38 protein-coding genes, 1 tRNA gene and 1 pseudogene are annotated in these 57,671 nt (G+C 47.2%); 10 read left to right on the forward strand and 30 right to left on the reverse strand.

Annotation, left to right across the window (positions count from 1 at the left end; all coding sequences use genetic code 11):
* Window positions 1–154: 154 nt before the first annotated feature.
* Window positions 155–1,012: pseudogene (locus tag ACYVI9_RS14210) on the forward strand (ISAon1 family transposase); the annotation flags it as partial.
* 231 nt (window positions 1,013–1,243) lie between these two features.
* Here the strand turns inward: ACYVI9_RS14210 and ACYVI9_RS14215 are convergent.
* Together ACYVI9_RS14215 and ACYVI9_RS14220 are read right to left on the reverse strand one after the other, a co-directional pair.
* Window positions 1,244–1,318: transfer RNA gene (locus ACYVI9_RS14215), tRNA-Met, on the reverse strand.
* Between the two features lie 100 nt (window positions 1,319–1,418).
* Window positions 1,419–2,348: a 3-keto-disaccharide hydrolase gene (locus tag ACYVI9_RS14220; protein WP_460765526.1), complete on the reverse strand. Its 930-nt coding sequence runs from the start codon at window positions 2,346–2,348 to the stop codon at window positions 1,419–1,421.
* Window positions 2,349–2,552: 204 nt separating this feature from the next.
* On the opposite strand from ACYVI9_RS14220, the gene ACYVI9_RS14225 reads away from it, so the two are divergent.
* On the forward strand, window positions 2,553–3,038 hold the full coding sequence (locus ACYVI9_RS14225; protein ID WP_460765528.1) for a cytidine deaminase: 486 nt from the start codon (window positions 2,553–2,555) through the stop codon (window positions 3,036–3,038).
* 40 nt (window positions 3,039–3,078) lie between these two features.
* Here the strand turns inward: ACYVI9_RS14225 and folB are convergent, their stop codons facing one another.
* Entirely contained in the window at window positions 3,079–3,444 is a 366-nt protein-coding gene (folB, locus tag ACYVI9_RS14230) for a dihydroneopterin aldolase (protein ID WP_460765530.1), read from the reverse strand.
* Window positions 3,445–3,469: 25 nt separating this feature from the next.
* On the reverse strand, window positions 3,470–4,417 hold the full coding sequence (gene trxB / locus ACYVI9_RS14235; RefSeq protein ID WP_460765532.1) for a thioredoxin-disulfide reductase: 948 nt from the start codon (window positions 4,415–4,417) through the stop codon (window positions 3,470–3,472).
* Window positions 4,418–4,701: 284 nt separating this feature from the next.
* Between trxB and ACYVI9_RS14240 the strand changes: the two genes are divergently transcribed.
* On the forward strand, window positions 4,702–6,255 hold the full coding sequence (locus ACYVI9_RS14240; RefSeq protein ID WP_460765535.1) for a glycoside hydrolase 5 family protein: 1,554 nt from the start codon (window positions 4,702–4,704) through the stop codon (window positions 6,253–6,255).
* A 163-nt stretch (window positions 6,256–6,418) separates the two neighbouring features.
* Here the strand turns inward: ACYVI9_RS14240 and bla are convergent, their stop codons facing one another.
* Window positions 6,419–7,330, reverse strand: a complete 912-nt coding sequence (gene bla, locus ACYVI9_RS14245; RefSeq protein WP_460765537.1) for a subclass B3 metallo-beta-lactamase — start codon at window positions 7,328–7,330, stop codon at window positions 6,419–6,421.
* 385 nt (window positions 7,331–7,715) lie between these two features.
* Here bla and parS point away from each other — a divergent pair, with 385 nt between their 5' ends.
* Together parS and ACYVI9_RS14255 are read left to right on the forward strand one after the other, a co-directional pair.
* Window positions 7,716–8,255 (forward strand): type II RES/Xre toxin-antitoxin system antitoxin, encoded by a 540-nt coding sequence (gene parS, locus ACYVI9_RS14250; RefSeq protein ID WP_460765539.1) that lies wholly within the window; start codon window positions 7,716–7,718, stop codon window positions 8,253–8,255.
* A gap of 237 nt (window positions 8,256–8,492) precedes the next feature.
* On the forward strand, window positions 8,493–8,954 hold the full coding sequence (locus tag ACYVI9_RS14255; protein WP_460765541.1) for an RES family NAD+ phosphorylase: 462 nt from the start codon (window positions 8,493–8,495) through the stop codon (window positions 8,952–8,954).
* A 13-nt stretch (window positions 8,955–8,967) separates the two neighbouring features.
* Here the strand turns inward: ACYVI9_RS14255 and ACYVI9_RS14260 are convergent, their stop codons facing one another.
* Both ACYVI9_RS14260 and ACYVI9_RS14265 read right to left on the reverse strand, forming a co-directional pair.
* A complete protein-coding gene (locus ACYVI9_RS14260) occupies window positions 8,968–9,201 on the reverse strand; it encodes a TfoX/Sxy family protein (protein WP_460765543.1) in 234 nt (77 codons plus the stop codon).
* Window positions 9,202–9,247: 46 nt separating this feature from the next.
* Entirely contained in the window at window positions 9,248–11,356 is a 2,109-nt protein-coding gene (locus tag ACYVI9_RS14265) for a prolyl oligopeptidase family serine peptidase (protein WP_460765545.1), read from the reverse strand.
* A gap of 271 nt (window positions 11,357–11,627) precedes the next feature.
* Between ACYVI9_RS14265 and ACYVI9_RS14270 the strand changes: the two genes are divergently transcribed.
* Window positions 11,628–12,848, forward strand: coding sequence for a 6-phosphofructokinase (locus tag ACYVI9_RS14270; RefSeq protein ID WP_460765547.1), 1,221 nt, complete (start codon window positions 11,628–11,630; stop codon window positions 12,846–12,848).
* 114 nt (window positions 12,849–12,962) lie between these two features.
* Window positions 12,963–14,450 carry a pyruvate kinase gene (gene pyk, locus ACYVI9_RS14275; protein WP_460765549.1) on the forward strand — a complete coding sequence of 496 codons (1,488 nt, stop codon included), beginning with the start codon at window positions 12,963–12,965 and terminating at the stop codon, window positions 14,448–14,450.
* A gap of 89 nt (window positions 14,451–14,539) precedes the next feature.
* Here pyk and ACYVI9_RS14280 read toward each other — a convergent pair whose 3' ends face one another.
* The 3 genes from ACYVI9_RS14280 to ACYVI9_RS14290 form a co-directional block, all read right to left on the reverse strand.
* Window positions 14,540–15,376, reverse strand: coding sequence for a 3-keto-disaccharide hydrolase (locus ACYVI9_RS14280; protein WP_460765551.1), 837 nt, complete (start codon window positions 15,374–15,376; stop codon window positions 14,540–14,542).
* Window positions 15,377–15,488: 112 nt separating this feature from the next.
* On the reverse strand, window positions 15,489–15,896 hold the full coding sequence (locus tag ACYVI9_RS14285) for a c-type cytochrome (protein ID WP_460765553.1): 408 nt from the start codon (window positions 15,894–15,896) through the stop codon (window positions 15,489–15,491).
* A gap of 130 nt (window positions 15,897–16,026) precedes the next feature.
* Entirely contained in the window at window positions 16,027–17,082 is a 1,056-nt protein-coding gene (locus ACYVI9_RS14290; RefSeq protein ID WP_460765555.1) for a sugar phosphate isomerase/epimerase family protein, read from the reverse strand.
* 154 nt (window positions 17,083–17,236) lie between these two features.
* Here ACYVI9_RS14290 and ACYVI9_RS14295 point away from each other — a divergent pair, with 154 nt between their 5' ends.
* Entirely contained in the window at window positions 17,237–18,175 is a 939-nt protein-coding gene (locus ACYVI9_RS14295; protein ID WP_460765557.1) for a hypothetical protein, read from the forward strand.
* Window positions 18,176–18,623: 448 nt separating this feature from the next.
* Window positions 18,624–20,087 carry a hypothetical protein gene (locus tag ACYVI9_RS14300; protein ID WP_460765559.1) on the forward strand — a complete coding sequence of 488 codons (1,464 nt, stop codon included), beginning with the start codon at window positions 18,624–18,626 and terminating at the stop codon, window positions 20,085–20,087.
* A gap of 68 nt (window positions 20,088–20,155) precedes the next feature.
* Here the strand turns inward: ACYVI9_RS14300 and ACYVI9_RS14305 are convergent, their stop codons facing one another.
* The gene (locus ACYVI9_RS14305) at window positions 20,156–21,031 is read right to left on the reverse strand and encodes a beta-1,6-N-acetylglucosaminyltransferase (RefSeq protein WP_460765562.1); all 876 of its coding nucleotides are present in this window, start codon (window positions 21,029–21,031) and stop codon (window positions 20,156–20,158) included.
* A gap of 429 nt (window positions 21,032–21,460) precedes the next feature.
* Here ACYVI9_RS14305 and ACYVI9_RS14310 point away from each other — a divergent pair, with 429 nt between their 5' ends.
* Window positions 21,461–22,786 (forward strand): flippase, encoded by a 1,326-nt coding sequence (locus tag ACYVI9_RS14310; protein WP_460765565.1) that lies wholly within the window; start codon window positions 21,461–21,463, stop codon window positions 22,784–22,786.
* A 14-nt stretch (window positions 22,787–22,800) separates the two neighbouring features.
* On the opposite strand, the gene ACYVI9_RS14315 is transcribed toward ACYVI9_RS14310, so the two are convergent.
* The 19 genes from ACYVI9_RS14315 to ACYVI9_RS14405 all read right to left on the reverse strand — a co-directional run bounded on the left by ACYVI9_RS14315 (window position 22,801) and on the right by ACYVI9_RS14405 (window position 57,627).
* The gene (locus ACYVI9_RS14315; protein ID WP_460765569.1) at window positions 22,801–24,468 is read right to left on the reverse strand and encodes a GMC oxidoreductase; all 1,668 of its coding nucleotides are present in this window, start codon (window positions 24,466–24,468) and stop codon (window positions 22,801–22,803) included.
* 6 nt (window positions 24,469–24,474) lie between these two features.
* Window positions 24,475–25,050 (reverse strand): gluconate 2-dehydrogenase subunit 3 family protein, encoded by a 576-nt coding sequence (locus ACYVI9_RS14320; RefSeq protein ID WP_460765571.1) that lies wholly within the window; start codon window positions 25,048–25,050, stop codon window positions 24,475–24,477.
* Window positions 25,051–25,154: 104 nt separating this feature from the next.
* Window positions 25,155–26,357 (reverse strand): glycosyltransferase, encoded by a 1,203-nt coding sequence (locus ACYVI9_RS14325; RefSeq protein ID WP_460765573.1) that lies wholly within the window; start codon window positions 26,355–26,357, stop codon window positions 25,155–25,157.
* 80 nt (window positions 26,358–26,437) lie between these two features.
* Entirely contained in the window at window positions 26,438–27,565 is a 1,128-nt protein-coding gene (locus ACYVI9_RS14330; protein ID WP_460765575.1) for a glycosyltransferase family 4 protein, read from the reverse strand.
* Between the two features lie 2 nt (window positions 27,566–27,567).
* Window positions 27,568–28,725 (reverse strand): glycosyltransferase, encoded by a 1,158-nt coding sequence (locus ACYVI9_RS14335; RefSeq protein WP_460765577.1) that lies wholly within the window; start codon window positions 28,723–28,725, stop codon window positions 27,568–27,570.
* Window positions 28,725–29,348: an acyltransferase gene (locus ACYVI9_RS14340; protein WP_460765580.1), complete on the reverse strand. Its 624-nt coding sequence runs from the start codon at window positions 29,346–29,348 to the stop codon at window positions 28,725–28,727. Before ACYVI9_RS14340 ends, ACYVI9_RS14335 begins: the two co-directional genes overlap by 1 nt.
* Window positions 29,349–29,440: 92 nt before the next feature.
* On the reverse strand, window positions 29,441–30,889 hold the full coding sequence (locus tag ACYVI9_RS14345) for an O-antigen ligase family protein (RefSeq protein ID WP_460765583.1): 1,449 nt from the start codon (window positions 30,887–30,889) through the stop codon (window positions 29,441–29,443).
* A 6-nt stretch (window positions 30,890–30,895) separates the two neighbouring features.
* Window positions 30,896–33,115 (reverse strand): Wzz/FepE/Etk N-terminal domain-containing protein, encoded by a 2,220-nt coding sequence (locus ACYVI9_RS14350; protein WP_460765586.1) that lies wholly within the window; start codon window positions 33,113–33,115, stop codon window positions 30,896–30,898.
* A gap of 9 nt (window positions 33,116–33,124) precedes the next feature.
* Window positions 33,125–33,826: a TolC family protein gene (locus ACYVI9_RS14355; RefSeq protein WP_460765589.1), complete on the reverse strand. Its 702-nt coding sequence runs from the start codon at window positions 33,824–33,826 to the stop codon at window positions 33,125–33,127.
* Window positions 33,827–33,836: 10 nt separating this feature from the next.
* A complete protein-coding gene (locus ACYVI9_RS14360) occupies window positions 33,837–34,904 on the reverse strand; it encodes a sugar transferase (protein ID WP_460765591.1) in 1,068 nt (355 codons plus the stop codon).
* Between the two features lie 4 nt (window positions 34,905–34,908).
* Entirely contained in the window at window positions 34,909–35,304 is a 396-nt protein-coding gene (locus ACYVI9_RS14365) for a response regulator (protein WP_460765594.1), read from the reverse strand.
* 237 nt (window positions 35,305–35,541) lie between these two features.
* The gene (locus ACYVI9_RS14370; RefSeq protein WP_460765596.1) at window positions 35,542–47,721 is read right to left on the reverse strand and encodes an amino acid adenylation domain-containing protein; all 12,180 of its coding nucleotides are present in this window, start codon (window positions 47,719–47,721) and stop codon (window positions 35,542–35,544) included.
* 493 nt (window positions 47,722–48,214) lie between these two features.
* Entirely contained in the window at window positions 48,215–48,601 is a 387-nt protein-coding gene (locus tag ACYVI9_RS14375) for a hypothetical protein (RefSeq protein ID WP_460765599.1), read from the reverse strand.
* 763 nt (window positions 48,602–49,364) lie between these two features.
* Window positions 49,365–51,020 (reverse strand): alpha-glucan family phosphorylase, encoded by a 1,656-nt coding sequence (gene glgP / locus ACYVI9_RS14380; protein WP_460765602.1) that lies wholly within the window; start codon window positions 51,018–51,020, stop codon window positions 49,365–49,367.
* 241 nt (window positions 51,021–51,261) lie between these two features.
* Window positions 51,262–53,631: a TonB-dependent receptor domain-containing protein gene (locus ACYVI9_RS14385; protein WP_460765604.1), complete on the reverse strand. Its 2,370-nt coding sequence runs from the start codon at window positions 53,629–53,631 to the stop codon at window positions 51,262–51,264.
* 261 nt (window positions 53,632–53,892) lie between these two features.
* Window positions 53,893–55,044, reverse strand: a complete 1,152-nt coding sequence (locus ACYVI9_RS14390; protein WP_460765607.1) for a Gfo/Idh/MocA family protein — start codon at window positions 55,042–55,044, stop codon at window positions 53,893–53,895.
* 100 nt (window positions 55,045–55,144) lie between these two features.
* Complete coding sequence (locus ACYVI9_RS14395) at window positions 55,145–55,606, reverse strand: AAA family ATPase (protein WP_460765787.1); 462 nt, start codon at window positions 55,604–55,606, stop codon at window positions 55,145–55,147.
* A gap of 519 nt (window positions 55,607–56,125) precedes the next feature.
* The gene (locus ACYVI9_RS14400; protein WP_460765610.1) at window positions 56,126–56,503 is read right to left on the reverse strand and encodes a hypothetical protein; all 378 of its coding nucleotides are present in this window, start codon (window positions 56,501–56,503) and stop codon (window positions 56,126–56,128) included.
* 425 nt (window positions 56,504–56,928) lie between these two features.
* Window positions 56,929–57,627, reverse strand: coding sequence for a porin family protein (locus ACYVI9_RS14405; RefSeq protein WP_460765612.1), 699 nt, complete (start codon window positions 57,625–57,627; stop codon window positions 56,929–56,931).
* Between the last annotated feature and the right edge of the window lie 44 nt (window positions 57,628–57,671).

Below are 57,671 nucleotides of genomic sequence, written 5' to 3' on the forward strand. Positions count from 1 at the left end.
GATTTTGCTGCTTTTTTAAAAGAAGTCCGCGGATACTAAAGCCTTGGATTGCAGTACCATAGCCGAGATGTATGGTATATCACCTAAAAAGTTCCAACGGCAATACAAAAAGAAGATAAGTGACTTTTAGAGTTAGGCGTGCAGGTCTCATGCAGACCGCTGGTTGCTATTCCCGAAGAATATGTCAGAAGAACTGTCCATCGACGAAGTGGCATTATCAGGAGGAGAGCTTTACACGGTTGTTACTTCTATGCAGGCTAAGGGCAGGAAGGGATGCCTGGTGGCCATCATCTTTGGAACAGATTCTGATACCGTCATTGCTCATTTATCCAAGCTAGACAAGCCTTTGAGGGATAAGGTAAAGGAAATTACGCTGGATATGTCAGGGTCAATGAAACTTATCGCTCTGAGGTGCTTCCCTAAAGCTACCCAGGTTATAGATCGCTTTCATGTACAGCAGTTGGCCAGCGAAGCTTTACAGGAAATAAGGATTAAATATCGTTGGGAGGCCATAGATAAGGAACACGAACTGATCGCAAAAGCGAAGGCACAGGATAAGCCCTACGTCCCCGAAACACATATCAATGGTGATACAACCAAACAGCTACTGGCCAGAAGCAGGCACCTGCTGTATAAGAATCCCGACAGATGGACCCAAAATCAGCAAGCGCGGGCGGAAATCCTCTTTCACCTATATCCTGACATCAGAAAAGCTTATGAACTTACTGACAGCCTGCGCAGTATATACAATCGAAGAATTAACAAACCGGTAGCAATGACCAAGCTCGCGCGCTGGTTTAACCAGGTAGAAGCATCCGGATTCAAAACCTTCAACACCTTACTGAAAACCATCAAACATCATTACAATAATATCCTCAATTACTTCAATCAGCGTAGTACAAACGCTTCAGCAGAATCATTTAATGCTAAGATAAAAGCCTTTAGAAATCAGTTCAGAGGCGTCAGGGATACGAGGTTCTTCCTGTTCAGATTTTCAAATATTTTTGGCTAAATCCCCAGGTTTTGTACTTGATCCGGTCTAACCCCTTCAGTTTCGCTCCATTCGGATCCGCCTCCCCAACTTTTGAGATTGATCCCTCAAAGGCCTGTCTAACCTAGATAAATGAGCGATGAAGGATCGATAGATCCGCGGATTGCGAATGATCCCATTAAGTCATCCTGCCTTCCTTTTACGAAAAAATCCGTTGTACATTTTGATATACAACGGATTCTGTCTATTTTTTGGTTGCGAAGCCAGGGATCGAACCTGGGACCTTCGGGTTATGAGCCCGACGAGCTACCGCTGCTCTACCTCGCGATGCAAATATAGTACTTTTCTGCTCACCAGCCAAACTATTTTTAATTCCGGACCGCCATAAACGTCCCCATCGGGTAGAAATAGCCAGACTTGAGTGTCTTTACTTGGCAGGTGTGATGATGATATTTTTAAATTCGATAGGACCATGATCACCCTGGAGATATAGCGGGCCGGGGTTGCCTTCATGGCTGTCCAGAGCGCCACCGGTAATACCCGGGATCTCCTGGTTGCTGATGACTGTCTTGCCATTGGCGACAATAGTCACCATCCTGCCTATCAGGGTAATATCATAGGTTTGCCATTCGCCAGGACCTTTGGAATGCACTTCACTGGGTGTGAGAAAACCATATATACCACTGAAATTTACATTGCTGGGATGTTCACTTTTATCATTATCCAGAATCTGGGTCTCATAGCGACCTCTTAAGTATACGCCACTGTTGCTACCTTTCTGATAGCGAAACTCGATATGCAGTTTAAAATCTTTAAAAGTTCGTTCTGATACCAGATTAACACCGGACTGAGGGCTGGTCAGTATACCGTCTTTCACGACCCACTGGCTATTTGCGCCCATGGCTTTCCAACCCGAAAGGTCCTTACCATTAAACAGTTTAATGGGACTACCCCAAACTGGTGCTTTCTCTCTTTTCAGCAAAGGCGCTTTTACGCCGGTAAAACTGCATTTTTCTCCATCCGGATATGTGATCGTACCAGAAATCCCATCGTTGTTCAACTGTCCATCCAGTTGGAGATTGGCGGGTTCAGTTTCCCATTGTGGTGGAATGGCAAAGGAAAATTTGCCATTATCAAACTTCACTTCTGCCACAGGGCGCGCGCTACCGGTTTCTGATACAAAATACCCTACCAGGGTTTTGTATCCTGATAACTTCACTTCCAGCCAGGAGGGCTTCTCCTCCCCTTTGCGGGTTACGGTTATATCCCAGCGTCCGATCAGATCGGCGGGAGCGGCGGCGGAAACAATATTTGTCAATAGAACGACCACAGCGGCAATGAAAATTTTTCTTAGCATGAATATAAAATTTTTACATTTGAAGACAAGGATCAATCTCCGATTAATTTCCGGCCATGCAAAAAGGTTATTGCAGCGTCGGGCAACAATCAGGGTTCAGCCAACAAAAAAACAATAAAAACAGTAATAAGAGAAATATAATTTGGGGATCACCCCGGACTGCCTTTTTGGTTGGCAGCTCCTTCACCGTTTAATCATTATCATATGGAGACCGCCAGCATTCAATTTTCCTATCAGGTTGCAGAAGACCTGAATGAGCTTGGGGACTCAGACCGGGAACTCGTCCAGGCAGCCCGGACGCTTACCCTGAACGCTTATGCTCCCTACTCTGGTTTTCAGGTAGCGGCTGTCGCCCGATTGGCGGATGGCACTGTGGTGCAAGGAACCAACCATGAAAACGCCTCCTTTCCGGTCGGCGTTTGTGCGGAAAGGATTTTACTCGGAGCGATCACAACGGGCTATCCTGATGCCCGGATAGATACCGTAGCTGTCAGCTACCGTGCTGCAGCGGGTAAAAGCGATCGTCCGATTTCCCCCTGTGGCATGTGCCGGCAGGCATTACGGGAATATGAAGAAAGATTTGGCCAGCCGATCCGGCTGTTATTATCGGGACAAGAGGGGCGCATCTACCTGATTCCTCAGGCGGGAGAACTACTACCACTGGCTTTCGGTTCCGGGGATTTAAAGTAAGCAGTCTTGTAGGCAGCGGTTCAGACGGCAAGCGTCTGTTTTAGTTTTGTTCATAATCAAATTCCAGCTCCACTCCTGTCTGGCCCTGATAATTCACCATGGGCATACTGAGCTTGTACAGGACCAGTTTTTGTCTGGCAATCTGGGGAAACTGATTTTTAATCTTCTGAGCGAGCTGGGACAGGAAAGTTTCCAAAAGTTCGCGGGGATGGAGCATTTCTGATTTGGCCAGTTCATACACGGCCGCATAGTTGATGGTATCCTGCAAATCCTCGATCAGCTCCTTATCTGTACGGAAGCTGATGGAGATATTGAGTTCAAAATCATTGCCCAGCCTTTTTTCCTGCTCATAGACACCATGGTAGGCAAAAAAGCGGAGTTTTTGCAGATGCAGTGTTACCAGCATATCAGAAAAATCTATCTGTAATTAATTAAACGCCTAATTCTCCCAGATAACGCTCCGCATCCAGGGCAGCCATGCAGCCACTTCCGGCAGCGGTAACCGCCTGTCTGTAAGTTTTATCCTGAACATCGCCTGCAGCGAATACACCGGCTACATTGGTTTTGGAAGTACCCGGTATTGTCTGTATATAGCCCGTTTCATCCATGTCGAGAAAGTCCTTGAAAATATCGGAATTGGGCTGGTGACCAATCGCCACAAAAAACGCACTTACCGGGATATCACTACTTTCACCCGTCTGGTTATTTTTCACCCGCACGCCTTCGACTTTCTGTTCTCCCAACACTTCCTCGGTTTCGGTATTGAAATGCACTTCAATATTCTCAGTCTTCAGTACCCGGTCCTGCATCACTTTACTGGCTCTCATGGCATCTTTACGCACCAGCATATGCACTTTGGTGCAAAGTTTAGAAAGGTATAATGCCTCTTCGGCAGCAGTGTCCCCTGCGCCTACAATGGCCACATCTTTGCCCTTGAAAAAGAATCCGTCACATACAGCACAGGCACTCACGCCAAATCCGTTCAGCCTTTCCTCACTCGACAGGCCCAGCCATTTAGCCGAAGCGCCGGTAGAAATAATTACCGCATCTGCCTCAATAAGTTTCTCCTCGTCAATCCAGACTTTATGCGGATGGCTGGAAAAATCTACTTTGGTGGCAATCCCATAACGGATGTCCGCTCCCATTCTTTTGGCCTGTTTTTCGAAATCGATCATCATTTCCGGACCCTGTATACCATCGGCATAGCCGGGATAGTTTTCAACTTCAGTCGTAATGGTCAGCTGCCCTCCGGGCTGGATACCCTGATAGAGTACCGGATTCAGATTGGCCCTGGCGGCGTAGATGGCCGCAGTATAGCCGGCCGGACCGGAACCGATTATTAAACAATGTATCCTTTCAATTGCTGTTTGTTCTGCCATAAATATATTTTACTTCCGATAAATACAAATATAGTAGGAAAAGGTTTATCCGAAAGCTTGTAGCCACTGATTCCGAATTGGATAGCTTCAAAAAGCCTTCGGGGTCCCCGCCGATGGCAATTCCTAGCAGACCCCGGAAAATGGAGTGCCGTTCGGGAATTATGGATCGGGTTGAGACTCCCATCCTTCATTTGAGCCGGTGTCAGGTTCACACAAATAAGGGAATCGCTAAACCGATTTTTTACCCTAACTTGCTGTTTTACTTTTTTCATAAATTATTGGTAATGACCTCACCACTTCAAACCATTCCAGCTGCTATTGTGCTTAGTCTGGGCATCCTGCTGGCCTGCAATAAAGGAAAATCAGCATCCGGCCAAAACCCGGTCACTGACACCACCGATACGACAAAGCCTCCTGTCGATAACAATGACGGCGACCCGCCTCCCGGAGGCGTTTCAGGTACGCCCTTTTTATACGGTTCTAATATGGGTTATTATCCAGGCTGGACCGATGAACAGTTGGCTGAAATCCTCCTCGGTTCACAGAATGCGGAAGGCGCCGGCGTCAACAGCCTCAGACCGGCACTCTATGATGATTTTGTCGCTGTCTGGGGCTATGATTTCCGGGTTAAAACTTTTCAACTCTACAGCCAGTTAGGGGCTAAAGACAATGTCATCTTCCTGAACCAGCCCAGAGAGGCGTATCGGGATAAGACTATCTATTGTGATGGTCATCAATCCATGACATTTGCCAACCTCTATGAACCCATCTGGAAAGACGACGGCCAGATCAATGAGGAGAATTACTATGCGAGGTATGTGTATGAGCTGGTAAAACGCTATGATCCTTATGTAAAATATTGGGAAGTCTGGAATGAGCCGGATTTTGCCACAAACTGGGACGCCACACAGACCTGGAAAAGCAGGGATCCGGATCCCTGTGACCTGACGGGATTCTATGCCCCGGTGCAAAAATATGTCCGGATGCTCCGGATCACTTCTGAAGTGGTCAGAAAACTGGCGCCGGATGACCTGGTATGTCTGGGGGGTATCGGCTATGACGGTTTCTTACATGCCATACTCCGTAATACGGATAATCCTTCCGGTGGAACCGTTACCGATGCCTATCCGCAAAAAGGCGGTGCCTGGTTTGACTGTGTCAGTTTTCATGTTTATCCGATGTACTATTTAGGCAATAGCAAGAATTCTGACCGGGCGGCCCAGGCAATAACCGACCACCGCAATGATATGGAAGCGGCGCTGGCAGCCTATCAACTCGGCGGAACAAAGAAATACCTGATTACCGAATTCAATATTCCCCGGCGGGTGGTGAGCGGTTATATCGGCTCCGATGAAGCCCAGCGTAATTTCATGATCAAAGCGGCCCTAGCTGCGCAAAAATCCGGAATCGACGGCATTTATGTCTTTGCGCCCGCAGAAGCCAGTACACCAGGTGTAGCCACCAACCCCTTTGACCTGATGGGCCTGTATGAAGCTTTACCGGCGACGCCTTATCAGGCCAAGATTACACCCTCGGGTATTGCCTGGCGCACCATTAGTCGGTTATTGAGTGACCGGCTCTATGATCCCGCCCGTACGCAAGCCATGAAACTGCCTTTCAATGTGGACGGGGGGGCTTTTTATTCCGCAACTACAAAGGACCATATCTATGTTCTCTGGGCGAAAGCATCTGGCAATAACGAAACCGCTACTGCCAGCTACAGCTTCCCTGCTTCTTTTAATATCAGCAGCGCCACACAGTATAGCTGGGATCAGCAAAGCAGCCAAGTGAGCGGCACCCTTACTTTAAGTGCGGCGCCGGTATTTGTTCAACCTTAGAAGAGCTTGGGGCAATAACCTCCTATGGATCCTTAAGTCAAAGAAATGTATTTAAGGATACCAGGATAGTCCATGGATATCCCGTAACTAGGTCCTTTGAAATGTTAATTGCTGAGCCCACCCTCCCAGCTGGAGGTAAATCCGCCGGAGGTCGAAATTGGATTCACTGATTTTCCTGTTGGAGCTTTTTTTGAAAATTCTCTTCGCAGCGGTCCAGTTGCTTGTCATAGCCGGCACGACCCATGAACACCTTCGGATTATAGGCATCTCCGGGCATGTGTTTTTGGTGCAACCCAAACTGACTGGCATGGGCCGCTACCCAGATATCAAATCTCAGACCCCGCATTGCCTTGAGTGTGTATTCATAATCCTCCCGAATCTTAGGATATTTGGTAATACTGGAGAACTTTTCATCCACGATTATGGTCGGAATATTGGCTAGTAATACGTTATAACTACGGTGCTGATCATTTACATTGGCGATAAAGCTGCTGGAACCCTGGGTATGGCCTGGATGAGCAAGGACCTTAATGGAAAGTTCACCGAGTCGGATGGTCTCTCCATTGGATAACAGGCGGTCCGGTGCGGCAGGTTTAAAGCTGACGCCCAAATAGCCGGTGCCGTAGTCGGCCAGGCCACCAGTGCGCATCGCAGCTGCATCACCTTCAGACACATACAAGGCTGCACCGGTCGCTTTTTTGAAATCCGCCACAGCGCCCACATGATCATAATGCGCCTGGTTCGTGAGTAACACCTCTATGTCCTCCGGTTTAAAGCCTAATTCGCGAATATGACGGCTGATCATCTCAAAAGAAGCAGCCGTACCGGTATTTACCAGAATATGTCCGGAAGATCCAGTCAGCAGATAGGCAGCCAGGTCATAACTCCCCACATAGTACATATTGCCAACGATCCGGAAAGGACTATAATCCCTGACCCAGTTGCTGTCGTTGATCGGCTCATTAACCGACTGTGCGGTTGCCGGAAAAAAAGAGCCGCAGCAAATAAGCAACACTATCCAGACACGCAAAATAGCAGTACTGGAGCAAGAAGTAACGGAATTAAAAGTTTTCATGGCGCTAATTTCAACTATTTCTCTGAATTAAAAATAAAAAAGCTGTGGATCCAGAGATTAGATTAGAAGCACTTCTTAGCCCATTGAATGAATAGGTCTTAACTTCATATTCTCCAAGATTCACTAAGAAACCACATATGACCAGTTTATCGGCGGAGTGAACTGTATAGGTAGCGCAAATATGAGATCACCTCCTTCAATTTAGCCGTTTTAAATAAATCTTAAAGCTGGACACTGACTTTTTTCTCAACACACAGGTTAAGGATGTAAGCATTGATTATCAACCACATACTACTTCGTATCTACTTCAATCCTGAAACGCCGCTCGAAAGAATGTAAATATTTTACATTATCCTGTAAATTAATTAACTTTATAAAAAAAATCATGGATAAAGACACGATAAAAGTTAACAAAAATATTAGAGCGAAAAAAGGGAGGAAAGCAACTAGTAAAACTGATACAAAGTCAGTTCGGGGAAAAGTTACTAAAGGCAGAACGGACAGGCACAATGAAAAATCTCTTTTGAGTAAGAATTCCGAACCAGAATTTAAAGCGGGCAATGCCGGTGCGATTAATGTAATCAAAAAAGGCATTACCCAAGGCCAATTACTCAACCTGAAGGAAAAGATAGGTTTAGACTATGAAAAATTATCTTATATCGTGGGCGTAACGCGGCAAACGCTTACGAAGAAGGACAAAAACGCCACCTACAAAGTTCCTGCAAGTGAAAAGATATACAGAATCGCAGAGTTATATTCTTATGGTTATTACGTTTTTGAAAATAAAGAAGGGTTTAATGAATGGATGCGTACAGAGAACGCAGCATTAGGTAATAAAAAACCAATCGATTTTCTGGATACTATGTACGGTTTCCAGGAAGTAAAAGATTTAATAGGCAGAATCGATTGGGGTATTTTTTCGTGAACTACCTATTGGCTAAAGACCAATGGGCTTCGTGCTTCACAGCGACTTGCTAACTGCTCCGAAGAGTTAGAAGTCTTACTTATCGCCCCACACGAGTACGCGCAAGTCCTTTACGAGGTTTTAACATCTTATACTGATGTTGCAAATTTACTATATTATACGAAAAACAATATTGTGCCTTAGATCCCAAAAGATAAAGACTTTAGGGTTTTACAGCACATTATATAAACCAGACCTATGAATGTTTTTAGAATAACACAGAATAGGCATCTAAGCGAAGATCTACGTGGCATTGGAGCCAGTTTGTATCCGGGACGATGGAACAAAAAAGATATTCCATGCATATATACGGCTGAATCTCGTGCACTTGCATTAGTAGAACATATGGCAAATGTCACAAAAGCCACCTATATAGGATCCTCATTTACGCTACGGAATATTTTTGTTCCGGATGAACTGATCGTAAAAATTTCAACTGAAATGATTCCTGCAAATTGGCGAGATAAGCCGCCACCTATGGCAACAAGAGTCTTTGGAACAGAGCTTTTGCAGAGCAAGAAGGGCTTAGCCTATATACTGCCTTCAGTTGTTATCCCTCAGGAGTTTAATATAATCATTGACCCCACTCATCATGCTATAGAAAATGTACTAATTATCAATGATGAGCCTTTAGCATTTGATTTAAGACTCAAACAATAGAATTAACTATTTTCTATACCGAGGTCAAAGTCTGTTTTGGACTGATAGCCCAAAGACTTGACATAGCCATAACCGTGCGGGCCGGATCAAACCGGCACATCAGCTTGTCTTCACTTACGTTGATGCACATTTTTCCGTTAACCAGAAAGGCCAGACCACCGAACAGGCGCTTTTCCTCAATCTGGAATTCCTTAAAACCGGAAAGTGCCGTTCTTACTTTGTCTGCCCATTGTATGCTGCAAGCCATAGATCAGTTTTAAGGAATGCACACAGCTAGAATTCTTTTGGGTTACTCAGGGTCGATATTGCATCCCCAGATTATACATGATGAAAGACCAGATATCAGCCGCCTCGTCAATAACTTTATCGGTGGGTTTGCCAGCACCATGACCCGCATTGGTTTCTATGCGAATCAAAACCGGGTTTTTACCTTTATGATACGCCTGTAAGCGGGCTGCGAACTTGAATGAATGTGCCGGCACCACCCGGTCATCATGATCGCCGGTAGTCACCAGAGTAGCCGGATAAGCTACCCCCTTTCTTAAATTATGGTAGGGCGAGTATTTATACAGATAGGGGAAGTATTTGGCGGAATCCGCACTTCCATACTCTACGACCCATCCCCAGCCTACGGTAAACTTATGGAACCGCAGCATGTCCAGCACTCCTACCTGGGGTATGGCAACTTTAAACAGCTCGGGACGCTGTGTCATGGCTGCGCCTACCAGCAGCCCCCCATTGCTGCCGCCGCGGATGGCCAGCCGGTTGGTTTGTGTATACTTTTCACGAATCAGGTATTCAGCAGCACTGATAAAATCATCGAATACATTCTGCTTATTCAACAACATACCTGCCTTGTGCCAGGCTTCGCCGTATTCGTTGCCGCCCCGCAGGTTCACGACCGCATATATACCGCCCTGTTCAACAAAAAAAGCATTGCTCACACTGAATCCCGGCGTCATGGGAATATTGAAACCACCATAGCCATAGAGCAGCACCGGGTTATTTCCATCTTTTTTCAATCCTTTTTTAAAAGTGAGAAACATGGGCACCCGGGTGCCATCCTTGCTGGTAAAAAAAACCTGTTCGGTGACCAGATATGCCGTGGATATTTTCAATTCGGATTCCCGATACTGACTGGATTTTCCTGTGGCGATATCGTAATGATAAATGACCGGTGCGGTCGCAAAAGAAGAATAACTATAATAAAATGAGTGCTGGTCCTTTTCAGAGCCGAAGCCTCCGGCAGAACCGATACCCGGCAACTGGATCTCCCGGATCAAATTGCCAGAATAATCGTGCTGGTAAATCCGGGAAGCGGCATCTTTCAGATAACTGGCAAACAGATTCCCGCCACCGGTGCCGACCCCCAGCAGGGTTTCTTCCTTCTCAGGTATAACGGTCTGCCAGTTTTCCCTTTCGGGACGGCTGGGATCGATCTGAACCACCCGGTAATTGGGGGCCTGAAAATTGGTCTTGACCAGCAATTGCCCCCCGGTATTATCAATCACATCCGATTCGGTATCGAAACCGGCTACCAGGACTTTAAAATCGCCCACCGCTGCCTGCTGAAGATCTTTGACCCGGATCTCTACCCCACTGGTACCCTCTGCAATCGTCAGAATCAGAAAACGCTCATCTTCTGTCAAACCGGCACCAAAATACCGGAGCGGATGCGCCTTGTCTTCGAAAATCAGCTGATCCGCAGATTGCGGATCACCAATACGGTGATAATAGACTTTCTGATATTCATTCTTGCCGCTCAGTACTTCGGTCGACTTCGGAGCGTCATAGGCACTGTAATAAAAGCCCTCCTCTCCCTTCCAGGCTACACCGCCCCATTTGGTCCATTCAATCTTATCGGAAAGTAGCTTCTTATGCTCGACATCCATTACAAAAATTTCTTTCCAGTCACTACCGGCGCGGGCGACTGAGTAGGCGCAAAGCTTACCGGATTTACTGAATGCCATGCCGGATAGCGCAGCCAGTCCCTCCGTATTGAACTGATTCGGATCCAGAAAGACTTCGGCTTTCCCTGTAAGATCTTTGGTGCGGTACAGTACCGACTGATTTTGCAAACCATCATTTTTATAATAATAATACCAGTCCCCTTTTTTAAATGGGGTTCCGTAACGGGGATAGTTCCAGATTTCCCGCAACCGCTCTCCGACCTGGTCCCTGAAAGGAATCTGGTCCAGATAATCCTGAGTGACAGCATTCTGCTGCTTTACCCAGGCTTCGGTCTCCGGGCTGTTGTCGTCTTCCAGCCAGCGGTAAGGGTCCGGTACCCTGGTTCCAAAATAATCATCGGTAACCTCTCCTTTGGAAGTCACCGGATACTGTAATTGTGCCTGTATTTGAGAAATCATAAACATGGAAATAAACGATAGTAGTAATTTCATATCAGCAATTTTAGTAGTCCACGGTATTCTGAAATAGAGCTGCAAATTAGGGGCTTTTGGCAAATAATAGATCATAACCCCAATTGAATTTCACAAGCGATACCCATGCATCGTATTAATTATTGCAGTCTCCCTCCTGAATTCCCAATGCACCGGATGCGCCCATCGCTGTCCCGAACGGTTGTTCGTATGGAAAAATGCTTAAAAAGTGTGCATAGAACACGATATAATTTTATTATATTCGCAACTTCTTTTTTTCTAAAAACCATTTATGCAACAAAGTATTTTAATTCTTGCAGCCGGCGGTCCGGCACCAGGTATCAACACGGTAATCAGCTCTGTTTCCAAAATATTTTTAAGAAGCGGCTTTAGGGTAATCGGTCTTCACGACGGGTATAAAAACCTTTTTACCGGCAATGCTTCTACTGTCGATATCGATTTTGAACTGGCAGACAACGCCCTCACCCGTGGCGGGTCTTTCCTGCGCATGAGCCGCTACAAACCCAAGAATGAGGAATTTAAAACTGACTTCTTCGTCGATAATAATGTAAAACTACTGGTAACCATTGGTGGCGACGATACCGCTTCTACCGCCAATCGTATTTCCACCTTCCTGACGGATAATAAATTTCCGGTGCAGAATATCCATGTACCGAAAACAATTGATAATGACCTGCCGCTCCCGGACAATGCACCTACCTTCGGGTATCAGAGTGCTACAGAAGAAGGCGTGCGTATTACCAAAACAGTATACGAAGATGCCAGAACTTCTGCCAACTGGTTTGTTCTCTCAGCGATGGGTCGCGAAGCCGGTCACCTGGCTTTCAGCATTGGCGCCTCCTGCCAACTGCCCATGATCGTGATTCCTGAGATGTTCAATAAAGCAAAACTGGATCTGGGTGCCATTACAAAACTTATCGTTTCAGCGATCCTGAAAAGAAAAATACTGGGCATCAACTATGGTGCTGCCGTTGTGAGTGAAGGCGTTTTTCACTTCATGAGTGATGAAGACATTAAAAATTCGGGGGTACAATTTACTTACGATGCCCACGGACACCCTGAATTGGGTAATGTCAGCAAGGCACATATATATAATGTACTCCTGCAGGACAAACTCAAAGAACTGGGACTCGATGTAAAATGCCGTCCCGTGGAACTGGGTTATGAACTGCGCTGTCTACCTCCAGCAGCCTTTGACCTGCAGTATTGCACGTTACTGGGCACCGGCGTCAAAACATTATTTGACAAAGGGCTGACCGGTTGTGTGGTTACGGTTAACAATGCCGGAGAAATCGCACCATTATTCCTGAAAGACGTTACCGGGGAAAATGGGAAAGTAAAAACCCGACTGGTTAATATAGACGATCCCAAAACCAGACTGGTATTCGACAGCGTCATGCAGTACCTTACGGCAGATGATGTGGAAGCTGCCCGAAAATTTGTTCCTCATCCGGAAGAATTTGTGTTCTCCACAATTTTAGGCTGGAACTAGAACATTCAGTATATTTATAAGAGCTGCACTGGTTGCAGCTCTTATTGATTTACTATATTTACTAAATAAGTGCGTTGCTTTCCATGTAACGTGTATAATTTCAGAAATCTTATTATGGCAAAGAAAATTGCTTCAAAGAAAACGACGAATTCATCTCTTAAGGACGACGAAAATTTCTGTCGGACGAAAATAGTGGCGACGGTAGGACCCGCCTGTAATACTTATGATAAGTTGGAAGAACTTATCGCCGCAGGCGTCAATGTATTCCGGTTGAACTTTTCTCACGGTACGCATGAAGAAAAAAAACAGGTCATTGAATACATCCGGGATATCAACAAAAAGAACAGAACCCATACGGCGATTCTGGGCGACCTCCAGGGTCCGAAACTAAGAGTGGGTGAGATCGAAGGTGGCGGAATGATGGTCAAAGCCGGCGACAAGTTCCTATTCACCAGCCATAAAATCATAGGTAATAAGGACAAACTTTATATCCATTACCCCAATTTCCACAAAGACGTGAAACTGGGAAATAAAATCATGATCGATGACGGCAAACTGGAAGTGATCGTGAAGAAAATCCTGCCCAATAATGATGTACAGGTAGAAGTATTGCTGGGCGGCTATATCTCCTCTAAAAAAGGCGTGAACCTGCCGGATACCAAGATTTCCCTGCCAGCACTCACCCCTAAGGATCTGGCGGACCTGAATTTCATCATCGAACAGGAACTGGGTTGGGTAGCCTTAAGCTTTGTACGCCAGGTGGACGATATTAAAAAGCTCAGAAAAATACTGGACAAACATAAAAGCAAAACCAAGATCATCGCCAAGATAGAGATGCCGGAAGCCATCCCCAATATCCGGGACATAATCAATGCTTCGGATGGTATAATGGTCGCCCGCGGTGATCTGGGTGTTGAACTGCCGGTAGAGAAAGTACCATTGATCCAGAAAAATATTATCAAGAAATGTATTCACAGGGCCAAACCGGTCATTGTAGCTACACAGATGATGGAAAGCATGATCGACCGCACCAAACCCAACCGCAGTGAAATCACTGATGTGGCCAATGCGGTACTAGAAGGTACGGATGCCGTTATGCTGAGTGCGGAAACGGCTACCGGACAGCATCCTACCCTGGTAGTACAGACGATGCGTAAAATCATACTGGAGATTGAACGCACCGAATACAATTACGACCTGGAGGAAGTGCTGCAACCACAACCCCATTCCCCCACCCTGACCAGTGACGCGATTTGTTACAATGCCTGTAACCTGGCGCGGGATGTAGCGGCCAATGCACTGATTGGAATGACACAGAGCGGTTATACGGGTTTTATGCTCAGCAGCTATCGGCCCAAAGTACCCCTTTATATTTTCACCAAGCATGCCAGTCTGATCAATCAATTGAGCCTGGCCTGGGGTATCCGTGCATTTCTGTACGATGATGATCAGCGGCAACTGGACACCATCTTCTCCGACCAGATCAATATCCTGAAAAAAGGTGGTTATCTGAAAAAAAGCAATATCGTGGTAAGTACCGGTTCAACACCTGTACACCTGAAGATTCCTACCAATACCATTAAGATTACAACTATCGAATAATTGGAACACCCTACTGGGTGCAAATGAAAAGTCCGTAGCTTTTGGTAATACCATGAACTACGGACTTTTTCTATAGACGTCTGGATCGTTTACAAATTCCGGATCTTTATATTTCTGAACCAGACATTATTGCCATGGTCCTGCAGTCCTATCCGGCCCTTTTTATAAGTCCCGAAATCCGCTGCATTCTTAAACTTACTGCCCGCAATCAGCGTACGCCAGTTTTCATTCCATAGCTGGGTATCCAGGATATGTACGTCATTCAGGTAAACATCCAGCTTACCGTTGACACACCGGATCAAATAATGGTTCCATTCCAGTGGCGCATTTTCCGCATGGCTTGCTGCCGGAATCAGGTCGTACAGATCGCCTGCCTGGTGTTTGAATATTTTTCCATCAGGATGGCCTTCGTTGTCCACAATCTGTATTTCAGGTGCTGTATTCCACATCCATTCATACCGGTCTCTGTCTTCATGGCTATAAAAGCAGATGCCGCTATTCCCGTTCTTGTCAATCTTCCAGTCGATCTGCAATTCAAAATTTCCATATTCCTTATCGGTAACGATATCACCGCCCGATTTGGAGCTACCATCTTTTGTATTATCCAGATATAAAGTCCCGTTATCTGTTTTCCAGGCAGTACCGATGGTCTTGGAACCGTAACCATGCCAGCCATCACTGGTTTTACCATCAAATAATAACTGCCAGCCGGCTGCCTTCTCCTTTGCTGAAAGTACGTTCTGAGCTACAGGTGCGGGCGTAGGAGGCGCTTCAGGTTGTTGCTCCGGTTCGGGCGTTGGTGCGGCAGGTTCAGGGGTCGGAGCAGGCTGTGTCGCAGGCGCTGGTTCCGGACTGCGGTACACACGGGGGGCACAACTATAAATTCCAGCTGCAACCACTACTGCCACCAGGTATTGTTTTTTCATATACTAAGATTTTAAAGATTGAATCGCTTTACAGCCTGCATGCAGGCCGGCCATACCAAGCCTTCAGGGAATAGAAAAATCCTTTTTGCAGGCCGTTCGGGGAAAAACTCCCCTATTTTTTATTTAATAAAAGAATATAGGCGACCATATCCTTCGCGTCATCCAGTGATACATTGGGATGCGGCGTCATCGGCACTTCGCCCCAGACACCGGAACCGCCATCTATTACTTTCTGGGCCAGTTTCGTGATCGTCGCTTCATCGGCGCCGGCATATTTTGCCGCTACTTCACGGTAGCCCGGTCCTGTCAGTTTTTCGTCGATTTTGTGACAGGTGGGACACTGGTATTTGCCGGTGAGTTCCAGTCCTTTCTGATAGACCGGATTTGAAGACAAATCATCGGCCGGCGCTGCTGTTGTTGCATCAGATCCGGGATCAGTGGACGCGGGCTTTTCCGAGTCTCCGCCGCCGCAGGCCACAATAGAAGAAAGGATAGCTAATGAGAGTATTATTTTTTTCATCTGCAATATTTTATTAAATTTTATGTTCCCATCCAAAGCAAAACAATAATTCCGATGGTCCCGAATGAATAAAGGGTTTCCAAAAGCATGTGTGCTGCCCCCTGAATTCACCGGCTAAAGTAATCAGTAATTATGAAAGACCCAATACTTTTTTATTGAGATCCGAATCCGGTACTGTAGCGGCAAAATCGTCAAAAGCCTTCTCGGTAACCCGAATAATATGGCTTTCAATTAATGCAGCTCCCTGACGGGCGCCATCTTCCTGATTTTTCAATACATCTTCCCATTCCATCACTGCCCAGCCCTTGTAATCATATTCGGCGAGCTTTGAAAATACAGTTTTGAAGTCTACCTGACCATCACCAGGTGTCCGGTAGCGCCCGGCCCTTTTCAGCCAGCTCTGGTAACCACCAAAAGTGCCCTGCTTGCCCGTTGGATTGAACTCGGCGTCCTTGACATGGAAAGCCCGGATCCGCTCATGGTAAAAGTCGATATACTGGATATAATCCAGGCATTGTAACACAAAATGTGAAGGATCGTAGAGCAGACAGGCCCGAGGATGCTGTTTGACTTTCTCGAGGAACATTTCGTAAGTGACACCGTCAAACAGGTCTTCACCCGGGTGGATTTCATAGCAGACATCCACACCGCATTCATCAAAATAATCCAGGATGGGCGTCCACCTGCGCGCCAGTTCGGTAAAGCCCTCATCCACCAGTCCTGCCGGTCGCTGGGGCCAGGGATGGAAAGTATGCCATAACAGGGAGCCGCTAAAAGTGGCATGGGCGTTCAGCCCCAGGTTCTGAGACGCCTTGGCCGCATATTTCAGCTGCTGTATCGCCCATTCGGTTCTTCCCTTGGGATTGCCCCGCAATTCCTGTGGTGCAAAGGCATCAAAAAGCAGGTCATAGGCGGGGTTCACCGCCACCAACTGTCCCTGCAAATGGGTTGATAGTTCAGATACTTCCATGCCGTACTCGTTGATGATTCCCTTGATTTCATCGGCATAATCCTTACTTTCTGCCGCCAGTTTTAAATTAAAAATAGCATCATCACTGGTGGGTATCTGAACGGCCTTGAAACCGAGCGACTGCGCCCAGAAACAGATCGATTCAAGCGTATTGAAGGGTGGCTCAGTGCCCAGAAACTGAGCCAGAAAAATACCGGGGCCTTTTAGTGTAGTCATATATTCTTAAGGATATTATTAAAAGCAATAAATCTATAGAATATATCCGAAATAAACCAATACGGGCAAAAGTTTTAAAATCTTTAAATTGCAAAGGACTGCATCAAATATTAGCGGGTCAATTGTTTAATTGAATAAATATCAACATAGTTTATTGAATAAAATTGCCAGCGCCATCGCCCGGATAAAATATCCCGGCGTGCCGCCTGAGTACTTTTATTTTTACAGAGATACGATTGTCTGTAAGATGATTCAATCCAGATATAATTTTCGGGATTATCTAATAAAACGCCCCTATAAGATACTGGATTACGAGGGTGAATTCGCCAACGAACTGCAGTTTGCCCTCCCCCATGCCTACTGGCATCATCAAAATGGCAGTTTACTTCGTACCCGGTCGCTGGCCGGTACCCGGCAATTTTATTATTTCTCCGAAGATCATCAGGAATCCTTCGCGAACCGATCCAATGCAGGCAATTACAATTTTGAATTGCCCCGGATACTTTACAGCCAGGACTATCGAATTAATAAATGGCTGCCGCCGCCGTTAAAGCAGCAATACAAGAACGCAGTTTACCACTATAACAAACCTTTGTTAGTTATCGCCAACCGATATAATATGGAATGGGACGGTCCGCCGGTCAGTTTCCTGAGTATTGAACTGCTTGATATACTGATCCGTCAATTAAAACCGCATTACCAGATTATTTATAACCGGCCGGGGGCTTCGGATATCGTCAATGACAACAGCGAAATCTATGATCTGGGAGAGTTTGACTGGCTGAGATCTACCCATCCCGAAGTTTTGTTAATGGGCGATTTGTTTAAAGAAAATAAAATTTCCGCGAATAACTTTAATCATTTTCAAATGACCATCTATGCCAATTGCAATTTTTTCATTTCCACCCATGGTGGAACAGCGACCCTGGCGAGTTATTTTAAAGGTACCAATCTGATACTCTCCAAAAAAGGACCGGAACATTATTTTGGTTGTTTTACCCATTTATATCCGCAACTCTCAGGCGCCCGCATTCATCATGCGAGCGGAGAAAAGCAGCTGCTGGAGCTGGTATCCGCGAATTTTCTAAAATAAAATTTTTCTATTTTTTACGGGCCTTTTTAATGAAAAAATCGACTTTACGGCCTTTCGAATCAACAGAAACTAAAAATCCTACAATTATAAGTGCAACAACAATATAGGCAGGATCGGGTGCTCCAAATAATCCAAAACAAGGCATAGTTATTGTATTTTCGACCATTATTACATTAAAAATAGTTATTGTAAGAAAGCGTTGCAAGCTCTCAACAACTATTCGTAAGGTTAAATTGTCAAATTTCCGATTTGATTTTTTTGAATTAAAAAACATTAAACTTCAGTAATGCGTCTAAAGTCCATCTTAGGCAGGAGGGAATTCTATGTTCCAACATTGGCCTTCATATTCTCCTGTACCATTTTTTCGTTCGGCTGTCAGAAAACGTCTGCAGCTTATGATGACAACGGAGTGTCCGTTGTTGACCCTGGTAAAAATCAGGGTGATTCTGTGATCTTAACAGATTCCACAACCATCAAAGATTCCACTAAATACAAAGACTCCATCCGGATTGCAGATTCCATAAGGATCGCTGATTCGATCCGTGTAGCGGATTCTATCCGTGTAGCAGATTCACTAAGTCATCTGGAGCCCACGGACACGACCGGTACAGGAACAGGTACCGGCACAGGTAACGACAACGACGATGATGACGACAACAGTGGCGGTTCGGGCAGTGCCAATAATGGTGGCGGGTCAGGCAATGGTACCGGGACCGGAACAGGTACCGGGTCAGGCAGTACGACCGGCAACTCCAGGGTGATTAATGTGGGAGAAGGTTATGGAAATCTCACGATTGACGGCAACAATCTGGTTATTAATGGCAGCAGAAGCAGTTTCAAGAACGGAGACCTGGTTAAAATCAAAGGCGGCTCTTACAGTGCGATCACCATCAGAAATATTAAAGTTCCGGCAGGGCAGCGCGTAACCATCGTCAATAACGGACTGATTTCGCTTTCCAACGGTGCGCTGCTCAATCTGATAGACCTGGATAATGTCACCGTTTCCGGCGCAGGAACATCAGCCAGCGACAGAGGTTTTGTATTTGCCAATAGTAATTATCGGGCGATTATGCTGAAAGGGCTGGTGACAAATTTCACCCTGCAGAACGTCCTGTTCAAAAACGTAAGGGATTATGTGATCAGTTATACGGATCTGAACAACCTGACTTACACCGGCGGCCAGGGTTCTTATGTCTCCAACCTCGCTTTCCTGAACATCGATGCCGATAATGTCGGACCATTGATCTTCCTGGGTGGTGACGTCACTTCCAACGGATATAAGGGCATGATTAAAAAACTGGAAATTGCCCATCTAACCTGTGTCAATTCCCCCACCCCGGGCTCGGTAGTTTCTGTAGGTAATGTAGAAGACTTCCTGTTCCATGATAACTATATCAACAATATCAACCAGAACAATAACAACCACAACGGTGTATTCTTTGCCAGGGGTAACGGTAAGTTCTATAATAATAAAATCACCAACCACGAAGGTAATGCCCTGCGGTTGTGGTTATACAGTGTAGGTAGTACCAAAACGGTAGAGATCTACAATAATATTGTTTACAACAGCCGTAAATACAGCGGTTTCGAACTTCAGGTAACCCCTTATATCAAAGCCAGCTCTGTTTTCAAACCAGCCAATGCCAAAGTATATAACAATACCGTAGGTAAAATGAATACCGAAAAAATGAGTTTCCCAGGTCGACTATTGGATTTTTACAATACCTATGGCACGCTGGAGCTATATAATAATCTGGTATTTAACAACAATGACAATATCATTCTGAACAATATGTCCAGTTCAAAGATCATCAGAAATGAGAATAATATTTACAAGGCGAACGAATCTGATGCCGTGCAAAGCACCAGCAGTTTCCGGACCAAAATCAGCGGTGTAGGCGCCACCTTGTAATCGCAGGATCAGGTTCTGAAAGTCATCTGATTATTTTTTGAAACCAGTCTCTAAAAGGACTGGTTTCTTCATTCCGGAACGGATTGTAACAGACGGCTTTCAATCATGTCGAGTACATTCGCATCTGTATCCAGGTCGAATTTTCGCGCAAAAAAATGTGGACTGTCACGCAGATGATCAAAATCACTGGTTCCAAGAATGGCTGGATGCGCCTGCTGTTCCTGCCAGTCAATATAGCGAAGGTTATTATTTACGGCGGTCTCCCGAAAAGGCGAATTCAATACCAGTGTGGGAAAAATAATTTCATCAATACCCCAGGTCATACGAATGAAATCCCGGACTTTCTTATCATGCAGGATGGTCTCTGCCATATGATAGGCGCAGGCCGACTGCAGGGTCCACCAGGTCGCACAGTTACCGCCCACCAGTTCCCATTCACTAGGCGCCGAGCGCTTGGGTAGCACGGTATTGGCAATACCTTGAAAGAAATATTTAAACCGGACATCCAGTTCGTTAAAATGGTATTTCTGAAAGCGGCTGGCACCGGTATGCCACCACTTGTCGGCCTCCGCTCCTGTCATATAGGATATAAACTGCTGCTGCTGATTCGCACTTAAAAATTCGATGAATGCGTCCATGGATTTTATAGGAAAATCCTGGGCACTGATCAGGTTGATAAAATCATATGTTTCACCTGAAGCCCTGATTTCCCTTAACGCATAGGCCACGGCGTTCACGATACTGGGACCGCCCCAATGCAGGGTGGTACGCATTTTTACAAATTGCACACCGCTGATGGATTTGGCCGCTTCACGGAAAGGCTGACAGTCGAATTTCCGGTCGACATGGACATAGGTTTTGGCATTGGGATGTGCCAGATTTTTTAAAAGCCTGCCCAGCAATAAGGGATGCTTATGGGCAAGGACTAAATGACAAATTTTCACGGACTAAAATTAGCCGAAGAATCCAAATAGGAGAAATATACTTATCAAAATCACCCCTTTAAAGGGTTCAATTAGCAAATATTTTACAAATTACGCCTTTCCCGAGCCTCTTTCTGCCCATCGCCGGTCCGGACACCTTATTTTTGGCCAATAAATAGGTGCACAAACCGGCCTGCGGGCGTTCCCGCCTCCCCGGACAGGCCTCCGTTCCTGCACCTGTTTGCTCCCGGACAGCCGTTGCTGCAACTGGAAGCCCAGCAGGCGCAACTACGGTCACATTACAATATATTTGCAATTTCAGCGGATGGAGGAACCCTTGTTATATACAATGCAGCCGAACAGCCTGAAGTCTTTTACCGGACCAGCGGGCTTGTTATCTCTCCGGAACCTGCTGCAGGGATCCTATAGCATACCAATTAACCAAAATCAATGGCTCAAAAGAATTACTGGCTGAAAAATGCCATCATTACTAGTTTTCAGCATGGCAGTAATTTAGTACTTGGCTTCCTGAACTTTTATATGCTGGTCCGGCTGCTGACACCGAATGACTATGGCACCTGGATCATTTTTATCAGCATTATTACCATTGTTGAACTATCCAAAAACGGGTTGACCCAGGAAGCTTCCATCAAATACCTCTCCGGTGCCGGACAGACAGACAAAAGAAAAATAGTTTCCGCAACATTCGTCATTAATTTCTCCCTATCGCTGCTACTGACCATTTTATTGCTTTTACTGGCGCCACTGGCCGGTAGTATCTGGGATTCTGAGGTATTGCCCCTGATGCTGCAATTGTATACCATCACCTTTGTCATTTCAGGCATACAATCGCAGATGAACTGTATCGAGCAGGCTCACTTTCAGTTCAAAGGCAGTTCACTGGCACCTGCCGTAAAACAGTTGCTGCCATTTGGATACATCGCCTATCACTATTTTTTCAAGTTGCCGGCAGATCTGACCCTGTTGACGATCATGCAGATCCTGGGTGTCTTTGCGGCCACGTTGGTTTCCTGGGGCTTTACCTATAAATATATAAGGTTTACGAAAATCATAGATTTCAGCTGGATCCGAAAAATCATCAATTTCGGAAAATACAGCTTCGCCGTATGGGTCAGTACCATGTTAGCGGGTTCCATCGACCAGATGATGCTGGGATCCATGTTGTCCAAGGCAGCCAGTGGTATCTTTAATGTCACCATGCGCATCACCAACCTGACCGATATCCCCATCAATGCCATGTCCACCATTGTGTTTCCGCAGAGCTCCAAACGCCATGAAGCTGAAGGTGATGCTTCGGTAAAATACCTTTATGAGCGCTCGGTAGGTGTGATTCTTGCGGTGCTGGTTCCCTGCTCCCTGGGATTGTTCATATTTGCGGATCTGGTGATGCTGCTTATTGCCGGTGAAACCTATAGCGATGCAGTACCTTTATTGCGGATCATTCTTATCAACAGTCTGATAGCGCCCTATGTGCGTCAATGCGGTATCGTTCTGGCGGCCTCAGGTAGGGCAAAAACCAATTTTTATCTTGTGGCGTTCTCCGTACTGCTGATCGTTATTTCCAACCTGATATTTATCCGGTTTTGGGGTATTATGGGTGCTGCTTATGCCAGTGTTTTTGTGAATGTTGTGGCATTTATCATCACCCGATTTTTATTAAAACGGCTTTTCAATATTAATTACTGGCATCCCTGGATCTATGCCGTCCATTTTTATCCCGAGTTTTTTAAAAAACTAATGCGCAAAAAGGTTTAATCAGGCGGCAGGGTTTAGAGTGTTCCTTTTTTCAAAGCATTCACCGCAAAGTCACAGGCCCTTGCGGTCAGCGCCATATAGGTCAGTGAAGGATTCTGACAGGCCGAAGAGCTCATACAGCTGCCATCAGTGACAAAAAGGTTCTTTACGCCATGCACCTGGTTATTTCCGTTGAGCACGGAAGTCCGGGGGTCCCTGCCCATTCTGGCAGTGCCCATTTCATGGACTGTGCTGCCCGGCGGACGCCGGTAATTGAAACCCGAAACATCCGAGAAACCCGCCTTCTCGAGCATTTCCGTACAGCTTGCCTGGATGTCTTCCATCATACGATCCTCATTCTCTTTGTATTCAAAGTTGATCTCCACAATGGGCATCCCCCATTTGTTGGTATCGTTGCTGAGGCTGATTTTGTTATCGTGATAAGGCAGGCATTCGCCCCAACCGGCCATCCAGACAGACCAGGGACCGGGACGGGTTAAGCTATCCTTGAATCCCGGCCCGAAATCGCGGAGCTTTTCCTCTGCATTATCCATCCATTCTTTTCTTTCCCCATCACCCTGTATATCGTACCCCCTGATAAAATCCAGACCGCTGTCCGGACCTATATTCCTGAATCGGGGAATCAGAAAACCGCAGGGTCGGCGGCCTTTATAATACTGATCCTGCAGGCCTTCATAAACGGCGCTGGCTCCGGCGGTGGAATGATGATCCATCAGGTTATGGCCCAGTTCCCCGCTGTCATTACCCAGACCATTGGGGTACCGCCGGGAAGTGGAATGCAGCAGGATGGCAGTGGAAGCGATCGTGGAAGCATTCAGAAATACAATCTTCGAAAAGAATTCGAACGACTCCATGGTCTCCGTATCAATACCCCTTACCCCTTTCGCCTTTTGAGTAGCTTCATCATAAATAATTTCAAGTACCGTGGAGTAAGGCCGGATCGTCAGGTTTCCGGTGGCCATTGCCGCCGGTAAAGTGGAACTGTTGGAACTGAAGTAAGCGCCGAAAGGACATCCCCGGGTACAAAGATTACGGTTCAGGCATTTACTGCGGTTGCCGATGGATTCAGTTAGGTTGGCCACCCGGGCAATCGTCAGCAGGCGATCCTTATAGTTCTCGCGTATCGATTCCTTTAAATGCTGTTCCACGCAATTCAGCTGCATGGGCGGCTGAAAAATACCATCGGGCATATGGGGAAGGTTCTCCCTGCTGCCGCTGACGCCGATAAACTGTTCCACATAGTCATACCAGGGGGCAATATCCCGATAACGGATCGGCCAGTCAACAGCGATTCCATCCCTGAGATTGGCTTCGAAATCCAGATCACTCCAGCGATAGCACTGCCGGCCCCAGACCAGCGATTTTCCACCGACCTGGTTGCCCTGTACCCACCAGAAAGGCTTTTGCTGTACATAAGGATAATCCGTATCACGGATAAAGAAATCCCGGGAACCTTCGTCATAAAAATTACACTGAATCGGATTTTCATCCCGGTCCTGCTGGGTCTGCTGCATCCGGTTGGGAAATTCCCAGGGCTTTTTTAGCGCATGGGGGTAATCCTGACCATGCTTGACGTCCCGGCCCCGTTCCAGCAGGAGGGTTTTCAGTCCTTTGGCACATAATTCCTTGGCGGCCCAACCGCCGCTGATACCCGACCCTATAACGATGGCATCGTACTGCATAATAGTTTACTTTGTGGCCCAGCATTTCTGTCCGGGTTCCAGGGGAATACAAGACAAATAATTTATCGGAATATGAACAAAAGCCATCCCCTTGGTAGCACCTGGTTCGGAAGTACAATACCCGATCACGGTGAGTCGTTTCAGGGTTTCGTAAAAAGTGGCGCCACGGATTTTCCGGTCGGCCTTGGAGAGCAGGGAGTCACCGGCATGAAAATCATCCTGAATCTCCGATAATAACAAAGTCTGTTGCGCCAGACTGCATTCATTAAAGGTCTTACTATACTTTCGCTTCGTCTGACGGTTCAACGATTTTAAGCCGTCAATAAAATTATTGGCATCGCGTCGACGCAGGTCCCGGGCAACGGTTTGTATGATATAGTCTTCCACCCGGGCATCTTTAGCACCCGGTGTATCGGTGCGCGGAATTATGAGCTCTGCCAGATCGGCAATAACGGCTTTCTGTACGTTCAGATAATCGCTGTCCGGCCTTCGGTTCTGTCGGATCAACTCATAACCCGAAACGCCCCCCACTACCAGGGTACCGGTAGCGATGATGGCTTTTATGGCTTTTCTTCGATTCATGTCTGGTCCCTTAAAGGCGGTTCATATCCCATTAGATGGATCAATATTCAAGACGAGCGCTATTTCACTTTTCCGGTACCGGCCGGCGGGCCTGCCCTCCCTTTCTATTGCTGCTTTGCTGCAGCCACAATATCAAAACACTGCGACATTTTTTCGATACTGTTTTCCCAGCTATGCGAAAGTGCGAATTCAATTCTTTCCTGCTGCAGTTGGGGCGTATCGGTATCCAACAGTTCCTGTATCCCGTCAATATATTCCTGTTCATTTGTTGCCAGAAATACATGGTCCCTGAAATCGATCATGGGTTCCGTTTTTGTTGCGATGGTCGCTTTACCCAGGGCCAGGTATTCATCTATTTTTCGGGGATAGTTGCCTACCGTAATGGGATTGACGTACTGCGGGTTCATACAAACATCAAAACCTTTGATATAGGTGGCGAGCAATTCGGGTGGTCTCGACCCCAGAAAAAATACATTGTCCATGCCATGCAGCGGGCTTTGTTGAAACTTTTCGTCCTCGGGCCCGATAAATACAAAATTCCATTGCGGTTGCCTTTTGGCCAGTGCTTCCAGCAGCGGCAGGTCCAGACGGGTGGTCCAGAGTGCACCGACATAGCCGATCACAGGTTTCGGGATAGATTCCATATCAGGAGCCAGTTCCAGCCCCTCATTATTGAAATAGGTAAAATCGCAGCCCTGTCCGACACAGAATGAATTGGGATTGTTGCGCGCACAGTAGGTCCTCAGGTATTCAGAGTTAGACAGGCATAAATCACTTTTTGCCATCAACTCCGGCTCCAGCTGGGCGCCATGCCGCTTCCAGTAGCTGACACCAACTATATTATCCCTTGAATAATAAACCGACAACCAGGGTTGCAGAAAATCTTTCAGGTAAAAGGCCTTGAAAACCTCATTGTCATTGAAGAGCAGATAATCCTTAAAACCCAGTTCCGCCACTGCTTTGAGAATTGCATTGGCAAATTTCCGGTTATTTATTTTATTTAATATTTTAAACAGGCCGGTAGAAGGAACCCAGTTGATGGATTCTACCAGACAGTCCGGGTACAGATTGTACAGATTCTCGCCAATCGGAACCAGCCCCGGTTCCCGACCCTTGATGACATTGATGCGTCGCTGTATTTTCGGATCCTGCTGATGCCGCAAACTGGAGATCCGGTCCAGGGGAGAATTCACATAGAGTACCCGGTTGTATTTACTGAATTCCAGGGCGATATCCTTGCAGTTACTGCCTATTTCAGTGTCCCAGGGTTGCTGACCCACAATAATGATATCTCTGTTTTTTAACATGATCCTATTAAAATCTCAATTTATAAAATCCCGAAATCCCCTTGTCAATCGAATAACCTGCATACCCGCCCGAGTCAATCTCACATTATCTTATATAATTCCAATAATTGAGTCGCTGCTGCTTTCCAGCTAAATTCCGCGGCCCGCTGCAGTCCTGCTTCACTAAGTTGCTGTGCCCGCACAGGATCTTTTAACAGATCTGACATTTTCTCAGCGATATCCTGCACCTTATATGGATCAGTATATACAGCGGCGTTTCCGCCGACTTCCGGCATGGAAGAGGTATTGGAAGTAACAACGGGTGTACCGCAACCCATCGCTTCCAGAATCGGTAGCCCAAAACTCTCCCGCAGAGAAGGATAAAGAAATAAACTGGCGGCATTATACATCAGCGGCATTTCCGCAGCAGTAATAAAACCCGGAAACAGGAAATGCTTCATTAGGGCACTTTGACCGGTTTCCTGCAGTCGGGCGGCCAACAGCGATTTATCATAGTCCAGAATAACGAGCGGAATGGGATCGGTGGTTGCCGTCAGGTATTCCAGGTAGGCGCTGATAACATTCTGCGTATTCTTTTTGGGTGCCGTATTGCCGAGAAAAAGCACGAAAGCATCCGGCAGTTGGTATTTACTGCGGAAGGCAGTTAAATCCTGCTCGGCATAACTATTATTAAACCGCGGATTGACGGCATTGTATACCACCTTAACTTTCTCTTCGGGAACTTTCAGTTGTTCAATGATGGTATCTTTTTCAAAATTTGACACCGTAACTACAATCTTACTGCGGCGGACCAGTTTAGGAACGATCCAGCGGCGGTACAGGTTACCGAAGTTCTGATAGGTACTACCCTTAAAGTTTAGGGATTCCAGATAGATGATATCGTGCAGGGTCAGCATTAATGGCGCGACCTGGCGAAGGCTGGACGTATTGCAGGTGGAATGCAGAAAATCGATACCGGCCTTTCGGGCGTACCTGGGCAGTACAAACTGCTCCCACTGAATATAATTGCTGCCGGCCAGCGCCTGTATCTGGAAATTATCAGTCGCCTGCAGACAGTCCCGATCGGCATCTTCCCTCGCAAAGAGCACATACTCGTTTTGCCGGTCCAGTTCCTGAATTTGTTTGAGCAACTCCAGCGCTACAATTTCCATCCCGTGTTTACGGGGCCGAAACAGTCTTTGTACTTCAATTCCGATTCTTTTTGCCATAGTCATTTTTTATAAGCCTGTACGTCATGTTTGGTGGCAACAGAGATTTTATTGGCTACCCGGGATTTCAACAGGGCCTTCACCTGAAAAAAAACAAAGCGTGGTATATGGAGCAGGGACTTATAAATGGTCCCGTCCGCCCCGCCACTTCGCAAGGCCATAACAAATAATGCTGCGAATATCATAAAAGCGCCCAACCAGACCCAAAGGGCCACCGGAAGAAATACCAAATCCAGTAGCAGCACGACCGCAATGGCCATGCCCAGCATAAACATCGGGGGCCGCAACAACATCATAGAAAAACCAAACTGGTTCCAGTTCAGGTGTGTCAGCGATCTTACAAAAAGCTTCAGGGCATAGATCCAGTATTTAAACCAGGTATTGATCCATCGTGCTCTTTGCTTTACCAGCTGATCGGACTGGCTGGTCTTGCCATCCATCACTACGGCACGGTCAGTAAAGGCGATCCTATAATTATTTCTCACCAGCATATACTGCAGGTATTTATCGAAACCGGCGCCGGACAGATCCGCCTCCTTCAGTAAGGATACGTATAATTCGGTGGTGAAAGCCATTCCTGATCCGGCAAGTGAAGCCGAGGAACCCGCCTCAAACAACAGTTTACGATCGATATAACGGTAAAACATATCACCGGCTTCATCAAGACGGGCATACAGTGTATTGGTATTCCTGGCGGCCCTTACCCCCTGCACCGCCTGGTAACCCTGGTCAAAACAGGCAGCGATGGCGGGTAGATACCCCGGGTCCATCAGGTTATCAGAATCCAGGATTGTCAGCAATTCATGCGGGCGCCGGAAGCGGTCAATGGCATAAAAATGGGATTTAATATTACTGCCCAGCCGCTCCGGTGGTCGCAGTAACACCACTTTCTCTGATTCAAATTGCAGATTGGAAATATCACAATCATCCGCGACGATATAAATCAGATAATGCTGATAGTTGGATTTGAGAATTGACTGTACCAGATCATCCAGGAGATCGGTCTGCTGATAGGCCGTTACAATAATACCTATATCATATTCGGCACGCTGACCCCTGACGCCAGGGCGCTTGCGCATTCGGGCTATCAGCCATAGTACCAGCGGAAACCAGAGCGGCAGCGCCAGACAAATTTGTAATATAATCCAGATTTCCTTCATTATGATGGCAGGACCCTTTCCCAGGTATTTGTTTCTTTATTAAAAATCTTTAGTACGCGGGCCGGATTCCCGGCGGCAACCGCGTAGGCCGGCACCGACCTGGTCACGACGGAACCGGCGCCGATGATGGCATGTTTACCTATCTGTACACCGGCAGTGATCACCGCATTGGCCCCGATCCAAACATTATCCCCGATGACGATCTCTTTGCAGCTCACCGGCTGTTTGCTGGGCGGCAAACTAATATCCTCATAACCATGATTCAGCCCCGAGACGACAATATGTTGTGCCAGCATCACATGATCACCGATGGATACCGGACCGATCAGTACGGAACCGATTCCGATAATCGTTTCCCTGCCAATATACAAATCTCCCACGCCATTATTAACCGTTGCAAAATCTTCAATGATTGAACCGGCCCCCAGGTGGAACTTATTATAAGGAAAAATATCCAGTCGTACGCTGCCCCTGATCCTGGCCCCCTTCCCTTTTTTATGGATAAATGGATTCAGTAAATAGCGCATCCAGGGCCTGGGGCGGGGATCGCCCTTGGCATTCATCATCCAGACTGCCGTTCGTTTAATTAACGGGCTGGCCTTTACACGCTCCTTGAAGCTCATGGCTTAATTATGTTTTAATCCGGCTCTGATACCAATAATAAAAAATATAACACCGGGAATCATAAATATTAATAATGGCATAGTCTTGCTTTTTAGCTGGTTTGAGGTTCCTTTTCCGGACCTTCTATCCTAAAGGCATTTAAGATTATTGCAAAAGATAACCAAATAATTACAGATGACGGAATATCGTTCATTACTTCATTGCCGTAACTACAGATAAACAGTCCCACAATCCCCGATCCCAGGGCAATCAGCTTGGTTTTCAGGACCGGGTCCTTTACCCGCCAAACAATACCGAAACATCGTCCCAAGAGGTACATCAGGATACAAAACCAGATGGTAAAGCCCACAATCCCGTACATCACCCAGAGCTTTACCCAATAACTGTCAGGCTCGATCGTAGACAGGAACTTATCAGAATTATACAAATGCCCGAAAGTGCCAATAACACCCAATCCGCCGCCGAAGGGCAGTGAAGCCATATACTCCCGCAGAATTTTCTGACTCTCGAAGCGGACATTCAGTGACGGATCATTCGGATCCAGGGCTGACCGCAGGCGGACAATATTATAATTACTGCTACCAATATGGGTATACTTCAAGACTCCTACAAACAGGGCCAGTACAATCGCACCCCAGAGGATTACTTTATACCTCCGGGCAAAAAACAGCGCAGAACCGGCTGCGCCCAATAAGGCAAAAAATGCGCCCCGGGTACCGGATATCAGCATCCCGTAAAAGAACAGGCCGCCGAGGATAAACAGGATCGTTTTCTTCCACCGGGTCTTTAATCCCAGGGCCAATATGAAACAGAGCACAGCCACCTGCGCCTGGGAAGGTCCGAACTGACCTGCATGACTATAAAAAGAGAAAACCCGAAGCTGTCCGAATACGATATGTGTAATACTGCCGCCGGCGTCCAGAAAATGCTGCTCACCGGCTGAGAGGCCGATAAACTGCTGCTTCATCCCGTTTAAAACGCCCAGAAAAGAATAAATGATAATCAGGCACAGCACCAGGTTTAACCGCCTGCGGTCGGTGATCAGTACCAGGCCAAGAGGTGCCAGTAGCAGGGGCAACAAAGCGGTAGACCGGATTTCTTGCAACCAGCCCATCGGACTGGCGCCATAAGGATTGACCAGCTCCAATACGCTGATAATAAACCAGACCAGACAGAGCAGGCTCAGTTTGTTTTTTAATACGGAGAAATCATACCGCTTCGCATTATACCATACACTGAGCCAGGTCAGCAGCAATAAGGCTTCCGTCCCCAGTCCGAACTGTATATCCTCGCTGACTTCCCGCGATAGTACAAAAAGAAAAAAGCAGTAGGTAATAACGGTTAATAAACCGATAAAGGGTTCCTTAAACAATAAGACGATAAAAGTAACGCCGGCAACAATAAGAACCGGTACCATTAACAAGGCCAGTGTCTGACTCCATACCGCTGCCATGCTAAGCAACAAACTCAGCACCAGCGTCAAAAGCAGGATCCATTTATGGGCTTTCGACAATTTTGGCGTATGAAACGAATAGGCCATCTAGATTCAGTTCTTTTCAACAGCAGACTGTATATCACCTGTCTTCACTTTATTCAGTACCCAACCCGAGAAACCGGGCTGTGCGGATAGAAAATCCACCATATCCTTATACTCCTCACTAAATTCAGTTCCTGCTTCGAAAACAGACAGGCAGCTGTCGCAGAACATCATCCATTCTTTTACATTATGAATGTCGGTACCGCTATCGATGTCAATGATAATAATATCAAAAGTATCTTTCAGTACTTCAAAACCTGCCACCAGCGAGTTCATATCACGTAGTTCCAGCAGTGAATTATTCTTGGTGGTATTACGGTTCAATATGGTAATCCGGTCTTCGATCTGGATATGCTTTTTCACCAGGAAGGACTCAAATTTTTGTAAAGGTGGCCGGTCACTGGCTTTATTATTGGTGACCAGGTCCAGGATATTACCATCTTTCTCACATATCAGCAACACGTTTTTGCCCATCATGGCAAAGGCATAACTCAGACTGCCGGCCAGAAAGGTTTTACCTGCGCCATCCACCAGACTGGTAATGCCCAGTACATTATGCTGTTCCGATAACTGCTTATTAATCTCAAATCGCAGGGAACGCAGCAAATCCTTATAAATGGTAAACTCTGCCGAATTTCCATTGTCCTTCCAGATATTGCGCAGGTCTTTATCCTCTGATTCGATCAGGTTCAGGCATCCGAGCACTTTCTGGCGGGTAAGTACGGCCAGCCTATGTACACTGTAGACCCGCTTGTTCAGGGCAAAAAGCAAAAACAAAATCGTCACACAAACAATAAAAGTGGACATTCCCGAAAGTCCCACATAGACAATATTCTTCGATTTTTCGGCCGGACCGGGTAAACCGGGCTCGGCAAGAGCCAGTCGTGAGCCTGTCTTGGCAGCCAGTTGCGCCTGGGTATACTGATTTCGAATGGCTTCATATTCTGTGGAAGCCGACTGTGCATCCCGGGCAATATTCTGGGCGGCACCTTCTGCGGGGAGCGCTACGCCACCACCGATGGATCCCGCCGGCAATTCTGCCAGTTGCTTTTCCACCGTATTCAGCGCGCTTTCAGCAGCCGCCAGGTCCCCTTCGAGTTTGAGTCGCTGGTTTAGCAGGTCCTGACGCACGGTTGCAGGATTCAGGTTGGCGGTTCCGGTCGCGCTGTTGATCAGCCGGTCCTTAATCCGTTGTAAGGAATCTACCGTTTTCTTATCCTGTGGATTGAAATTATTATTAATATATTTCTGATTGGCAATCTTCAACTGGGATTCGATGGCAATAATACTGGCATTCTGCTTCGATTGTTCCTGTTTCAGATACCCGCCTTCGCCTCTGAGCTTGGCGTCGATATCGGCCAGGGTTCCTTTGATGGAACTGATCTGCCGGATGTACTGCTGCCGTTGCCCCTGTGCTTCAGCATAGCGGGAATAGTTCTGTTCTGCCCGGCGTTGTGCATTGGCCGCACTGGCGGTCTGGGAAGCGGCGCCTATGGCCGCGCTTTGTGCGGCTGCTTCTTTCTGCTGCAGTTCAGATTCACTGCGCTTCATGATGCTGTCGAGCAAAGCCAGTGACTCGGCCTGACCCGCCACCGACAGATGGGTATAATAAGCAATAAAATCAGTGGCAAAAGTATTGACCACAAAGGCGGACAAATAAGGATTATTCGAAAGAAAATCTATCTTGATAAAATCACTTTCGCCATTGCGGTAGACCTCCAGGTTCTTAAGAATACTCTGTTCATCATAACCGTATTCTTTAAGTACATCAAAGAGTTTGATCCGTTCTCCGTTATCTGCCACGGAAATCAGCAGACCGTGGTTCAAACGATACTCATACTCGGTGATCATCCGGGCCCTGTCTTCCTGGGAAAGTTCTTCGACCGAACCGGGCATTTCCTTGAAGGCCTCGGAGGGCATTTTCAAGTCATGCAATACCAGTTTATAGGACAGGGTATTGACATTGCGTTTGGACTTCATCATCTCCAGCAGGTTACCAAATTGCTGGCTTAATTTGAAAAAGTCCATCTGCTGTCCGTTAGACAGGGCAGTTTGCTGAAACTGGTTGGTAATACCTGTTGAAACCAGCGCCGAAGATTTATAATCCTTGGGCAGCTTCTTGGCCAGCAGGTAAGTAACTACAGCAAATAAAATGGGCAACGAGAGCAACAGCCATTTAAAACGCAATAAATATTTTAAAAAATCTTTTAGATTTAAGTTTAGTGTCATTATACAATACTATTTAACGCTTTCCAGTTTGGTTCCAATCATGTCCTCTAAAGCATTTTTGGCCTTTAAATACTCCACTTCTGCATCCAGCGATTCGGCATCGGCAGTAATTGATGCACTTTTCGCAGTAGTGTAGACCTCAATAGTAATGGTTCCATTCTGAAACTGTGTCTGTGCATTGTTCAGAATGCTTTTCATGTCCTTAGCAGCCAGGCTTTTCAGTTCCAGTTGTTTCTGGGCACTCAGGTATTCGTAGTATCTGGCTTTAACGGTACTGGCCAGGTTATTATTAAAATCCTGACGCTGGGCTTCAGCGATCCGGTAATCCGCTTTGGCAGATTTGATTTGTCCGGGTTTGGAAAGCAAATTCCCCAGGTTCACATTGACCCCAAACTGAAATCCCTGCATGACAACATTGGCAGTTCCGCTGGCACCCCCGGGTAAATAGATCAGCCCTTCGTTTTTCTGGGGGCTGTAGAAATAACCCGCATTAAAGATGTCCAGTACGCTCATTGTGGCCATGGAAAGCTGGGCCCTTGATTTATCCACATTGGCATCGGCGGCTTTCTTAAGTGGATAAAACTGCTGGGCCAGTGTTATATATTTTCCCAGTAAAATATCATCCACATTATTGATAATGGATTCCTGAGACCTGAGGGCCGGCAGCAACGACAGATGCAACACGGAGCATAAGAAAATTATCTTTTTCATAAGATATACTTTAAACAGTTTCTTTTTGTAATAATGCCGGTACCGTTTTGATCATAATTTTCAGGTCCATCAGAAAGGAGCTGTCCTTGGCATAGGTATTATCCAGCTCTTTTCTTTCCTCTTCCGACATTTCAGCCTTTCCCCTTTTGCTGATCTGCCAGAGCCCGGTAATGCCAGCGGGACCCAGAAAGCGCATCGCGAACTGATCAGAAGTCAGCTGCTCGGCTTCATAAAGCGGCAGGGGGCGGTTGCCCACAATCGACATATCCCCTTTCAGTACATTAAAGAGCTGGGGCAATTCATCCATACTGGTCTTGCGCAGAATATTACCAAAACGGGTAATGCGCGGGTCATTCAGTATTTTGACAAAAGCCGATTGCTTACCCTCCTGCTTGCTGTCCGCCGCATACTGGTTATGGCTTTTGCTCAGGTTCTCCAGCTTCTTATCTGCATCGACGACCATCGAGCGAAACTTATAGAAATCGAAAATTTTATAGCCGGTTCCCGCCCTTTTACTTTTATAGATAATCGGCCCCTTGCTTTCCAGCCTAATAATCAGGGCAATCAATAAAAACAAGGGTGACAGGCAGATAATGATAAACAGGGAGACCAGAATATCAAAGAGCCTTTTTTCCACCGGCATCCGGTATTCCTTGGTCTTCTGCAGGAACTTATCCGGTTCATGTGGCCGGATCAGTTTAAACCGGATCAGAAAGTTAATCCTTTCGAATATCGTTTCGATGTCAAAGGGTTTAAAATATATATCATTTGCTTTCGCACTCAGCGCTTTTTGCTGCAGTTCCGTCTTGTTGATATCGGTAAGAATAATAATAATCGTTCCGGAAGTCAGGGCGCTTGCCCGAATGGTTTCCACATCCCGAAATACCTGCTGGTCATCGGAGGCTTCGATCAGCACCGCATAAGGAATTTCAGCAATGGACGAGCTGGTGATATGGGCATTAAAAACCGCCAGGTCTCTGTATTGTTCCAGCCGGTATTGGGACAGGCTTTCATTCGCTTCCACAAATTCACTGAAGAAACGGTCTCCGATATAAGCGATACCCACCAACTGGCTCAAAGCATTAGTTTTCAGATGAACTGAGTTTGTTTTGTTGGGTAAGTAAGTACTTGACTGCATCTTTTAGTTTATTAGGGTCAAACGGTTTCCGGAAAATCTGGTCAACTTTAAAGCTTAATTCCTGCTCGATGGTCGCTGTATCCACCGATCCGGTGAGCACGATTACAGGAATATTGGAAAATAATCCGCTGATTTTAATTGATTTCAACAATTCCGGACCGTTAAAATAGGGCATATTGATATCCAGAATAATCAAATCGGGTTTATTGCTTTCTTCCATCCACTGGATGGCTTCGTAACCATTAGTTTTAAGTACCACATGATACTCTTTGGACAGTACGAATTCAAGCAGCTTCAGTATCGTCAATTCATCGTCAACTATCAGTATCGTCTTTTTCATTTTACAGAGTTTATTAGGCAGTCTTTCTTAGTAAAAAGAACTTCCTGTAAAAGTAGTCATTAATAGATAAACGGCCATTATATTTCGCCGAATGGGCCTTTCTGATCTTTGAAAGGGTTAAATGCTTTGGTAAGCCCCAAAACGACGACCGGAAGAAGCCTTTCCGCCTGTCAACAAAGGCTTTCCCGGCATTTATTGTTCCTGTAATCCGGTCTAAAATATAATTTCGTCACCTTTCTAAAGCTTTCTTACAATGTTCTGGACCGTCTCGATCAATACCTGATTATTCGGCGGTAACAAAAATGTTTTATGGTCACCGGGAATATTTCGGATTTCAACACCATTCCGGGCATATTTTTTCCAGCCCAGGTATTCCAGATCATCCACAAAATAGATCCGTTCTTTGACCTTGAACAGATGGATTTTTACATCAAGCGGTTTCAGCCGGTAACTGGCATAGGCATCCTGATAGGCCCGAACCACCTCTTTACTATAATCATAAATCTGTTCTTCCTCTTCTTCCTGATAACGCGGATTCAATTTACGGTTCAGGAACAGCAGCTGGTAACTGAGAACTTCCCGCGGATATCGTATCAGGTTCGAACCAATGAACAAGGATTTTTTCACCTGTCGCTTCAGGAAATTGGTCACACGTTCCCTTCTGCTATCGGGTACAAAATTGGTACTTACATTGGTGTCCAGTACACCCAGCATCCTGATCTCCTTACCGGCCGCCAGTAACTGGCGGGCCATTTCAAATGCGACCACCCCACCAAAGGAATATCCCACCAGGATATAAGGTCCGTCGGGATTCTGTTCCATGATTTCTGATAAATAGCTGGCGGCAATAGTCTCAATACTTTTCAGATCCGTCAGGTCGCCATCGAGACCCAGGGCCTGCACGCCGTAAAAAGGCTGATCTTCCTCCAGGAAGGGTTCCAGCTGTTTGTACAGGAGGATGTTCAGGGCACCGCCATGTATGAAATAAATCGGTATTCTGCTGCCTGTCGTTTTGATCGGCACTAGTGATTTAAGTTCCAGTTTGGTCGCCGTTTTGATAAATTTCGCCAGGGAACTGATCGTCGCATGTTCAAATAACGCTGCAATCGGAACATCTGCATGCAGCTCTTCCCGGATACGACCCATTACTTTTACAGCGATCATCGAGTGGCCACCCAGTTCGAAGAAATCATCATCCGCCTCGATGCCCTTGATCCCTATCTCTTCCTCCCAGATGGCGGTAATTTCCTGTATCAGGTGATGGAGCCGGTTTGGTTCCTGTGCTGCAGGCACCGGAATATGCTGACCGGCAGCAGCCCTGCTCAATGCCTTGCGATCCACTTTGTTATTGGGTGTAAGTGGAAAGGCATCGAGTTTTACCCAGGCATTCGGGATCATATAATCGGGCAATGCTTTACTCAATGCCCTTCTCCAGTTCAATATCTCGTTCTTGCTGATTTCCTGTCCGGAACCGCTGGCCGTCAGGGCGGGCAAGAGGTAAGCGACCAGTTTCTGATCGGCGGCTTCGGTCCCTTCCACCTGTACGACCACATCACGAATACCTTCCTGTCTGGAAAGATGATATTCGATCTCACCGAGTTCAATCCGGTAACCACGGATCTTGGCCTGATTATCGGTTCGGCCCAGGCAAACTATCCTGCCGTCTTCCAGGAACTGACCCAGGTCGCCCGTGGCATAGATTCGTGCCCCCGAACCGGGAAGGAAGGGATCAGCAGTAAATTTCTCGGCTGTAAGTTCGGGGCGGTTCAGATAGCCCCGGGCCACGCCTTCACCCCCGATATAAATTTCACCAACCTGACCGGTCTCTACCAGTTGTTTCCGGTCATCCAGAATATAGACCCGGGTATTCTGTATCGGCCGGCCGATCGTGATTGGTCCGGCTGTATCCAGGATTTCGGTGGCCGTAGAATATATTGTCGTTTCAGTGGGTCCGTACATATTATAGAGGGCGTCTACCCGTTCCAGCAATTGTCCTGCAAGGGTTTTGGACAGGGCCTCACCCCCACTGATCAGTCGCAGTGGCAAACGCTGGGTCCAGCCGGCATCGATCATCATCTTATAGGTAACCGGTGTTGCCTGCAACAAATTAATTCCTTCGTCTGCCACAGTTTTCAGGATGCTTTCACCACTTTTGGCCGTGACCGCATCTGCCAAAAAGATCATGCTGCCGCTGATCAGCGGCAGGAAAAGTTCCATCGCTGCAATATCAAAAGATACCGTGGTTACCGCCAGCCAGCGGGTCTCGGTATCCGTCTTTAAGAATCGGCGGGCGCCCAATAGCAGGTTGAGCAGATTCCGGTGGGTCACCATGACCCCCTTGGGTTTGCCGGTGGAACCGGAAGTATACAGGAGGTAGGCCAGATCTTCGCCGTCAGGCCCCGGGTCTGTTGCCAGTATACCCGTGGCGGGCTTTGCCTGCTCCAGTTGCTCTACAATCAGCTCGCGTGTACTGCCTGCCCCGAATTTTCCGGCATCTGCCTGGTTGATCACAATAAAACCGGCTTTTGAATCTTCCAGCATATACCGGATTCGTTCTTCGGGAAATCCGGGATCCAGCGGCAAATAGGTAGCCCCGGATTTCAACAGGGCCAGCAGGGTGATAATCACCCGGGGATGGCGTTGTACGGCGACAGCTGCTACCGTACCTTTCCCGATGCCATTCGACCGGAAATAAGCGGCATAGCGCGCTACCTCATTTTGCAATTCCTTATAGGTCAACTGTTCCTTTCCAAATTGAATCGCCGGGCGGTCGGCATTTTCAACGGCAGCCTTTTCAAAAAGATCCACCACGGTTTGCTGCGGCAGTGTCTGCTCCGTCCGGTTCCATGCTTCCAGGCGGCTGTCCATAACAGCCGGCGCCTCTGACAGGACCCCACTGATTCGCTGTGTCGGATTACCCAGTACAGATTCCAGCAGACGGCGGTAATTGGCCATCAGTTCATCGATGGTTCCGGGCAGAAAGAGGTCCTGATTATAAATCACCTGGAATTTCAGTTGGCCCTCCTCTTTATAGGTATCTATAAAGAGCTCAAGATTATTGTTCACCGCGGCTCCTTCAATGGTCTGGTGCTGTATATTGGTAAATTGCAGGGGGTGGCCGGATTTCTCCATCTGCGAACTGAAACATACAGAGATCAGGGTGCTTTTGCCCGCATTCCGCTTGATTTTCATCTGGCGGATCAAAGCCCCCAGGGTAATCTGCTGGTGTTCATAATCACTAAACATTTCCTGACTGCGACGTTTGTAAAACGCCTGGAAGTTTTCATTTTCATCTACCTGGCTGCTCACCGGCAGCATATTGACACTGTGGCCGACCATATGATAGCCCGGTACATTCACATAGCCATTGACGGGCAGGCCCAGGACCAGCTCCTGCTGACCGGTATACCTGGAGACCAGGAGTTCAAACAGGGTACGCAGCAGTATGGTCAGGGTACTGTTGGATTGCGCTGCCAGATGGGCCGCCCTTTCGCTCAGCGGCTCCGGCAGCGTATAGTAACCGACCTTACATTTATAGGTCCGGCTGCCCGATCTTGGAAAATCGGTGGGCAGTTCTACGGAAGGAATGCCCCCTGAAAATTTCTGCAGCCAGTATTGCAGATCCTGTCGGTAGGCCTCGCCCTGATAACGTTGCTGCTGCTGATCCGCAAAACTACTGTAGGGCACCGCCTGTGGCAGTTGTGGTTGCTGCCCCTGAATAAGGCTGTTATAGCCGGCGGCCAGTTCTTCCATCAATACATCGAAAGAACCTCCATCACAGATCAGGTGATGGATCACAAAGCTGAACAGGAATTTCGTATCTGAATATTGTATTACTGCGACCCGGAACAGCAGGTCCTTTTCCAGATCAAAGGGTTGATCCAGTTGTTGCTGCAGCAACTGCTCGGGATCCGCTGTATCTGCCTTGGCAACGCGGAGGTCCCGGAATTCAAACGGCAAAACGGCCTCCGGACGGAGACGCACGGCTGATCCGTCTTTAGCAAAGCTCGCTGTCAGCAACTGATGACGGTCCATCAGCAGACGGAAAGCAGATTTAAGGACTTCAACATCCAGGGGTCCCTCCATAAATTCCGCGTAGCCGACATTATAGGAAATATTGGCTTCCGTCCCGCCGATGACGCATTCCTGCCAGATTTCCACCTGGGGTTCGGTCGGTCGAAACTGTGTTACTGGGGCGGACTGCGGCGTATGCAGGGCTGAGGAGGATTCGGCTTCGCCGGCTTCCGATGCGATCGGATCCAATTGCGTTGCCAGCTGGTGTAATACCGGGTAGCGGAATACGCTCGTAGCACCCAGCTCCCGGCCCGACCGGGCTTTGACCATTTTTGCCATCCGGACTGCCAGCAGGGAATGACCGCCAAGTTCAAAGAAGTTATCATCCAGTCCAATCTGCTCCCGGCCAAAAATTTCCTGCCAGATACCGGCCAGCAATTGTTCGGATGCAGTTTGAGGTGCCCGGTAGGTCTTTTCCGAAAATTCGGGTTCGGGCAACCGGTCTTTTGCTACTTTTCCGTTGGCTGTCAACGGAAGCTCGTCCAGGATTACAAAGGCCGCAGGTACCATATAATCCGGCAGTTTTTTATGTAATTGCTGCCGCCATTCTTCTTTGAGCGTTTCGGCATCACTGATACCATCGTGGACCGTCAGATAGGCCACCAGCATTTCATTGCCGGAGCTGCTCTTCCTGAGCATCGTAACCGCCGACTGCACACCTGAAAGTTCGCCCAGATGGTATTCAATCTCGCCCAGCTCAATCCGGTAGCCCCGTAGCTTGATCTGGTCATCGATACGTCCCTTAAACTGGAGCAATCCGTCTTCCTGCATTACTGCATTGTCTCCGGTCTTATACATCCGGGCGCCGGGCACAAAAGGATCCTCCAGGAATCGGTCCCGGGTCATGTCCTCATTTCGGTAGTAGCCCTGTGCCAGGCAAATACCTCCGATATAGATTTCGCCGATGATACCGGCAGGTACCAGCTGCAGGGATGAATTGAGTACATATATGCTGGCATTGGTAATCGGAATACCGATCGGTACCGCGAATTGCTGTTCAGCCGGATTATAATCGTGAATCATACAGCCCACGGTGGCTTCCGTAGGTCCGTATTCATTGCAGATACGGATATTACCCTGATACAGTTCATGTATTTCCCGGGCCAGGCTGGTTTCCAACTCTTCACCGCCCACAATCAAAGTGCGGTGCTGCGACGTTCGACCAGCGCGTACCGTTTCACTGTCACGTACCAGTTTCAGGTGGGAGGGCGTCAGTTTGACAACATTGATCTCCGGATCCGTAAAAATGCGTTCCAGTATGGCGGCGGGTTCGCCTTCTTCGAAAATCTTCAGACAGCTGCCGGAAACCAAAGGCGCAAATATCGAAGTAATCGTCAGGTCAAAAGATATTGAAGTGTACAAGGGTAGTACGGCCGGTGTCCCTTTCAGGTAATTCCGAATGGCCCAGCTGATATAATTTACCAGGGAACGATTGGCGATCATAACGCCCTTGGGCCGGCCGGTAGAACCCGAGGTATACAGAATATAAACCAGATCTTCGGCTTCCAGGGTTAAGTTCAATGTCTCACCGGAATAAGCATCCAGTGTGTCCGATAGATCACTGATGCATATTTCCGTTGCTGTCGTAGTTAATTTTCCTTTGAACCGGCTGTCGGTTAACAAATAGCCTGCCTGGGCATTATCGAGCATATAGCCAATGCGGTCCAGCGCATATTGTGGATCCAGGGGCAGAAATACGGCACCCGTTTTTACCACGGCCAGCAGCGAAACAACCAGTTCCACACTGCGTTCGAGGGCGACGCCCACAATTTGCCCTTTTGAGAGGCCCTTTTCCACCAGGTATTGGGCGAGCTGATTGGAACGATGATCCAGTTGCTGATAACTTATTTTTTCACCTTTGAAGACCAGGGCAGTTTTGGCGGCATGGTTCCGGAAAGCCTCTTGGAGCTTTTCCAGCATCGTGCCCTGGTACAATTGTTCATCGCGGTCTTTATTCCATTGTTCCCAGCCGGCTTTGAGCTGCGCCTGATCCACCAGGGATATGGCCCCAATCTCCTGTTCGGGATTGGACACGATCTGCTCCAACAGGAAGCGGTACTGGTCCATCAGCTGCCGGATGCGTTCAGGTTTGTATAATTGGGTATTATAGGACCATTGGAGTTCACAATCTCCCCCACCGTCCGCTACATTCACAAATAATTCATAGGTCTCGGCGACCCTTTTATTATGCACCAGGGTAAAACTTGCGCCATTAAATTGTACGGCAGTATCCATACCAAGGTCAATATTCATGGATACGGGAACCAGGGGCATCCGGGACAGGTCCCTGGGAATTTTCAGCTCCCTGAGCAGACTGCCAAAGGTAATCTGCTGGTGTTCATAATCATTCAGGGTCTTGGATTTGCGTTGCCGCAGATAATCCGCAAAAGAAGTATCCGGATCCAGGTGACTGCGCAGCGGCAGCAGGTTCACACAATGGCCGACCAGCTGGTACATTTCAGTCGCGGCCTGACCTGCTGTAGGCAGTCCGATAAATACATCCTGACTGCCGGTAATCTTGTGGAGCAGCATCTCGAAAACGCTCATCAGGGTATTGACAAAGCTGCTGCCATACCCTGCGCCGGTTTGCTTCACCGCACGAACCAGTGCCACAGGCAACTGGTAATCGTCTCTTCTGCCTGTATAGGTCCTTACCGGGGGTCTGGGGAAATCAGGGGTAATTTCAAACACCGGCAGGGGTCCTTCATATTCTTTCTTCCAGTATTCCAGGACCTGTTGGTATCCGGTAGTTTGCAGGAATGCGGCTTCCCGGGCAGCATAGGCGCTAAAACTATAGGGCCTTGCCGGCAGCGCGGTACCGGACTGCAGACTATTATAAATCCGGCTGATATCTTCCAGGATAACGCCCAGCGACCAACCGTCACAAATCACATGGTGGGCGGTCAGGGTCAGTACCCATTGACTGGGGCTGAGCCGGAACAGCGCAAAACGGATCAGCCGGTCCTGGAACAGATCAAACTCTTTTTCCGCATCCTGTTGCAGAAACTGTTCCAGAAAGGCCTGTTGCGCCGCACGGTCCCTACCGGAGATATCTTCGGTTCGCAGGTCTGGTTGTTGTTTGCCATGAATGATCATCATGGCACCGTCATCACTGAAATTGGCCCGCAGCGATTCATGTCGCTGAAGCAGCAGATCCAGACTTTCTACCAGCAGCGTTTCCTGAATGTCTCCTTCCAGATGCAGCGAAAGGGACAGATTATAGGCCAGGTTGGCATAGCGGTCCCCCAGCAGGCAGGCGGCAATAATTTCCTTTTGGGATTCGGTAGTCGTCAACTGCTTTTCGGCGGTTTCCGGTTCAGGTTCTCCAGTTGCCTGTTGCTGTAAAGGCCGTGGTTCGGAAATTGCGGCCTGTAAATCCGTCATCCGCGCCGATAAGGCCTGAATCTGTTGCAACATCTGCTGCAACAGGTCTTCATTGCCCTGCGGCAGTGGCGTGGGACCGGCAACCGTAGCTGGACTGGTAACCGCTGCTGGTGGCGTTGCAGCAGCAGCAGCAGTCACTGGCGCAACAACGGGCTCAGGCGGCAGATGCGCTTCATAATAATCTACCAGTTTTTCCGGACTGTCATAATCTTCGCTTAGCTGTCGGAAACTTACCGGCAGCGCAAACTCTTTTTTTAACGTGGAAGCCAGCTGGGTAAGCAACAGGGAATCCAGTCCCAGGGCAGTGAAATTATCTCGGGGGTTGGCGCCGGCTACCGGGATGCCCGACAGGTTTTCAATGAGCTGCAGGAGCTTGTTGCAGATGCGTTCCCTGGGATCGATTATTACCGCTGCCTCGGCTGGCATGGCGGCGGGCTCAGCGGCTGCAGGGGCTGATTGCCCGGTCGGAAGCTGGGCCGGCGGATCCAGCCAATACCGTTTTCTGTGAAAGGCATAGGTTGGAATATTTTGCAGAATCGGCCGGGTCGCTTGGCCATAATAGCGTTTCCAGTCAATGCGGACGCCATGCTGCCAAAGGCCACCCAGGGCACTGATAACGGCAACTGGTTCATCTTCGCTATTGATAGGCAGCGTAGAAAATACGCCTTCCGTTATCCCGTTCTGTTTGGCAAAAACGGCTGAGGAATTACCCGGACCGAGTTCCAGATAAAGGGGATGCAATTCTTCCTCTATGGTATGCAGGGCCTTACCAAAAAGAACCGTAGCCCGGGCATGGCGGGCCCAGTAAGCCGGGTTGCGTGCCTCTTCATCTTTCAGCCACTGGCCGGTAACGGTTGACAGCACGGGTATGCGGGGGATCCCGAGGTCTGCCGCTGCCACCACTTCCTGGAGCCGTGGCAGGACGGGGTCCATCATTTCCGAATGGAAAGCATGGCTGGTTTGCAATAATTTATTGACAATGCCTGCCTGCGTCAATTGGGCAGCAAAGGCAGTTACTTTTTCGGTCTCACCCGCTACGACACAGAGTTTAGCGGCATTCTGAGAAGCCAGGGAAACACCCTCCGGCAGCTGCGCCATCACGTCTTCCAGGGAAGCCCTTACCGTCAGCATACTGCCTCTGGGCAGTTCACTCATCAGGCGACCCCGTTCTGCAATGATCTGCAGCACATGCTCCAGGGAAAAGACCCCGGCCAGATGTGCACCCAGGAATTCTCCGAGACTATGACCGGCAAAGCAGGTGGGCTGCAGGCCCCAACTCATGTAAAGACGGGCCAGTGCATAGGAAGTGACAAAAATCGCGGGCTGCGCATACCTGGTATCTTTCAGGGTCTCAGCCGCTGCTTCCAGTTCCTGGTCGACATAAATTAACTGGCGTATATCGCGCCCCATCACCGGCAACAGCAGATTCGCACAGGTATCGACAGCCTCCCGGAATACCGGCTGGCTGTTATAGAGCTGACGTCCCATATTAGGAAACTGGCTGCCTTGTCCGGGAAATAGAAATGCCAGATGGCCGTTCCGGGACCCGGGTTCCCGGGTAGCGGCACTGATCGCAGCTTCATCCTGAAGCAGGGAAAGCAGGTCTGCCGGGTTGCGGGCAACCAAAAAATTCCGGTAAGCCAGATCCGGGCGGGTGACATGCAGGCTGTAGGCCAGATCTTGCAGCGAAATATCCGGGTCTGCCTGAACATACTGACGGAGCTTTGCCGCCCAGGCGAGGATGCTGTCAGGCTGATGCGCCGACCAGCTGATCAGCGCCGGCTGTTGATGGGTCGGCTCAACGGGCTTTATGCTTGTCTCGCTCACAAATTCTTCCAGAATCACATGCGCATTGGTGCCGCCGACACCGAAGGAACTGACGCCGGCAATTCTTTTGTCAGCAGTGGTCCAGTCGGTGAACTGATCCTGAACCCGGAATGGGCTGGAGGCAAAATCGATATGGGGATTAGGTGCTTTAAAATTAATCGTTGCGGGCAGTTGTTTATGATACAGCGACAGCACGGTCTTAATCAAACCGGCTACCCCTGCGGCATGGGTCAGGTGTCCGAAATTGCTCTTAACGGATCCTATGGCACAATACTGGTTTTTCTCCTGTGGACCGAATGCCATCCGGAGTCCTTCAATCTCAATCGGATCACCCAGCGGTGTTGCCGTACCATGGGTTTCCACATAGCTGAGCTTTGCAGGATCGGTTTGTGCATCGGCCAGCGCCATGCTGATGGCAGCGGCCTGGCCTTCGGTACTCGGAGCGGTAAAACTGCCTTTATGACCGCCGTCATTGCTGATACCCACCCCACTGATAACGGCGTAGACCGTATCACCGTCACGAACGGCATCATCCAGTCTTTTCAGCAAGACCGCGCCTACGCCATCACTAAAGACAGTCCCCCTGGCATCCGCGTCAAATGGACGGCAATGACCATCGGCGCTGAGCATCGAACCTTCCTGGTACAGGTGACCGCTATAGACCGGCACCGTCACCGCTGCACCGCCGGCAATGGCCGTATCGCACTGTCCGGCCCGAAGGCTTTCCACTGCCTGTGCAACCGCTACCAGGGAAGTAGAGCAGGCGGTATTGAGATTGACCGCGGGTCCGGTAAGATTGAGCTGGTAACTTACCCGGCTGGCAATATAGTCCTTGTCTGAAACGGAACTCACCGGAACGGTGCCCTGTATTTCCAGCTTATCCCGGTGCCAGATGACATTATTATTAAAGTAGGTATTGGTGGCACAGCCGGCAAAAACGCCGGTTATGGCCTGTCTTTGTTCCGGCAGATAACCGGTCTTCTCCAGCAGGTTTCTGGAAACTTCCAGAAACTGACGGTGCTGGGGATCCATCAGCTCCGCCAGCCTGGGCGGAATTGCAAAGAACTCGGCATCAAAATCCGTTACATCATCGAGAACGCCCCTGGCTTTGACATATTGACTATCGTTGCGCTCGGCTTCCGGTATAAAAGGATCCAGTTCTTCCGCAGTAAAGAAACGGGTCGTTTCCCGGCCTTCGCGTAGCAGTTCCCAGAACGCATCCACGCCCCTGGCACCCGGAAAATTACATTCCATGCCAATCACTGCAACAGCAGCACCGGAAGCCTTGCTGGCGGTGGGAATTTTACGTACCGATTGGAGTTCTCCTTTCAGGTATTTAGCCAGATCCTGAATGGTGGGATGTTGGTACAATTTGGTAATGGGCAGGTCCTGCCCGTGTCGGCTCTTCAGCGCCGTCACCAGTTGCTGGGCCAGCAGTGAGTTGCCGCCCAGATCAAAAAAATTGTCTCCGGAACCGATTTCATCAATGAGCAGCAGTTCCGACCATAAGGCGGCCAGGCGATGCTCGGCTTCACCTTCAGGTGGCCGGAAAAGGTTACGCAACTGGGGGCGCTTACCAGAGGGTGCGGGCAGTTTTTTGCGATCAATCTTGCCATTGGCGTTGATGGGCAAATTATCCAGTATCATGAACATATCCGGCACCATATAAGCCGGCAGGGTACTGACCAGATGTTTTTTGAGCCGGGCAATCTGATGGCCCTGATCGGTGTCCTTATTTTTCAGCTCCAGATAAGCCACCAGTCGCTGATCCCCGTTCCTGGTTTCAAAGGCGGTGACGACCACTTCGCGGATATTCTCCTGGCTGGCCAGCTGATACTCGATTTCTCCGAGTTCGATACGAAAACCTCTGACCTTTACCTGGTGATCGATTCTTCCCAGGTATTCGATATTACCGTCGGGCAGGTAGCGGGCCAGGTCACCTGATTTATACATCCGGGCACCCGGCTGTGCGCTGAATGGATCCGGGATAAAGCGTTCCGCTGTTAGTTCCGGTTTGTTCAGATAACCACGGGCGACCTGAACACCTCCGATATGCAGTTCCCCGATTTCCCCATCGGGAAGCTGTTCATTTTTTTCGTCTAATATATAGATCGAAGTATTGGACACCGGTCTTCCGATTGGAATGATTTCAACCGCCGGATCAAATTCTTTATTTATATCCCAGTAGGTAACATCGATCGCCGCTTCGGTGGGGCCGTACAGGTTGTGCAGCTCCGCTTGCGGCAGTTTTTCCTGAAAAAGGGTGACATGCGCGTATTTGAGCGCTTCACCGCTGCAAAGCACTTTTTGTACACCCGGACAATCCCCCTGTTGGATTGTATGCAGAAAACTGCCCAGCATCGAGGGCACAAAGTGCAACATCGTGATGCCGCGGCTTTCAATGACTTCTTTTAGGTACTGATTGTCTTTCTGTCCTTCCGGTTTGAGCATGACCAGTCTGGCGCCGGCCATCAGGGGCCAAATGAGCTCCCACACTGAAACATCAAAACAGTAGGTCGTTTTTTGCAGCACGATATCTGAAGACTGCAGCCGGTAATATTGCTGGGCCCATTGCAACCGGTTGCTCAGACTGCCATGCTCGATCATGACCCCCTTGGGCATACCGGTGCTGCCGCTGGTATAAATCACATAAGCCAGTTGTCCGGGCGTAATTTTCGGAAGCGCCGGAACCTGCAAACCATTTTGCGGATCCAGTTGATCCAAAACCACCGGCATCACCCCTTCCCTGTCGACAGCAAGATGCGCCAGGTTACCGGTCGTTAGCATGAAACGAGAACCGGTGTCTTTTAAAATAAAGGCAATACGGTCGCCAGGATAACCGGGATCAATCGGCACATAGGCCCCGCCCGCTTTTAAAATACCCCAGATGCCCACCACCATTTCCAGGCTGCGTTCCAGGCATATGGCTACCAGTTCATCCTTTTGTAACTGCTCTCGGACCAGATACCCGGCCACCAGATTGGCTCGCTCATTAAGCTGCGCGTAACTCAGTTGTGTGTCCAGAAATTCCAGGGCGATCTGATCGGGATGCTGCCGGACGCAGTTCTCAAAAAGGTCGATAACGGTGGTAATGCCAGATTTGCTGTCGTTACGTAGCATTCCATCAGTCATAGTTGAAGGGTTATCGTTCATTGCTGACTGTCAAATTTTAAATTTAGCTTTGGTACCACTACATCTAAACCTCTATTTCAAGAAATCTCATAGCAGCTTTACAACACGGCAATTTTTCTTCCTGGTTTAAAAGATGGCCCAATATTGAATATCGCTCAAAGATAAGTTTCTATTCTGCTGAATTCCAAACAAATAGAAAAAAATCAATTCTTTCGGAGCGGCATCGACGGCTGCAGGCAGCCACCAATGATCTCCGCTTCAAAGTTATGGATTTATCCGATCATTTCCGGATCGCTAATATGGGTGGGTGGGGGGTATTTTTCCCATAGCCAGTCCGGGAAAAACCCGGTAGGGCACACCGGAAATCTGTTGCTTCCATGACTGTCCCGTTGTAACAGCAGTCCCTCCTGAACAGCCAAGGGCAAGCGCGGTGGGGTTTAGCAAGCCACGAATGAGCGAGGGAAAAACGACTTGGATTCACTCTGGTTTTATCTTATAGTTTTATGTCCCATTCTATGGGTTTCAATCTGTCTGCTACTGTTATCAAGGTTTTAAGTATATCCGTTTCCTGAGGAAGTTCGCCAAAAACCAATTCGTTGAAACTTGCCGTATAAACATCTTTGATTCTATCCCAAGTGCCTGTTGTATCAACAAAAATAATTGCTGTCATTGGATGATTGGCCAACCATTCGTTCTTGTTTTTGAAACTTATGATGTCATCATTTGCTACTCGTAAGAGCATTGTTTCAAAGACATCTGATTGAAAGAAAGATTTTAGCTTTTCCTCTTTCAACATCAAATGAATATCGTAAGTGTGTCTGATTTTGTTTCCTAAATCGGTAATGGGTTCTTGCGTTTGAGAAAAACGAACCAAACTCATGATTTTCTCACACAAAGTTCTAATATCATTTGTTTGTCAAGTAAACCAAACAAAATACTTGACATTTAAGTAGTTGATGTTAAGGCAAAGTGTATGACTTTACGGTCCAGTATGAGCGTTACGCTTTTTGATTTTCAGCCCTTTATCGTCCATGTCGTACAATTCAATAGATATCCATAAAGTCCAATTTCCTTATAATTAATCACTTCTATTCTTCTGTCTGGAAAAATCTCTTCGAACTTATTGTAAACTTCTTGGTCTTTGCTTTTTCTGTTTCAAATATTGGCAACACAATTAGGTTTTGTACTTCTAAGTAGCTCATATAGCAACCAATTGTTGCCACCGTCAAGGTTGCTTTTGGAAAATTGAGGGTCAATCTTATTGGCTGTACAAACTTCTTGAAAGTCGGATTGAACTTCCGAGTTGTCCTTTAAGTACGAAGGTTCATAACGGAATTGGACAAATTTCCCCCTTTCAATTTGAATAGGCATGTAGTCTCTGCACCAAATGTCTTTTGTGCCTTTTAAGAAATCATACTTTATTGAATGATTTTCAAGAAGTTTAATAAACCGTATTTGTCTCCTTACCCGTCACCCTTTAGCTTTTCAAATTGACTGGTTAAAACCCATTCTGTCCTTTAAATATTCGAGATATTCGTTTTCTTCGAATATGTCACTTTTATCATTATTACGGTCTCATGTATTTGGAAAGTCTGCGATGTTTCTCCTGATGCAGGTCGCTTCCCTTTCATTCTACGAGCCGGTTACTTATAAAGTTTGTCGTAGTATTCGTGGGCCATACGGTTGCTGTCAAAAGCAAACCGTACATCCTGCATCCCGTTTTTGATCACCTGACGCCAGGTATTATAGTCCTCGTAATACAGCGGCAGTATCTCACTGGTCAGGATTTCATATAATTTATTCAAGTCGTACTGATCCTGATCATGAGTGGTCATATGGGCATAATCTCCTTTCGGAATTACAAAACCATTGTGACCATGGTTGATAAATTCGGGGATCCATCCGTCATCGGTAGAGAAGTTCACAGCCCCATTCATGGCGGCGGTCATGCCGCTGGTGCCGGAAGCTTCGCGGGGTACCCGCGGATTGTTCAGCCAGATATCAGCCGCCTGTTTCAGTCGCTTGGAGAGGGTCAGTTCATAGCCGGTCAATACGGCCATATTTTTATAATTTTTACTGAGGTGCACCAGTTCATTGAACTCACTGATGGCAGGATGATCCATGGGATAAGGTTTTCCGGCCCAGATGATCTGTATCGGATATTTTGTTTGGTGCATCAGTTCATTAAACCGGTCGATCTCACTGGCAATCAGTCCTGCCCTTTTATAACCGGCAAAGCGGCGGGCCCATACTATGGTCAGCACTTCGGGACGGAACAGTTTTCCGGTCTGGTCCGCGACAATTTCAAAAGCCCTTTTCTTAAGCCATTGCTTACGGTCGTCCAGGCCGTAATTATCACCGATGTCTTTGAACTTATACATTTGTTTATCTGCCCAATAGGACCAGTTCTGCGCATTGGTAATGGAAATAATCTCGCAGATATGATCGTATTTGCCCCACATTTGACGGGATACTTCACCATGCAGCCTGGACACGCCATTGGCCAGATGTGCGAATCGCAGGGCAGCCAGGGAATGATTGAAATGATCTTCATCATTTTTCGTGAGGACTTTGACCTCATCGATACTCAAACCTGAGAAATAACTCATTTTATGCAGCAGGTAAATATCATGTTTCTCATTGCCGGCTTCTTCAGGGGTATGGGTCGTAAACACCAGCCGTTTTCTGACTTCTTCAATGTTATTATTGAATTTACGGTACAGGTAAAACGCTGAGGAAATGCCATGGGCTTCATTCAGGTGGTAGCGTTCCGGGTTAAAATTCAGCAGATCGATCAGCCGGGCACCGCCGACACCCAACAGGATAAACTGGGCTACTTTGGTAGCCACATTGGCATCATAAAGCCGGTGGCTGATGGTTTGGGATACATAATCGTTCTCCGGCAGGTCCGTACTCAAAAAGAAAAGCGGTGCTGTCTTAAAAATCTCCGGATTCAGGTACAAGGCTTTTACCCAGACCGGATGATCGTGAATGGTTACCTGGAACCTGATACCGGTATCTTCCAGAAAACTGTATAATTTTTCATTCCAGGCCACATCCAGGGTCTGATCGGCATTGCGTTCCTGATCATAATACCCGAATTTCCATAAAATGCCGATACCGATTAGGTTCTGGCGAAGCTCATAAGCGCTGCGCATATGTGACCCGGACAAAAAACCCAGGCCCCCACTGTATATTTTTAAAGGCTGATGGATGGCAAACTCCATAGAAAAATAAGCCACTGATTTGTTGTAATTACTATCTATCTCGTAAGGCACTTTAAAGTTTTCGAAGCTCATGTGTTTATGATATTTAAACCCGGCAAGTTAAGAGAAATTACAGGCTTAGCATCCAGTTTTGTAATAATTGGGTATAATGTGTGGAAAATACATGATCAGTGAAAGCGATGCCCGCGCTGTTCTGATCCCTCAATGAGCCGGCACCGGTATATCCAAGTACTGCCAACCCTTCAAATCCGGCTGAAGTTTTTCATGTTTATTTACCTGCAAGCCTATTCGTATCTGGCCCGGAAATACTGGTTTAAAATTCTTTTTCCCCTATTTCGCTTTGTGGCAGGATAATTTTACGGTTTTTACGTAACAAATTGAAGCCTACGGAAAACTGCAGCTGATCCGGCTCATATATATAATTGGTGGTCGTGTGAAAATCATTTCCCCAGGTAGTAATACGCTGCCTGTTAGAAATTTTCATTCCTGCGTCTATATTCAGCCATTGAAATTGAAAATACCAGCGTTTATCATTTGTTGTTTTTTTCACGGTAAGATGAGGTGTTAGGAAAGCACCGTCTTCTCCCTGTGCGGTGGCTCTTAAGGAAAGGTAATTAACACTTAACTGAAACTGCCAGTTTTTAGGAATAGAAAAGGATTGGGTACTATTAATAGAATAGACCCAACTGCTGTTATTTATGGGAATTTGTCCATTGAAAATATTACCTTTTATTTTATAGCTGTACACATTGCCCCCGACAATAGTTTGCCATGCTTTATTTACCTGCATGGTAAAATTAGTTTCAAATCCTGTCTGGGTGGCCCTTCCGGCATTCGTAAATACCCTGTTTAAAATCGTATCCGCAAAAATTTTATTCACCCGCTGTATAGGGTTCTGAATGCGCTGATGATATACCGTAAAAAATAAATTTCCTTTCGGAAAGGTTTGTTCAATACCGGCCTCGAAGGTACCTGTCAGTTCCGGCAAGAGGTTGGGATCTCCCTGTTCAAGTGTTTCAGAATGTTCCCTTTCTGGAAAAGGATTTAACTCGAAATTGTTGGTACGTTTAATTCGTCTGTTATATCCTATTTTAGCAATACCTCTGTGCCATGCTGCGTAACGCAGCTGAACAGAAGGAAACAAATTGGTAAATGATAAACGATTTACAACACTATTATTGGTAAAATCAAGTTCCCTGTCAGTATGTTCAAATCTTAAGCCGGCAGCATAATCCCATCGGTCAGCCGAAGCATTGTATTGAACGTAGCCCGCGTGTATATCATTGTTGACTTTTACCCTGCTCGTAAAAACCGGGTCCGTTTCATAATTTTCCGTACCCGGAATTTTCGTAAGGTATTCAAAATTTCCATCCTGCAGTATATACTGATATTGGTAACCGGTCTGCAATTTGCCATTTCCAAGCGGTATCGAATAATCAATTTTACCTCTGTAGGCATTTAATGGGTTGGTATTTGGATTCCAGGTATACTGGAGGGTGTCTGCAGTATTTGGATAATTAAGATTGTTATTATAGGTATTCCCTGAAAGATTGGCCCTTTCAAACAAAGCGGAGAAACTCAATTTGGATTCATTTTTAAATTCATGGCTGTAATCCAGGTTTGCCAGTGTAAAAACGCCTTCCTTATTTTGTGTATTCGCATTAAAATAGGTGAAATAGCTGGTGCTGCCTGCATCTAAATCCTCTCGTGAATTAGTGTAAACGAGATCTGCAACACGGCTTTGATATTTTTTACCTATGTAAAAACCGCTGCTCAAAGTGTTATACCTATCCGGCCGGTAATTAACGGATACTCTTGCCCCGTAATTGTATCGCTTAAAGCTTCTTTCACCAGTTGAGGGAAAACTGGTTTTGGTGTTGTTTATTATTGTGTAAACATCTCCTTCCCGAAAACCTGCAATATCATTTCTCAGGTAGTTAATACCTGCATTAAATCCCCATTTATTTTTGTTGTAACCTGCCGTAAAATCTGCTCCGTAACGTTGCGGATGCGTTTGCCGCTGATTATCAAAATCATTCAGAGGAGGAGCGCCACCCATAACATTGGCCTGTATCATCCAGCCGTCTTCAACATTATTTTTAGTTACAATGTTGATAATACCGCTTTTGCCTTCTGCATCATAGGCTGCGGAAGGGCTGGTGATGACTTCCACATTTTCAATGGAGCCCGCAGGTAATTGGCTGAGTACAAATGACGGGGCACCTTGTGTGGGCTTTCCATTTATTAAAATCTGAAAACTGCTGGACCCCCTGAAAGTAATATCTCCCTGTCCATTCACCGAAACAGAAGGCAGGTTTCGAATAACATCCACCCCGGTTCCGTTAGCCGCATTTCCAAACTGGGAAGGTTGATACACCTGACGGTCGATTTTAAACGAAACCGGAGGTCTTTTTCCTGACACTACAACTTCTGCAAGCGAATAGGAATGTAAATACAGGTATATCGTACCAAAATCGTATACGCCTGGCTCATCCTGTTCAACCGGTATCAGCTTTTCCTTATAAGAGGCAAAACTGATCCTGATTTGTTGCGGTATTCCACCAGTCGTAGCTATTGAAAAATTACCGTTTTTACCTGTAGTAGCCGATTGCAAAATGATTCCATCTGCATTCTGTATGCTGATGGTAGCTCCCGGTAATGCCTTTTGCTCAATACTGTCCATAACCGACCCTTTAAAGGTATACTGCTGCGCAAAAGAGACTTGATAACAAACTGAAATCGAGGCTAATAAAAAAAAACGAAATAACATTAGGTTCTTATTTAAGGGCAGAAAGTTCAAATAATATGTATTACAGGGGTCTATATTTGTATAACCTATCCGAATTTGCTGTATTAGACGATTATTTCTTTTCAGGGTTTAAAATTGCATAAAATCTCATCTCCTGTAGAGCTACCATTACAATCCCGTCGTACTAAGAACACATCATATGACAAAATCCCACCATTTCTTATCACTGTCCGAAGCGGCTACGACATTATCAATAAAAGCCATGCCGCGAACGCCATCGGCTACCGACGGGAATTCCAGCAGGGGGTCGGCCGGCCGCCCTTCCAGTCTTGCCGTGAGTACACCGGCAAAATTGCGGTAAATATTCGCGAAGGCTTCCAGATAACCTTCCGGATGTCCGGCCGGTGTCCGGGTGTTTAATTGTGCCTGGGCATCCAGGTATCCATTGCCGGTGCGGTAAAGCTGACTGGGTTGATCCAGCCATTTCACCCATAAATTATTGGGTTCCTGCTGGTGCCATTCCAAACCACCTTTCTGGCCATAAATCCGGATCGTCAGGTTGTTTTCTTCCCCTGCTGCTACCTGGGAGGCCAGCAATACACCTGTGGCACCTCCGTCAAAGCGCAGCAACATGCCGCCGTCATCATCCAGTTGTCGCCCGGGTACCACGATATTCAGGCTGGCGCAAAGCTGGGTAATCTGCTGGCCGCTGATAAATTCTGCCAGATGCGCCGCATGGGTTCCGATATCACCCATACATCCGGCCTTGCCGCTACGGGCCGGATCCGTGCGCCAGGAAGCCTGTTTATTGCCCTCCTGCTCGCTGGGCAGGCTCAGCCAGCCCTGGGGATATTCCACGTAGATTTTCCGTATCTCACCGAACATGCCGGAAGCTACCATTTGCCTTGCCTGTTTGACCATGGGATATCCCGAATAAGTATGGGTCAGACACAGCAGCAGGCCGGTTTGTTCCACCTGCTGTTGCAGTTCTTTGGCCTGATCCAGGGTCAGGGTCATGGGTTTATCAATTACCACGTGGAACCCGTGTTGCAGTGCCAGCATGGCGGGTTCAAAATGCGCGAAGTTGGGCGTAACGATCGCCACAAAATGCATGCGCTGATCCTCGGGAAGGGCCGCTTCTTTTTCTATCATTTCCTGATAAGTGCCATAGACCCGGCCGGGATCCAGAAATAAGGCCTCACCGGACTGACGGGAGGTTTCAGGATTATGACTGAAGGCGCCGCAGACCAGTTCGATCAGGCCGTCCATATTTAAAGCGATCCGGTGTACCGCGCCAATAAACGCGCCGGTACCACCACCGATCATGCCAACTCTTAATTTACCCATGATTCCTTTTTTAATTTTCTTAGATCACGAATATACTGATTCGGTAAAAATTTGGTTGAAAATCTGGGGATAAAATGGGTGGCAATCTGGAATCGTCAGCCTATGCGGCCAGGCGGGAAATGGGGCCATATTTTTCTACCTCATTGATGCAAGAAACGATTAATGACTTGTAAATGCCCCATAGGACGTTAAGGTTTCGACGCTGCAGGTAATGATCTACAATAGCTGGCATCCCACCAATCAACTTGTATGTGTGGAACAGTTGAAGCAATTTTTCATGAGCAAATTCATTCATGGGCGTTTTTCTGAATTGTCCCAAAGCTGCTTTATCTGCATTGACCTGCAAGATCTCATCAATGGAAAGCGGACGTACTACCTTGTATTCGACTCTTCCCACGGAGATTTTTACATCACCGTTTAGTGCAGTTTCAAGAAGGGAACCAGCAGCAATAACATGAAGTTCCGGCACCTGCTTATAGAAGTAACATAATATATTAATAGCCTCAGATACCTCCTGAATTTCATCAATCAATAGAAGCGTCTCCCGAATTTTATAAACAATATTTAGGAAAAATGCTCATTTTAGGGGTAAATATTATAATTTTTACCCCCATTTTGGGGGCAATTTTATGAAATATTACCCTAATTTTATGGGCAATTTCCCTGTTTTTCTAAAGAAAATCCAGGTTTAATGCTCCTCTGCATAATATATTATGATAGTAATCAATCTGTTAGTCCATTAACAATCTGACTTCCCCGGGCCACCCAAATATCCGTCTGCCCCCTGGGAAGGTTATAGGTAGATTAGATTTGGTTTTGCTGGCTTCTTTCGAATACCGGGTGCCTTTTCCCCGCATTTCTATTAAGGTATCAGAATAGTAAGTGAACTAAAGTACCATTACGATTTTGGCCAACTAAGAATTGAAACCATCGGAAACTAGTAACAAAAGTCCTGTAACAGCAGGGGGGCAAAATTCAATGCCGAAACATCCGTTAAGTTATATGCGTTGGTATGAATCAGACTTTTTGCCAGGCTATCATCGCGGGTGCACTAATTTTTGGACAGGGACTGCATTCGTGACTATGGATTTAACGTTATTATGTACTTTATTTTAGGATTGGTATATTTCGGACTACCAATAGTTGCCTGTTTTGAAATACTTCCGTTTGCAGGAATATCGGGAACCGGTAACACTACGCCGTTCCCGTAAGGATTTGCATTGTCACCCACCCAGAGATAAAGCTGATAACCGTAAGTTGCTTTATAGGGCTGATCTTTTAAATTTTCTATTTTGTAATCAATAACATACCTGTCATTTGAATAGCTCATCTGCAATGTCGTTCCTTTAAAGTCATCATCTGTAAAACCCTCCTCCCCGCTGTCCCTATCTTTAGTGCAGGAAACGATTAACAACAATGGCATTAAGACCATCAACACTATTTTGTATATAAATTTCATAAGTTTTATTTTTTAATTAATCCACCAAAATAGTCTTCTGACCGACGCAAATAATGCGCTACAACAGTTGGCCTGCTGCCGGATTTTCCAGGCCCAAAGATAGGGGCTGCCGTGAAGACGAAAAAAATAGCGTAACCACCTGTTTGAAACCATCATTAAAATAACCACTGCGATTCATCCAACTCATTGACGCTTAAAGTTACAGCCGGGAACAACACCGTAGTATTTGGTTCTTCCAGTGAGGAATACCACAGGAACTTTAAAAATCTTCAGTCCGGATAATTAAAAACTATGGCCGGATAAGGGTTTGCTGGAGACGGCATTCATCCCGGTTCAAAACGAAAGCGCCGGCAATGGAACCGGCGCTTCAGGACTTCAGGGTACCATCAGCAGTAGCTGAAAGAAAGAATTAAAAATCGGGCCGATCAGAACAGGTAACCGATACCCAGTCCAAAATAGGTGTTCTTATAGTTGCCTTCGGACTCCGGTGAAAGATCATTGAAATTCGGGCGATACTGCAATTGAAAGCGCAGGCCGTTATTGAGTTCATAACCTGCAAAAGCATTCAGTCCGAACTCAAAACGTTTCAGGTGCAGGCGGTCATCCGTTTCGCTGATATCCGCTTCAGTTTTACCGTCAAAAGCAATATCATTTTCCTCGCTCTCATTGATCGGATGACCCTCACTGTCCCGGCCTTCGGCCTTAAGTAGGGCCTTGCCGCCCAGCCCCATACCTACGGTAGGGCCGGCTCCCACAAAAAAGCCGCCCCGGGGCTGGGGTTTATACAAAAAATTCACCGGAACTTCCAGGTAATGCGTATTGCTGGTAAAACTGATAACACCACTGCCAGACGCATTGGAAATTTTGTTTTCATACCTGCCGCCCTTATAGACATAATGCAGGCTGGGACTGAGGTAGAAATTTGTTGACAGGGGCACTTCGGCGAAAACGCCGGCTTTAAAACCCGTCCTGAATTTCCTGTCCCCCACCAGATCAGTGAACTCCTCGTCACCATCGATGGTCACCTGGGAGAGGACTGGACCCGCTTCGATACCCCAGCGGGTCTGGGCCCGGACCATCCAGGTTGAAAACAGTACCGTACTTATTAAAATATACTTCTTCATAAAAATATTTTTGGGGTTAAACAAACGGATGCGATCGGTAAGCA

The sequence above is a fragment of the Niabella terrae genome (genome assembly GCF_054783135.1).

Excerpts from the sequence above, each read along its gene's own strand:
- ACYVI9_RS14220 (WP_460765526.1), bottom strand. The coding sequence starts at position 2,348 with ATGCTAAGAAAAATTTTCATTGCCGCTGTGGTCGTTCTATTGACAAAT.
- ACYVI9_RS14225 (WP_460765528.1), top strand. The coding sequence starts at position 2,553 with ATGGAGACCGCCAGCATTCAATTTTCCTATCAGGTTGCAGAAGACCTG.
- folB (WP_460765530.1), bottom strand. The coding sequence starts at position 3,444 with ATGCTGGTAACACTGCATCTGCAAAAACTCCGCTTTTTTGCCTACCAT.
- trxB (WP_460765532.1), bottom strand. The coding sequence starts at position 4,417 with ATGGCAGAACAAACAGCAATTGAAAGGATACATTGTTTAATAATCGGT.
- ACYVI9_RS14240 (WP_460765535.1), top strand. The coding sequence starts at position 4,702 with ATGACCTCACCACTTCAAACCATTCCAGCTGCTATTGTGCTTAGTCTG.
- bla (WP_460765537.1), bottom strand. The coding sequence starts at position 7,330 with ATGAAAACTTTTAATTCCGTTACTTCTTGCTCCAGTACTGCTATTTTG.
- parS (WP_460765539.1), top strand. The coding sequence starts at position 7,716 with ATGGATAAAGACACGATAAAAGTTAACAAAAATATTAGAGCGAAAAAA.
- ACYVI9_RS14255 (WP_460765541.1), top strand. The coding sequence starts at position 8,493 with ATGAATGTTTTTAGAATAACACAGAATAGGCATCTAAGCGAAGATCTA.
- ACYVI9_RS14260 (WP_460765543.1), bottom strand. The coding sequence starts at position 9,201 with ATGGCTTGCAGCATACAATGGGCAGACAAAGTAAGAACGGCACTTTCC.
- ACYVI9_RS14265 (WP_460765545.1), bottom strand. The coding sequence starts at position 11,356 with ATGAAATTACTACTATCGTTTATTTCCATGTTTATGATTTCTCAAATA.
- ACYVI9_RS14270 (WP_460765547.1), top strand. The coding sequence starts at position 11,628 with ATGCAACAAAGTATTTTAATTCTTGCAGCCGGCGGTCCGGCACCAGGT.
- pyk (WP_460765549.1), top strand. The coding sequence starts at position 12,963 with ATGGCAAAGAAAATTGCTTCAAAGAAAACGACGAATTCATCTCTTAAG.
- ACYVI9_RS14280 (WP_460765551.1), bottom strand. The coding sequence starts at position 15,376 with ATGAAAAAACAATACCTGGTGGCAGTAGTGGTTGCAGCTGGAATTTAT.
- ACYVI9_RS14285 (WP_460765553.1), bottom strand. The coding sequence starts at position 15,896 with ATGAAAAAAATAATACTCTCATTAGCTATCCTTTCTTCTATTGTGGCC.
- ACYVI9_RS14290 (WP_460765555.1), bottom strand. The coding sequence starts at position 17,082 with ATGACTACACTAAAAGGCCCCGGTATTTTTCTGGCTCAGTTTCTGGGC.
- ACYVI9_RS14310 (WP_460765565.1), top strand. The coding sequence starts at position 21,461 with ATGGCTCAAAAGAATTACTGGCTGAAAAATGCCATCATTACTAGTTTT.
- ACYVI9_RS14315 (WP_460765569.1), bottom strand. The coding sequence starts at position 24,468 with ATGCAGTACGATGCCATCGTTATAGGGTCGGGTATCAGCGGCGGTTGG.
- ACYVI9_RS14320 (WP_460765571.1), bottom strand. The coding sequence starts at position 25,050 with ATGAATCGAAGAAAAGCCATAAAAGCCATCATCGCTACCGGTACCCTG.
- ACYVI9_RS14325 (WP_460765573.1), bottom strand. The coding sequence starts at position 26,357 with ATGTTAAAAAACAGAGATATCATTATTGTGGGTCAGCAACCCTGGGAC.
- ACYVI9_RS14330 (WP_460765575.1), bottom strand. The coding sequence starts at position 27,565 with ATGGCAAAAAGAATCGGAATTGAAGTACAAAGACTGTTTCGGCCCCGT.
- ACYVI9_RS14335 (WP_460765577.1), bottom strand. The coding sequence starts at position 28,725 with ATGAAGGAAATCTGGATTATATTACAAATTTGTCTGGCGCTGCCGCTC.
- ACYVI9_RS14340 (WP_460765580.1), bottom strand. The coding sequence starts at position 29,348 with ATGAGCTTCAAGGAGCGTGTAAAGGCCAGCCCGTTAATTAAACGAACG.
- ACYVI9_RS14345 (WP_460765583.1), bottom strand. The coding sequence starts at position 30,889 with ATGGCCTATTCGTTTCATACGCCAAAATTGTCGAAAGCCCATAAATGG.
- ACYVI9_RS14350 (WP_460765586.1), bottom strand. The coding sequence starts at position 33,115 with ATGACACTAAACTTAAATCTAAAAGATTTTTTAAAATATTTATTGCGT.
- ACYVI9_RS14355 (WP_460765589.1), bottom strand. The coding sequence starts at position 33,826 with ATGAAAAAGATAATTTTCTTATGCTCCGTGTTGCATCTGTCGTTGCTG.
- ACYVI9_RS14365 (WP_460765594.1), bottom strand. The coding sequence starts at position 35,304 with ATGAAAAAGACGATACTGATAGTTGACGATGAATTGACGATACTGAAG.
- ACYVI9_RS14370 (WP_460765596.1), bottom strand. The coding sequence starts at position 47,721 with ATGACTGATGGAATGCTACGTAACGACAGCAAATCTGGCATTACCACC.
- ACYVI9_RS14375 (WP_460765599.1), bottom strand. The coding sequence starts at position 48,601 with ATGAGTTTGGTTCGTTTTTCTCAAACGCAAGAACCCATTACCGATTTA.
- glgP (WP_460765602.1), bottom strand. The coding sequence starts at position 51,020 with ATGAGCTTCGAAAACTTTAAAGTGCCTTACGAGATAGATAGTAATTAC.
- ACYVI9_RS14385 (WP_460765604.1), bottom strand. The coding sequence starts at position 53,631 with ATGGACAGTATTGAGCAAAAGGCATTACCGGGAGCTACCATCAGCATA.
- ACYVI9_RS14390 (WP_460765607.1), bottom strand. The coding sequence starts at position 55,044 with ATGGGTAAATTAAGAGTTGGCATGATCGGTGGTGGTACCGGCGCGTTT.
- ACYVI9_RS14400 (WP_460765610.1), bottom strand. The coding sequence starts at position 56,503 with ATGAAATTTATATACAAAATAGTGTTGATGGTCTTAATGCCATTGTTG.
- ACYVI9_RS14405 (WP_460765612.1), bottom strand. The coding sequence starts at position 57,627 with ATGAAGAAGTATATTTTAATAAGTACGGTACTGTTTTCAACCTGGATG.